Consider the following 57,671-nt stretch of genomic DNA (forward strand, 5'->3'; position numbering starts at 1 on the left):
TGATCTGTACCCGTGTTGTTGGTCCACGGTCATGCGAGTAGAGGGCAGAGTGATCATCGGGAGGTCACATGCCCCGTCAGTATTCGTCGTCGGTCCGTCGGCAAATCGTTGCGCGGCTGCGATCGGGTGAACCGGTGGCTGCCGTTGCGGTCGAGACCGGGATCTGTGAAGCAACTCTGTTCCGTTGGAAACGTCAGGCACTGATCGACGCCGGGGTCATCGAGGGCATTCCCAGTGTGGAGGCTGACGAACTCGCCGCGGCTCGCAAGCGGATCGCGGCGCTCGAGGCCGAGCTGGCCCTGACCCGCGACGCGTGCGAGCTGTTCGACGAGCAGGCGGTGGTGCCCCCAAAACGCCGACGCGCGATCACTGAGGGGCTGATCGCGCGAGGATACTCAGGCCGATCTGCCTGCCGGATAACAGGATTGACGCGTTCTCTATTGCAGTATCACCGGCACCGCCCTGTCCCGGACCGCGAGGTGCGTCGCCTCATTGTGGCCGACACGATCACCGAGATCCACCAACGCTCCCGCGGCACCTACGGGCGCCGGCGGGTCCGCGCGGCGTTGTTGGCCGACTACGAGATGAACGTCAACCACAAGCTCGTCAACTCGATAATGGCCGAGCACGGCCTGTACGGGGTGCCGCGTCCCGGGCGGCGGAAACCCAACCTGATTGGTGTCGACACCCCCGTTGACCTGGTCAATCGGCAGTTCACTGCCACCAAGCCGAACGAACTGTGGTGTACGGATATCACCGAACATCCCGCGCGTGACGGCAAGGTGTATTGCTGCGCGATCCTGGACTGCTTCTCGCGGATGATCGTCGCCCGCACCTTTTCCACCACCCCCGACACCGCCCTGGTCAACAATGCGGTCAACATGGCCGCCGATAGCAGAAACCGCAGTGGCCCAACGATTCTGCATGCCGACCATGGTAGTCAGTTCACGTCCTGGAGCTTTGGTGAGAACATGCGGCGGTGGGGCCTGCTCGGCTCGTTCGGTACCGTGGGCGACTGCTTCGATAACGCCGCCATGGAGTCCTTCTGGGCACGGATGCAAGTCGAACTACTCAACACCCGCCGTTGGGCCACCACCATCGAATTAGCTGCCGCCATGGCCGATTACATCGACAACTTCTACAACATCGAACGCCGGCACAGCTACCTCGGTAACATCAGCCCCACAGAGTACGAAACGCTCTGGACATCCACCTATTCGATCCCTCAACTCGCATGATCATGGCTCGAAACGGCGGGGACAGATCAGCTGGACTCGTTCACCGGGAACACGCCAACATCACTGCGAATGAATTTTCGGCGTTGACAATAGCGGGCTGTCAAGAATCTGGCCTGCAAATCTCCGATAGCAAGTCATTCTTGCTACCCATGGCATACCTATTGGCAAATGCCACGATGCCGGTAACCAAGCGCACTTCGTGCGTGTGAATCCGGGTGAGCACTCCGTCGAATGTTCATGCCGGGCAGGGGACCCGGCTCGGACATCGTTGTGAGCAACACTCAGTCCAGCCGACCGACGTCCACGACGCGCAGCACGGCGGTGCCCGCCTCGTCGGAGTCCTCGAGATCGACCTCCACCTCGAAACCCCAATCGTGATCGCCGGCGGGGTCGTCGAGGATTTGGCGCAGCCGCCACACGCCGGGCTGGCGGTCCACGATCAACAGTGCCGGGCCACGGGCGTCGGCGCCGGTGCCCACGTCGTCGTGTTCGTCGAAGTAGTCCAGTCCGACCTCGCGCCAGCGCTGTGCGGTCCATCCCGAGCCGGCATCGAGCTCGCCCAGCTCATCCCAGCGGCGGCGCGCGAACAGCTCGACGCGCCGGAACAACGCGTTGCGGACCATCGCGGTGAAGGCGCGCTCGTTTCCGGTCAGCGGGCGGGGCCGGGCGGGCACGGCCACTGGCATGTCATGCGGCTGGTCCGGGCTGGTGAGTTGCTCCCATTCGTCGAGAAGACTCGAATCCACCTGTCGGACAAGCTCGCCGAGCCACTCGACGATATCGGTGAACTCCTCTGTGCGGGCGGCGGCCGGCACCGAGGAGCGCAACGCCTTGAACGCGTCGGACAGATAGCGCAGCACCGCGCCCTCCGAGCGGGAGAGGCCGTAGACGCTGACGAATTCGCGGAAGGTGAACGCGCGCTCCCACATTTCCCGAACGACCGACTTCGGTGACAGCCGGGCGTCGGCGGCCCACGGGTTGGTGTGCAGGTAGACCTCGAAGGTATGGCCGAGCAGCTCCTCGAGCGGCTTGGGGTAGGTGACGTCGTCGAGCAGTTCGATCCGCTCGTCGTACTCGATGCCGTCGGCTTTCATCGCCGCCACGGCTTCGCCCCTGGCCTTGTTCAACTGCGCCGCCAGGATCTGGCGGGGATCCTCCAGCGTTGCTTCGATCACCGAAACCACGTCCAGCGCATAGGTTTCCGACGAAGGGTCGAGCACGTCGACGGCGGCCAGCGCGAAAGTCGACAGCGGTTGGTTGAGCGCGAAATCGGCCGGCAGGTCCACCGTCAGCCGGTACCGGCCGCCGCCGGGCTCGGGTTCGCCGAGTCGCTCGAGGACCCCGGCCTGCAACAACGACCGGGCGATGCCGACTGCCTCCCGGATGTGGGCCAGCTGCCGTTTGCGTGGCTCGTGGTTGTCGGTGAGCAGCCGGTGCATCGCGACGCACGGATCGCCGGGGCGGTCGACGACGTCGAGAATCATCGCCGTCGACACCCGCATGTTGCTGGTCAGCGGCTCGGGCACGGCGTCGATCAGTCGCGTCATGGTGGCTTCGCTCCACGGCACCATGCCCTCGGGCACCTTGCGGCGCACCAGTTTTCGGCGCTTCTTCGGGTCGTCGGCGACCTTGGCGAACTGCTTGAGGTTCTCCACCTCGTGGTCGGGTGCCTGGACCACCACGGTGCCTGCGGTGTCGTAGCCGGCCCGGCCCGCCCGCCCGGCGATCTGGTGGAACTCACGAGCGTTGAGCAGTCTGGTGCGGATGCCGTCGTACTTCGACAACGCCGAGAAGACCACCGTGCGGATCGGCACGTTGATACCGACCCCGAGAGTGTCGGTGCCGCAGATCACCTTCAGCAGACCGGCCTGGGCGAGTTGTTCGACCAGCCGCCGATACTTGGGCAGCATCCCGGCGTGATGCACGCCGATGCCGTGCCGGACCAGACGCGACAACGTCGATCCGAACGTGGTGGAGAAGCGGAAGGCGCCGATCGCGTCGGCGATCGCTGCCTTCTCGTCCTTGGTGCTGACGTTCACGCTCATCAGCGCCTGAGCCCGTTCCAAAGCGGACGCCTGGGTGAAATGCACGACGTAGACGGGAGCCTGCCCGGTCTGCAGCAGGTCGCCGATCGTCTCGTGCATCGGCGTGGTGGCATAGGAGTAGAACAGCGGAACAGGACGCTCGGCGCCGGCCACCAGCGCAGTCGGCCTGCCCGTGCGCCGGGTGAGGTCCTCGCGCAGGAAGCTCACGTCGCCGAGGGTGGCCGACATCAGCAGGAACTGCGCATTGGGCAGTTCCAGCAGCGGTACCTGCCAAGCCCATCCGCGGTCGGGGTCGCCGTAGAAGTGGAACTCGTCCATGACCACCAGGCCGATGTCGGCGGCCGGGGTGTCCGGGCCTTCGCGCAGCGCGATGTTGGCCAGCACCTCCGCGGTGCACGCGATGATCGGCGCACCGGCATTGACGGCGGCGTCGCCGGTCAGCATGCCGACGTTGACCGCCCCGAACAGGTCGCACAGCGCGAAGAACTTCTCGCTGACCAGCGCCTTGATCGGTGCGGTGTAGTAGCTGCGGCGGCCGGCGGCCAGTGCGGCATACAACGCCCCCGTGGCGACCAGCGATTTTCCCGAGCCGGTGGGGGTCGCCAGGATGACGTTGGCGCCGCTGACCACCTCGATCAGCGCTTCTTCCTGCGCCGGATACAGCGGGGTGCCGCCGGCCTGCGCCCACTCGGCGAACGCGGTGAACAGTCCGTCGGGATCGGAGCCCGCCACGCGTAACGCGGACAGATCGCTCGGATCGTCGAGCAGCGCAGGAGGAGCGGTCATGGGATTCCACCAGCCTAGCGGCCGACGGTGTGCGGAACAGTGTGTGACAGCAGGCACCGCGCCTCGACAGTTTCCTCCGGGAGACGTCCAATGGAGGGGAGCGGTCAGCGGGAGAGGGCGAGCGGTGTCGGACGACGCGATATTGGTGGCGGGGCAGACCTGCTGGCGTACAGCGGTCGCAGACCGTTACGCCCCGATCGTCGATGGTGCCGAGTACCTGGCGACGGTGAAGGCCGCGATGCTGCGTGCCCACCACCGGATCATCGTCATCGGCTGGGATTTCGATTCCCGCATGACGTTCGAGGCCGGCACCCCGACGCTGCCCGGACCCAACAGCCTCGGCTTGTTCCTGCACTGGCTGCTGTGGACGCATCCCCAGCTGCGGGTGTACCTGCTGAAGTCCAACCTGCGGCTATTGCCGGCGTTCGACGGCTTCTGGTTCGGCGTCACCCCCGTCGGGCTGCTGAACCAGCTCACCTCGAAGCGATTGCACCTGGCCGTCGACGGCGCGCACCCGACCGGGGCGGTACATCACCAGAAGATCGTGGTGATCGACGACGTGGTGGCGTTCTGCGGCGGGATCGACCTGACACTGGGTCGCTGGGACACCCGGGCGCACCTGCCCGACGATCCGCGCCGACAGGCGGCGGGGCAGAGCTACGGGCCCCGCCACGAGGTGGCCGCCGCCGTCGACGGCGCCGCCGCGGGCGTCCTGGCCGACGAGGCCCGGCAGCGGTGGCAAGCCGCCACTGGTGAGATGCTGCCCGCGCTCGCCCCGGGCACACCGGCCTGGCCCCAGCGGCTGGCACCGGCGCTGACCGGTGTCGAGGTGGGCGTCGCCCGGACTCTGCCCGTTCTGCCGGCGCGCCCCGAGGTGCGTGAGGTCGAGGCGTTGAACCTGGCGGCGATCGCGGTTGCCCGCCACGTCATCTACCTGGAGAACCAGTATCTGGCCGCGCGGAGCCTGGCGGAGGCGCTGGCAGCCCGGCTGCGCGAACCCGACGGGCCTGAGGTGGTGATCGTGCTGCCACGCAGTTCCGAAAGCCGCCTCGAGCAGCAGTCGATGGACAGTGCGCGGGAACGGCTGGTGCGGCTGCTGTGGGACGCCGACGAGCACGGCAGGCTGGGCATCTTCTGGCCGGCGGTCAAGGGTGGGACGTCGGTCTATGTGCATTCCAAGGTGATGGTCGTCGACGACCGGCTGCTGCGCATCGGCTCGTCGAACCTCAACAACCGGTCGCTGGGCTTCGACAGTGAATGCGATGTCGCCATCGAGGCGCCGGCGCGCGGCGGTCGCGCGGTGCGCAGCCATATCGTCGACATTCGCGATGGGCTGGTGGCCGAACATCTCGGAGTGTCGGTCGAGACGTTCCGGAGGGAAGTCGCGCGGCGCAAGTCGGTCCTGGCCGCCACGAACGCGCTGCGGGGAACCGGTCGCTCCCTGCGCAAACTCACCGAGTTCATGGTGTCGGCCGACGCCAGTCCACTGGCGGAGAACGACCTGATGGACCCCGACGAGGTGCCGGCATCGATCGGACAGAGCGTGTGGAGCCTGGTCAGCGGAGTGGCCTCCTGGCCGTTGACCCGGGCCTCGCCGTTGTGGGGGTTCCTCCGGCCAGGACAACCTGAGTCCGTCACAGCGCCCGAGCTGGGCACGCATGACTCCGGCGGGAACCCGCCCAGCTGAGTCGTCTGCCGGGTAACGCCGGAACTGGCAGTTCTTCGGCGCCCCGGTGGCGGGCGTGGTGTGCATTCCGCGCGCCTGCGGGGCGGTGGATGCCCTCGGTGCCGGAATGTTCCTGCAGACCCTGCTGCTGGCGCTGACCGAGCGGGTCGTCGCCAGCTGCGCGCAGGTCTCGATCGCGCTGTACGACGTGGTACGACACGAACTGGGCGTCTCCGAGGAGTTCACCGTGCTGTTCGTGATGTAGATCTGATAGAAGGACTCGACCTTCGAGGCCAATCATGTTCGAACGCCGCAAGATTCGGTGGCCGAACATGTGATCTGGGTGGGCGGAGACGTGCCGCCGACCACTGCGGGCTAGCGCCGTGCGGCGCACGTCAGATCGGCAACGCCGTCGGCGGAGTCCACGATCCGCTCGGGAACGATCAGCACGGCAGTGTCGGCATGCGTGACGACAGCGGCCGCGACACTGCCGAACGAATGCCCGAGCAGGCCGGTGCGCCGGTGCGGTCCCAGCACGATCACACTTGCATTGCGGTCCGCGGCGGCGGCCACGATCCCCTTCCAGGTGGGTGCCGCCTCCACCGCGATGCCGGTGGCGGCGAACCCGGCCCGGGTCGCGAGGGCGGCGCCGTGCGCGGCGGTCCGCTCGGCGGCACGGCGGACCTCGGTCGCCGAATCGGGATCGAAGTGCTCGGCGTCGGTCGGAGTGAACCCCACGTCGACGGGTCGCCACACGCAGACCACCACCGCGTCTTTGGCCGTGCCGAGCTGATCGGCTGCCTGCCGGATCGCGCGGGCCGCCAGCGGAGAGCCGTCGTAGGCGAACAGCACTGGCCCGGTGACGTCGGACAGGGGACGCGCCGGCGGGGCGGGCACCGGTGCGGCGTCGGAGAATTCGTTCGGCGGTTCTGAGAAACCGTGGCGCATCCTGGCCAACAGGGGCGGTGAGTGCCAGGCCGGGAACTCCCCGTCGAGGAACCGGTCCAGGTTCGGCTTCTGCGGTCGGGCGCCACTGAGCAGGTACACGACCACCCCGAACACCGCGCCGCCGATCGCGAGCCCGAAGCCCACCCACAGTGCGATGCCGGTACCGGCGACGAGGTCACCGCCGGCTGCGGTCGCGGCCAACCGGGCCAGGATGGGCGCGACCATGAATGCGGCGACGGCGCGCAGCAATTCGATGATGGCGAACACCCGTTGCAGACTGTTCGACTGAAGCGAGAAGCCGGCCACGAACAGCGCCGGCGCCACGGTGGCGCCGAGCGCCAGGCCCGTCAGCGCGGCACCGAGCATCGCCAGCGGCTGGCTGGCGGGTAGGCCGATACGGAAGACCAGGATGCCTGCCGCCAGTAGCGCCATCCCGATCAGCGGCAGGAAGTGCATCGAGCGGCGGCTGATCACGGCGCCGAAGACGAACGCCATGATGATGGCCCCGCCCAGCTCCGGCAGGTACAGCAGCCCGACCCGAACCGGATCGTAGGTCTGCAGCAGCACGTTGGCGGTCAGCACGGTGGCTGCTACGGACGCGGCCGCGGCGAACAGCGCGACACCCACACCGGCGACCGGGATGGCGCTGGTGAGCATCGTCCGGACGGTCAGCAGGGGCCGGCGGGCCCGGAACTGGTAGACGACGAGCACCACGATCAACGCCAGGCCGCCGAGCATCGGCACGGCGACGGCGCGGTCGCCGAAGCCGTGGGTGGTCAGCTGTGCCGCACCGACGAACGCCGCGGTGCAGCCGACGGCCGCGAGCGCGATGGCGGGCAGATCACGCGGCGCGTCACGGTCGGCGGGCGGCGCGTCCTCGAACGTCAAGGTCGCCATCACCAGGGCTAGCAGCGCGATGACGGCGATGATCCAAAACAACGGCCGCCAGGCGTGCGCCGCCGCCTGGACACCGCCGATAAACGGTCCCAACGCGACCGCGCCGAACACGCACATGTTCATGATCACAGCGGTGTGCCGGAGCTTGTCGCGGGGAAAGCCGATGGTCAGTGGCGGCGCGGCCGCGATCAACAGCATGCTGGTGGCCAGCCCCTGCAGGATGTGTCCGCCGATGTACATCCCGGCGTTCTGGGCGGCGGCGGCGAGCACCGATCCGGCGACCAGCACCACCGCATAGATCAGCAGCATCCTGCGCTGCGGCAGGTGCTGGGCGAACTGGACCGCCAAGACGGTTCCGACGGCGTAGGCCGCGTTTCCCAGGCCGGAGGCCAGCGTCATCGTCTGGGTGGTCATGTGCAGCTGTTCGGCGATGATCGGGACCAACGGGTCTATCGCCGCCGACAGCGCCAGATACGGGATCAACGCGAGGGTGACCATCGCGGCGACGGCGGGATAGCGTCCGGCGAGCGGGCCCTGGCGCATCACCGGGTCAACACATTCGGGCCGGACACGGATGCCTCCAAAGGGGTGGGTCGTTAGTGTTGGCGTCGCGGTTCCGGTGGCGCGGGTACTCGCCGCGGCGTCGGCGATCCGGACGACCGCGACTAACCTTAGTTTCTCTATGCAACTTGTGTCGCATGAGAGCCCCGAGGTGTAGCCATCGCCACAGTCCGGAGCCGACGTGTCCGAAGTCCCTGCGCCGGACGAGATGTCGCAGGGACTTCGTCGAGGAGAGATCCGCTCAGGCGGTGGCCCTCTCGTAAGCTCCGACCACGCACGCGGCCATCATGTAGAAGGCCTGGACCAAGGCATTCCCGGTGCTGGTGGTCAGCCAGTACACCCTTGCGACCCAAGCGGTCGCCGAACGGACCCCAGACGAAGCGACCCAGCTGTCGCACCAGGAACGAGACCGCGAAGGTCATCAGGGCCAGCAACGTGGACTGCTCGGCGTCTGCGGGGAAGATCGCTGCCGAGATGTAGGTGACCCCCGTAGACGTAGACGTCGGACCATTCCGTCGCGTTACCGATGGCCGAGGCGGCGACGGCTTTTCGTAGGACCGTGGGAGAAGGCGTCTGGTCGACGTCCCGGTTGTCCGGCTCCTGGGGGACCCTCGCACGCTGTCCTGCGCCCGGCGCGGGATCACGGCGTCCCCGCGGCGTGAAGCTCACTCCACGCCGCCGCGTCATCGCGGCCGACTCATCAGATCCCATTGCCCCGGCGATACCGAGATCTGGCCGCTCGCCATCGTGACCGTCACTTCTGATGACGAAAAGTTCAGCACATCAAATCATTTGGCTGCATATGCCTTCCGGGCTGCGTCGATCAGCTGCAGGAAGAAGCCGCTCGCGATGTGCCGTTGGCGACATTCGGTCGCGCACTCCCGGGGATAACCCGTCGGGTCAGTGTGCGGCCGGGGTGCGCGGCAGCGCGGGGCGTGCCGGTGCGATCGGCGCGGTGTCGGCGTGACGGATCCGGCGGCGATCATCGCGGACCAGGCGACGTTCGAGCGCTCGCCGGTCGCGGTTGGTCAGCGAGCGGCTGCGGCGAACCAGCAGTTCGAGTTGCTGCCAACTGAGCCCGTCGAGGTCACCGTCTTCGTCATGAGTGGCGACGACCACGCTGCCGTGCAGCAGCGGAACGTTCTTGGCGCTGAATTGTGTTGTCGCGAGCAGAACTTCGGTGGCGCGCCGGTTCGCGCGGGTCTGGCAGGCCCGGGTGGACGGACTGAACCAGAAGTCGAACTGACGATCGGCGCTGGTCAGGCAGTGCAGCTGGTGGTCTTGGACGAGGCGATCGATATCGGCCTTGGTGTAGGCCCGAGTCTCATATACGACGCCGCGGGTGCTGAAGTAGAGAACGGTGTTCATCTCGTTGTTCCATTCGGCTCTCTCATCGCTGGATAGGACAGCGCCGACGCGTCAGCGCTGTTACTAGAGTTACCCATGTTGCAAGCGGGACAAACCTGTGCATCGGAATGAAAACGGTTGCGAAACGGCTGTACCGGGCGGTTGAAGTCGCCGGATAGTGCACGCGCGCAAGGACTGTCGACTAGCCAGCCGGGAACACGGCGACCTCCGGGGGCGGCCTGGGCGGCGGTTTGGTCAGTGCGGCGTCGGAGTCGCCGCGTGGCGGGCGAACGCGGCTTGCAGTTCGCGGGCCCGCTGTGCCTCGTGGCGTTTGTCCTGCGCAATGCGACGAGCCAAGGTCCGCTCGTCGCGAGCGGTCAACGCGCGGTTGTGCTCGGCGAGCTGGTCGAGTTGTTGCCAGCTCAGGCCGTCGATCGCGCCCTGGGCGTCGTGGGTGGCGACGACGATGCAGCCGTGCAGCAGCGGTACGTTCTTGGCGGTGAACGACGTGGTGGCCAGCAGGAGTTCGGTGGCGATCGCATTGACCCGGCGCTGGCATCCGCTGGCCGACGGACTGAACCAGAAATCGAACTGCCGATCGGTACTCGTCAGGCATTGCAGCTCGTGACCCTCGACCAGTTCCGCCAAGTCGGCTTTGCTGTAAGCGTGGGTTTCGTACACGATGCCGCTGACGCTGAAGTACAAGACGGTGTTCATCCAACTGGTCCGATCAGCTCGTTCATCCCTTGTCGGCGGCGCTTGCGACCGTCGGCCCTGTAAAACCAGTTATCCATGTGACGCTTAGGGCAACCCTAGATAACGATGTGAATAAGGTGTGTTTATTAGCTGTGAGGCGCCTGTCGGTCGCCGGGAGAATTCGACCTCGGCTGATAGTCGACGACGACTTGTCGTCGACACCGGCCAATCCGCTTTCCAGGGACTACATGCAAAACCGTTCGGAGAACCGTGAGATCTCGCAAGGCACTGGTCGCCGCCGTGGCGCGGATCGGTGCGGTGCTACCGGCCAGCGCCGTCCTCGCCGTCCTCGCCGTCCTCGCCGTCCTCGCCGTCCTCGCCGTCGGCCCGGCTGAACCGGCTGGCGCGCAGCCCGGCGCCGCCGGCTCCGCCCAGTGGATCGTCGTCGGCGTACCCACCGCCAGCTCCACGACCGGCAGTCTCACCGCGTTCCAGCGCGTCGGGCAGGACTGGAAGGTGGTGTTGGGTCCCACCACGGCCAAGGTGGGTGAACTCGGGGTAGGAGCGCCCGCGGACGGGGTCTACCGCACGCCGCAGGGCACCTTCGGACTTGACCAAGCCTTCGGCCGTCAGCCCGATCCGGGTACCAAGATGCCGTATTTCCGCGCCACTCAACAGGACTGGTGGGACGAGGACGCCAAGTCGCCGACCTACAACACCCATGTGCGTAGCGCGGGCAAGCCGTCTGGCATCGCCGAGAACCTCTACGACTCCGGACCGGTGTACGACTACGCGGTCAACATCACGTCCAACCCGCAGCGCATCCCCGGCAAGGTGGCGGGGATCTTCCTGCACGTGACCGACGGCAACCCGACCTGGGGGTGCGTGGCCATCGGCCGCGAGGAGATGCGGTCGATCCTCGCTTGGCTCGATCCGGCGGCCAACCCGCAGATCACCATCGGAGTCGGCGATCCCTCACTGATCCCGGCCGGCAGCTGATCGCCTCGGCTCCGGTCGGCGGGGCCACGGTGTCAGCCGGCCGGGGTCACCTCGACCGGCAGCGCGCTGAGCACTGCGGTACCAGACAGCGGATCCAGCAGGGTGCCGTCGTTGAGCTCGTTGACGTTGGCCCCCGGTACACGCGCCGCCACCTGCATACGGGTTCCTGGCTGGCCGTGCCCCCAGCCGTGCGGCAGTGAGACCACACCGGGCCGGATCGCGTCGGTGACTTCGACCGGAACCTCGAGCTTGCCGCCACTACCGGTGACCACGGCCAGCTCTTCGAGACCCAACCGCGCGGCGTCGGAGGGGTGGATCTGCAGGGTGCAGCGATTGGTCCCGCCCGACAGTGCCGTCAGGTTGTGCATCCAGCTGTTGTTGGAGCGCAGATGTCGACGACCGATCAGAAGGAAACCGGACTCGGAGCCCAGCGACGCGTGCAGCCGGGGCACCTCAGCGAGGATCGATGTGTGCGCCAATTCGATTGTCCCCGTGGGGGTTCGAAGTACCTCAGGGATTCTGGGCGTGAGGGCGCCGAGGTCGACGCCGTGCGGGGTGTCCTTGAGCAGCTGCAGGGTCAGGCCCCCGGGGTTGGCGCCGAACGCGTCCCCGAACGGGCCTAGCCGCAACATCATGTCCAGCCGGCGCTCATATCCCGGGCCGTCGATGAGCATCGCGGCGAGTTCTTCGGCCGAGCGCCCCGCTACCGGGGAGTACGCATCGGCGACTTCCTTGTCCAGCGTCGCGGTGATGACCTGGTCGTCGACCAGCCGAGGGTCGGCGTCGGGACCCATACCGAGCACGATCAACGCCAGTCGCGACAGGATCTCGCACTCGTCGGGCCGCCCGTGGGGCAACGGCCGAACAGGCGGGGAGTAGCGCGCGTTGTTGCGTACTACCGCGGCGCTGAGCGCGACGTCGAAGTGCGCGGCAAACGACGGCGGGGGCGGCGGCAGGACGACGTCGGCGTGCCGCGTGGTCTCGTTGAGGTAGGGGTCCACCGAGACCATGAAGTCGACGCCGGCCAGGGCATCGCTCAACCGGGCACCGTCCGGCGCCGACAACACCGGGTTGCCCGCGATGGTGATCACGGCCTTGACCTGGCCATCGCCGGGGGTCTCGAGTTCCTCGGCCAGCGCGACGGTGGGTAACTCCGAGAGCACCTCGGGGTGCCCGGAGACGCGGCTGCGCCACCGGCCGGTCGCGAAGCCGCGGCCGGCGCGGGCCGGGCGCGGGGCCGAGCCGATGGGTGGACTGGGGAACATGACCCCGCCGGCGCGATCCAGGTTGCCGGTCAGGATGTTGACGACGTCCACGAGCCAGCTGGTCAGGGTGCCGAACTCGACGGTCGAGGTGCCGATGCGTCCGTAGACGGCGGCGCTGGGCGCGGCGGCGATTTCGCGTGCCAGGGTGCGGATGTCCTCGGCGTCGACGCCGCAGTGCTCGGCCACCGCCACTGGCGGGAACTCCGCGGCTGCCGCGCGCACCTCGTCGAGCCCGGTCACATGGTCGGCCAGACGCCCGAGGTCCACCAGGTTTTCGTCGAAGAGCACGTTGACGACGGCGAACAGCAGCGCGGCGTCGGTACCGGGGCGGGGCGCGAGGTGGCGGTCGGCCAGCTCGGCGGTGCGGGTTCGGCTGGGGTCTATCACCACCAGCCGCCCGCCGCGGCGGCGCAGTGCCTTGAGCTTGCCGCCGAAGTCCGCGGCGGTGGCCAGACTGCCGTTGGACACCAACGGGTTTGCGCCGATGATCACCAGATAGTCGGTGCGGTCCAGGTCGGGGATGGTGAACGCCACCGGGTTGCCGTAGAGCAGCCCGCAGGCCACGTGCTTGGGCATCTGGTCCAGCGTGCTGGCCGAGTACAGCTGGCGGGTGCCCAACGACTTGACGACGGCCGGGGCGTAGAGCGATCCGGCGATAGTGTGCGCGTTGGGGTTGCCGAGGTACACCGCCACCGCCGGGCCACCGGACGCGGCGATCACCCGCTGTAGACCCTCGGCGGCGGCGGCGAACGCCTCCGGCCAGGAGACCTCGACCAGTTCACCGTCGCGGCGCACCAGCGGGTTCTGCAGCCGGTCGGGATCGTTGTCCAACGCCGGGAAGCTGGCCCCCTTTGGGCAGATGAAGCCGTGACTGAAGACATCGTCACGGTCGCCGCGGGCTGAATCGACCCGCCCGGCGTCGTCGAGGGTCAGGACCAGCCCGCAGGTGGCCTCACAGATCGGGCAGATACGCAACGCGGTGCGGCTCACCCTTGACACTGTGCGCTGCGGGCCGACCCGCTGGCAAGCCCGACCAACCGGATGGTGAGATTTCCTCACCCCTGCCAGACCGACGACTTCAGCGCCCGCCGCAGGGCGTGCACGATGCGCTCGCGGTGGGCGGTGAACCGCTCGGTGGGCGCCGGCACCGAGATCGCCACGATCTTGCCCCCGCCCACGCGCCCGCGATCCCGGCCGCGGAGATTCCCTCGGTGTGTTCGTCGCGGTCGAAGGCCACCCCATCGGTACGGATCTGGCGAAGCTCGGCGCGCAGCCGCGCGGCGTAGACACGGTCGAGGGCCGCCAGGCCGATCAGACACTGCTCGGACTCGACTCGGCCGCAAGCCTTCTCGACGAGGGGTATCAGCAGACCGAGAACGGATACGGTGCCCTTCGGGGCGGCGGATTCCACGTCGCGGTGCGCACCGGCATGCCCGGTGTGACCCCGGCGATGTGGGACTGGTGGTTCGGCTGGCACGGCAGCGATTCGCGACGCTACAGCGAGGCGGACGGCCGATGGGTGGGCCGGACGTCGATCATCGAGGAGTACCTGGGCTCGGCGTATGCCAAGGCGGCCATCCAGTTCCTCGAACCCGCGGCCCTGGGCCTGGACACCGCGCGCCTGGGCACCGACATCGCGGTATGCGCCCGGCTCGGGTCCAGCGAACTGCCGGTCGACATCGGCTTGTTCATCCACCACATCCGCGCGACGCCGGCCGGCGCCGAGATGCGCTCACGATTCTGGATGGGCGGCCCCTACACCGGTGTCCGCCGGGGTAATCGGTTGGCCGATTCGGTGATCCGGCCGATTGCCGCGCACCAGTGGCCCGATCCCCGCGACCTGCTCGTGCACTGCGCGCAGGAGATGAATCACCTGGCCGGGTTCCTGCCGGCGCTCTTCGGCCAGCTGGGTGCAGCGGGCCGGTAGGGCGATTGCCAAAATGCCGCCGCTGTCAACCGAACGGACTATCTTCCCGAGCACAGGCTGACAAGCCGATGCTTGGGGGGGTTGGGACCATGACGACGACAACGGTTTCGCGTGCAGGGCGCTTTCGCGGACGTCGCGCCGGTTTCGCGCGGCTCGCCGCCGTGACCGCGACCGCGGCGGCCATGACGCTGGGTATGACCGCACCGGCCATGGTGCCCACCGCGAGCGCGGCAGACGTGACGCTCAACGGGGTGACCACCGGCCCGCTGTTCCGGCTGTTGCAGATCGCCGGGGTGGACTCTGTGGTGATCCCCAACGTGGCGCCGCCCCTGATCGACACTCTGACAATCAACTTCGCCTACACCGGCGCCGATCCGGTGAACCTGGCCGATCAGATCAACGCCTTCCCCTTCGGTGGGTGGAACATCCTGGGCAACACGTTCCGGCGTCAACCGGGCGGGCTCGTCGGGTCGGCGCTGCTGGCCGGTTCCGGGTTCGCCGCCTTGGCGACCAACGACGCCTACCAGGCGCTACTGTCCAGCGCCGGTGGTAACACGCTGCCGGGTTACACCCCGCTCGTCGGTCCCGGCCTGACCAGCACGCTCACCGGGGCGCAGTGCGCCACCCAAGGCACCTTCTGCAAGCCGGGCACCAACGTGACCAACCTGGCCCTGCTCCTGGTGAACAGCCCACTGACGCCCAACGGCGGCCTCTACTCGCGCTTTGCGCCGATTGCGAACCTCTTCGGCATCAACCCCGTGACGCCGGTCGGCACCAGCGCGACCAGTTCGACGCCGGCCACCAAGGGCAGCGGCGGCATCGTCACGCTGAACTCCGCGGTGGTGAACGTCGCCCTGGAGTACAACGCGGTGTCCGACCTGCCGGCGACCTTGAACCCGTTCTCGCTGGCCAACACGCTGCTGGCGAGCGTCCTGCCGACCCACCTTCTCGGCGGTGTGAACCTCGGCGGCGCGTCGTTGGTCGACATCGAGACCGCTCTCGGCCTGCTCGCGACGTTGGGTTCGACGAGCACCACGTACAGCACATTGGCGCCCAACGACCTGCCGCTGCTGGAGCCCCTGCGGCTTCCCGCGCGACTGATCAACGCCGTCTCGAGTGCGCTCGGTCATCCGCTGAATCTGGGCACCCCGCTGGCCGACGCGCTGCAGCCGGCGTTGACGATCCTGGTCAACACCGGCTACACCGACGTCGCGACGCCCACCGAAGGTGGCACCTACAACCGGACGTTCGACCAGGCCGGTATCCCCACGCCGTTCCTGTCCAAACAACCGCTCACGGCCGCGGAGTGGGCGCAGGTACCCGGCGACGTCATCCGGGCCCTCGTCGTGGGCTTCCAGGATTCGTTCCCGGTGCTGCGGTTCGGTAAAACGGCTCCGGTGCTCACGGTCGACGGCAACCATTTGGCCATCACCTATCCCACGCAGAGTCAATCCTCGGCGGTCGTGGACCAGCCGCGGCCGACCGCCGAGCCGGTTTCGGCGCCGAGCGCCGAGTCGGTCACGGCCGAGCCGTCGCCCACCCGATCAGCACGGGTGAAAAGCTCGGCCACGGCGGCCACGGCGGCCACGGCGGCCACGGTGTCCAAGACGGCCGCGGTGTCCAAGGCGGGGTCCAAGACGGCCAAGGCGCCCAACAGCGCACCCGCCTCGGCGGGCAAGCGCGCCGCGCACCAGGGCGTCGGCGGATCGAAGCGGGCGGCCGGCTAGCCGCAGACCGCGCCACCCGCGGCCGAGCCGACCAGCTTGCGGTACTTGGCCAACACACCGGTCGCGTAGCGCGGTGCCGGTGGAGCGAAACCGGCACGGCGCGAATCGAATTCGCTCTCGTCGACCAGCACGTCCAGAGTGGAATTGGCCACGTCGAGGCGGATCCGGTCGCCGTCCTTGACGAAGGCGATCGGGCCGGCGTCGACGGCTTCCGGCGCCACGTGGCCCACGCACAGCCCGGTGGTGCCGCCCGAGAACCGCCCGTCGGTCAGCAGCAGCACGTCCTTGCCCAGCCCGGCACCCTTGATCGCACCTGTGATGGCCAGCATCTCGCGCATACCCGGGCCGCCCTTGGGGCCCTCGTAGCGGATCACCACGACATCACCGGCGGTGATGGTGCCGTCCTCCAACGCGTCCATCGCGGCGCGTTCCCCGTCGAAAACCCGTGCGGTGCCTTCGAACACGCTGGAATCGAAACCGGCGGACTTCACCACTGCACCCTCGGGGGCCAGCGAGCCGTGCAGGATCGTGATGCCGCCGGTCGGGTGGATCGGCTTGTCCAGCGCGCGCAGCACCTTGCCGTCGGGATCCGGGGGAGCGATATGGGCGAGGTTCTCCGCCATGGTCTGTCCGGTCACGGTCAGCACGTCGCCGTGCATCAGCCCGGCATCCAGCAGCGCCTTCATGATCACCGGCACGCCCCCGATGCGGTCGACATCGAACATGACGTGCTTGCCGAACGGTTTGACATCGGCCAGGTGCGGCACCTTGGCACCCACGCGGGTGAAGTCCTCGAGCGTCAGCTTGACGTCCGCCTCGTGGGCGATGGCCAGCAGGTGCAGAACCGCGTTGGTGGACCCGCCGAAGGCCATCACCACCGCGATCGCGTTCTCGAAGGCTTCCTTGGTCAGGATGTCGCGAGCGGTGATGCCCCGGCGGAGCAGCTCGACGACGGCGCGGCCGCTGGCGCGGGCGTATCCGTCGCGGCGGCGGTCGGTGGCCGGGGGAGCCGCGCTACCCGGCAATGACATGCCGAGCGCCTCGGCGGCGCTGGCCATCGTGTTCGCGGTGTACATGCCGCCGCAGGCACCTTCGCCCGGGCAGATGGCGCGCTCGATGGCGTCGACGTCCGCACGCGACATCAGGCCGCGGGCGCACGCGCCCACCGCCTCGAACGCGTCGATGATCGTCACGTCCATCTCGCTGCCGTCGGACAGCTTCGCCCGCCCCGGCAGGATCGAACCCGCGTAGAGGAAGACCGCGGCCAGGTCGAGGCGCGCGGCCGCCATCAGCATGCCCGGCAGCGACTTGTCGCAGCCGGCCAACAGCACCGAGCCGTCGAGCCGCTCGGCCATCACGACGGTCTCGACGCTGTCGGCGATGATTTCGCGCGACACCAGCGAGAAGTGCATGCCCTCATGGCCCATCGAGATGCCGTCGGACACCGAGATGGTGCCGAACTCCAGCGGGTAGCCGCCGGCCTCGAACACGCCCTCCTTGACGGCCTGAGCCAGCCGTTGCAGCGAAAGGTTGCAGGGGGTGATCTCGTTCCACGACGACGCCACACCGATCTGCGGCTTGGCGAAGTCGTCGTCACCCATGCCTACCGCGCGGAGCATCCCGCGGGCGGCGGCCTTCTCCAGACCGTCGGTGACGTCGCGACTGCGGGGCTTCAGATCGGGCGTTTGGCTCACCGGTCAAGTATGCCGTCGTCGGAGGTGGCGGCCAAATTCTTTGAATACCCCTCGGGGGTATTCCGGTACGGTGGGGCCATGTCATCTCTTCGCCACCGCACCGTCGCGGTCGTCGCAGCCCTCGCCACCGTCGGCGCGTTGTCCGCCTGCAGCACGCCGCAGGAGACCGCCACGAAGTCCTCGCCCGCCACGACGAGCGAGGCGGTCGCCGCCCACAACGCCGACGACGTGATGTTCGCCCAGATGATGATTCCCCACCACCAGCAGGCTGTCGAGCTCTCGGCGATGGTTCCGGACCGCTCCGCCGACCAAGCCCTCACCGCACTGGCGGCCAAGATCTCCGCCGAGCAGCAACCCGAGATCAACACCATGAAGGCGCTGCTGCTGCAGTGGGACGTCGACCCCAACGCGATGTCCGACCACGGCGGACACGGCATGCCGATGCAGGGCATGGTCGACGACGCGACGATGGCCAAGCTCGCCTCGCTCAAGGGTCCCGAGTTCGACACCCTGTGGCTGCAATCGATGATCAGCCACCACCAGGGCGCCATCGAGATGGCCAAGTCCGAGGTGGCCAACGGTCAGAGCGTCGATATGGCCGCGCTGGCCAAGAGCATCATCACCGCGCAGCAGGCCGAGATCGACCAGATGAAACAGATGCTCGGAGGGTAAATGACTGGCGCACATGGATATTCGTCGCACAAGGACAATTACGCCAAGCGGCTGCGCCGGATCGAGGGCCAGGTCCGCGGCATCGCCAAGATGATCGACGAGGACAAGTACTGCATCGACGTCCTCACCCAGATCAGCGCGGTCAACAGCGCGTTGCAGTCGGTGGCGCTCGGTCTGCTCGAAGAACACCTCAACCACTGCGTCAGCCATGCGGTGGCCGAAGGTGGGGAAGAGGGCGAGAAGAAGCTGGCCGAGGCGACGGCGGCGATCGCCAGGCTGGTTCGCTCCTGAGTGCTTGAGACCGCGCCTGTCCCAGATCGGGCTGTGCAGCCGATACCGTGAGGGCGTGCCCACTGCGCCGACTCGCACCGGCCCGTGGTCGCCCCGAGTCGCCGTGGCGCTGGCCGTGCTGGCCGCCGCGGCCTTCATCTATGTGACCGCCGAGATCATGCCGGTCGGGGCCCTGCCCGCTATCGCGCGGGATCTGGACGTCAGCGAGGCCCTGGTCGGCACCCTGCTGGCCAGCTATGCCCTGGTGGCCGCGGTGTCGACGATGCCACTGGTGCGCTGGACGGCCGACTGGCCGCGGCGGCGCACCCTGTTGTGCACGCTGGTGTGCCTGTCGGTGTCCCAGTTGATCTCGGCGCTGGCGCCCAGCTTCGCGGTGCTGGCCGTCGGGCGCGTGCTGTGCGCTCTCACGCACGGGCTGATGTGGTCGGTGATCGCCCCGATCGGGGTGCGTCTGGTTCCGCCGAGCCACGCCGGCCGCGCCACCATGGCCGTCTACGTCGGCACCGGGCTGGCACTCGTCGTCGGCAGCCCGCTCACTGCGGCGATGAGCGAAGTGTGGGGGTGGCGTCAGGCGGTCGGGGTGATCGCCGCCGTCTCGGTGGCAGTGCTGGTGGCCGCCCGGTTCGCCCTGCCGGCGATGCCGATGGCCGGCCCGGCACGTGCGCGGGCCGGACGAGTAGGTCACCACCGCAACCGGCCGCTGGTCGTCCTGAGCGGGCTGACGCTGGTGGGCGTCACCGGACACTTCATCTCCTACACGTTCATCGTGGTGATCATCCGGGACGTCGTCGGCGTGCACGGACCGCACCTGGCGTGGCTGCTGGCCGCCTACGGGGTGGCCGGGTTGACCGCGATGGCACTGCTGGCCGGACCGGGGGACCGGCGGCCCAAAGGCGTGGTCGTGGGCTGCCTGGGGGGAGGCTGCCTGGCCTTCGCCGTGCTGGCGGTGCTGGGCATCGACGGTCGGCACACCGTCGCCGCCTTGTTGGCCGGGGTCGGGGCGGTGGTGCTGTGGGGTGCCACGGTCACCGCGATGCCCCCGCTGCTGCAGGCGGCCGCCATGCGCCACGCACCGCAGGACCCCGACGGTGCATCCGGGCTGTACGTAGCGGCGTTCCAAGTGGGCATCATGGCCGGATCGCTGGGCGGCGGGCTGCTTTACCAGCGGGCCGGCCTGCCGACGATGATCGCCACGTCGGCGGCGCTGATGGCGGCCGCGCTGGTGTGCGTGGTGGTAAGCCGTGGGCTGTTCGCGCTTGCGCCGGCTACCAGCGACAAGTAACGCCTGTCACGCTCGCGACGACAATAAGCACAGTTCAGGGCCTTTGTGCTGCTGTCGGCCGTGGTCGCCGGCGAACTGCGCCCCGGTTTCCGCCCGGGTTGCTGTGCCACACTGGGTCGGAGTAGGTATCGAGGGAGTTTGTTATGACGCTGCGGGTGAAGGGGGCTGTGGCGGCCGCGCTGTGCGTCGCCGGATTAGCCGCCGGAATCAGTCTGGGCAGCGGCTCGGCGTGGGCCGATCCCGACCAGGCGCCGGTGGACCCGGCGGTCGTCGACGCACCACCGGTCGAAGTCCTCCCCGCCCCCGATCAGCCGCTTCCCCCGCCGGACTCGGCGGCCATGCCCGATCCCGGCATCCCGGCCGCCGATCCCGCCGTCTCGCCGTCGCTCGATCCGCTGGCCGCCCAGCAGGCCGCCGCGGCAGCAGGGCCGGTCAAGGGCCAGAACCCGCTGCCTTACACCGGTGACCCGGTGTTCGCCCCGCCGTCGTTCAATCCCGTCAACGGCGCGCTGGTCGGGGTGGCCAAGCCGATCATCATCAACTTCGCCCGCCCGATCGCCAACCGTCCGCTGGCCGAGTCGGCGATCCACATCTCCTCGGTCCCGCCGGTCCCCGGCGCCTTCTACTGGACCACCGACACCCAGGTGCGGTGGCGGCCCTACAGCTTCTGGCCGGCGAACACCGTCGTCAACATCGACGCGAGCGGCGCCAAGTCCAGCTTCCGGGTCGGCGACGCCCTGGTGGCCACCGTCGACGACAAGACCCACCAGATGACCGTGACGAAGAACGGCACGGTGCTGAAGACCTTCCCGGTCTCGATGGGCAAGCCTGACGGCAAGCACGAGACCAAGAACGGCACCTACTACGTGCTGGAGAAGTTCCCCGACATCATCATGGATTCGTCGACCTATGGTGTGCCCAACACCTCGCCGGAGGGCTACAAGCTCAAGGTGCAGTGGGCGGTGCGCATCGACAACAGCGGCGCCTTCGTCCATAGTGCCCCGTGGTCGGTGGCCGATCAGGGCAAGCGCAACGTCAGCCACGGCTGCATCAACCTGAGCCCCGACAACGCCAAGTGGTTCTACGACAACTTCGGCAGCGGAGACCCGATCGTGGTGAAGAACTCCGTCGGCACCTACAACAACCCCGACGGCGCCGACGACTGGCAGTGGCAGCTGGCCTAGCCGAAAGATTCGGTCTGGGCGGTCTGTTACTCAAAGGTTAAGCACAGCAACAGTGCCCACAATGGATTGGTGCCGCCAACCCCGTCGCCGCCGGTCGAGCCCACCCCCCTTCCGCAACTACCCGCGCCGGACTTGCACGAGTACGAGCACGGTGTCTCGTTGCTCGGCGGCTGGTTACCGCTGACGGTCGAGGTGGTGGTCGTACTCGCGCTCCTTGCGGTCATCGGCTGGCGCACCAGGCGCTGGCGGCTGCTGTGGCTGCCGGTATGTGTGGTGCTCGGCGCGCTCGGCGCGCTCGCCGCCCACGTCTTCGTCGACTCCGAAGGCCTGGCGTCTGATCCGGCGCCGTTCCGATTGTGGATCTGGACAGCCGTTTTCGTGGCCGCCGTGGCGGTGGCGGTGGTCGGTTGGCGGGGCAGTGCGTGGTGGCGCCGCGCCCTGTCCGTGGCGGTGATCCCGCTGACGGCGCTGTCGGCGCTGATGGCACTCAATCAGTGGGTGGGCTACTACCCGAGCGTGCAGACCGCGTGGGGCGCGCTGACGGCCGGTCCGCTACCCGACCAGGTCGACGCCGCCGACCTGCCCGGCCTGCGCAACACCGAGCAATCCACCGGCAAGCTGGTGGAAGTCGAAATACCTTCGGATGCAAGCGGTTTCAAGCACCGCAGCGAGTACGTGTACCTGCCGCCAGCGTGGTTCGCCGGGCCCACCCCGCCGCGGCTGCCGGTTGTCATGATGGTCGCCGGCGAGTTCAACACCCCGGCCGACTGGATCCGCACCGGCAACGCCAAGCCCATGGTCGACAGCTACGCGAAAAGCCATGGGGGACAGGCGCCGATCTTCGTGTTCGTCGATTCCGGCGGGAGTTTCAACAACGACACCGAATGCGTCAACGGTCCGCGGGGCAACGCTGCCGACCATCTGACCAAGGATGTCCGGCCTTACGTCGTAAAGAATTTCGGTGCCGCCGACCAGGCGGCGAACTGGGCGGTGGTCGGCTGGTCGATGGGCGGGACCTGCGCCGTCGACCTGACCGTCATGCATCCCGATCTGTTCAGCACCTTCGAGGACATCGCCGGCGACCACGGGCCGACGGCGGGCACCAAGGACCAGACCATCAGCCGGCTCTACGGCGGCGACGCCGCGGCCTGGGCCGCGTTCGACCCGCGCACGGTGATGATGCGGCATGGGCCCTATGTCGGTGTCGCGGGATGGTTCGAAGACACCGTGACACCCACCAACGGCGCCTCGCCCTACGGTGGCGGGCACCGGCCGCAGTCCGACGCACCGCTCGGATTCGGCGGGCACGACGAGTTCCGTGACTCCGACGAGGCCGGTGCGGCCGACGACCTGTGCTCCGTTGCCCACACCGTGAAGATCGACTGCTCGGTGCACCGCATCATCAGCTATCACACCTGGCAGTTCGCCGAGCGGGCGTTCTCCGACGCCCTGCCCTGGCTGGCCACCCGGATCAAGACGCCCGGCGCCACCGACAGCTAGGCCCGACGCAGGTCGGCCCCACCCACCGCGGCGGCGACCAGGCAGGCCAGCACGACCAGCCCGGCGAACCACGGGAACACCTCGGCCAGTGCCCATCGGATGGCCGCCGAAGCCGAGGCCGAACGTCGCGCCGAGCAGCGCCGCTGCGGCGGGTCTGCTGGGCTGCCAGCGACGGGACAGACTCAGCAGCACGCCCAGGACTGACCACGACGCCATTGCGCCGAGGGCGGCGAACCAGAAGTCGTCCCGGATCTCCGCCGCGGCCGGCATGGGTCTCGCGCAACGCCAGCAGGCCTACCCCGACGACGGCGCACACCACAACGACCACGGCGTAGGGGGTGCGCAGCGGGTGCGGGAACCGTGGGGTGACCGCCGGTGTCTGGGTCACCAGGTGCCGCGGTGGACCACCTCGGTGAAGGGCCGTCGGTTCGGCGTGCGGATCGGAGCGAGTGGGCGGTCGGCGGGATAGCCCAGCCCCAGTAGGTAGGCCACCTGATGGTCGGCGGGAACGCCGAGGACAGCCCGCGCTCGGTCCTGGTCGCCGACCGCCGAGTGGCCCGTGCCGATACCCAGGTCGGTCGCTGCGATCGCCATCGCCATCGTCGCCTGGCCGAGGTCATAGGCGTCCATCAGCTTGCTTCGCTCATCGGGCGGTTCGGGCAGGACCAGGGCGATCGCGGCCGGTGCCGAAGCGATGTGGCCGGCGCCCATCCATACCGTTGAAAGATCCTGCAGCACAGCATGATCGGTGACGACGACAAAGTCCCAGTGCTGATTGTTGCGGGCCGACGGGGAGCGCCGCCCAGCCTCGAGTATCCGGTCGACGTCGGCCTCGGGAAGCGGCTCGGCGGTGTAACTGCGCACGTTGCGTCGCGCGCGGATGGCATCCCAGGCCTCCATGGTTCTCCCTCGGGCTCCGGCGTCAGTTCCAGATCCGCACGCGGCGGTCTGGTTCCAGGTAGAGGGCGTCGTCCTGACCGACCTCGAAGGCTTCGTAGAACGCGTCGATGTTGCGGATCACCCCGTTGCAGCGGAACTCCGGCGGCGAGTGCGGATCGGTGGCAAGCCGCCGAAGGGCCTCGGCCGAACGGGATTTGGTGCGCCACACCTGAGCCCAGCCGATCAGCACGCGCTGCACACCGGTGAGGCCGTCGATCACCGGTGCCTGCTTGCCGCCCAGCGACAGTCGGTAGGCCAGCAGCGCGATGGACAGCCCGCCCAGGTCGCCGATGTTCTCACCGACGGTGAACGCGCCGTTCACATGGGCGTCACCGTCCAGCTCGCGCGGCACATAGGCGTCGTATTGCTCGATGAGTTGCTTTGTCCGAGCGCCGAACTCGGCGCGGTCTGCATCGGTCCACCAGTCGACCAGGTTGCCGTCGCCGTCGTACTTGGCGCCCTGGTCGTCGAAGCCGTGGCCGATCTCGTGGCCGATCACCGCGCCGATGCCGCCGTAGTTGGCCGCGTCGTCGGCGTCGGCGTCGAAGAACGGCGGCTGCAGGATGGCAGCCGGGAAGACGATCTCGTTCATCCCGGGGTTGTAGTAGGCGTTGACCGTCTGCGGCGTCATGAACCACTCGTCGCGGTCCACGGGGCCGCCGAGCTTGGCGATCTCCCGCTTGAACTCGGCTTGCGCACCGCGGATGACGTTGCCGTACAGGTCGTCCCGGTCGATCACCAGCTCCGAGTAGTCCCGCCACTTGGCCGGATAGCCGATCTTGGCGGTGAACTTGTCGAGCTTGGCCAACGCGCGCTGGCGGGTGGCCGGGGTCATCCACTCCAGGTCGTTGATGCTGACCCGGTAGGCCTCGCGCAGGTTGCCGACGAGCACGTCCATCCGGGCCTTGGCATCCGGTGGGAAGTGCCGCTCGACGTAGAGCCGCCCGACCGCGTCGCCCATCAGCCCTTCCACCAGCGATACCGCGCGCTTCCAGCGCTCCCGGATCTGCTCGGTGCCAGACAGGGTGCGGCCGTAGAAGTCGAAGTTCGCCTCGACCACCGCGTCGGTCAGGTAAGCGGCGCGGGCGTTGATCAGCCGCCAGCGGGCCCAGTCCTGCCAGTCGGCGAAGTCGGCGCCGGACCACAACTCGGCGAATGCCGTCAGGTAATCCGGCTGGCGCACAACCAGTTCCGACACCGTCTGAGGGGTGCTGCCCAGCGCGCCGATCCAGCCGGCCCAGTCGAAACCGGGTGCCTCGGCAGGCAGCTCGGCGAAGGCGCGCAGGTTATAGCTCAGGTCGGCGTCGCGGCGCTTGACGACATCCCAGTGCGCCGCGGCCATCCGGGCCTCCAGGGCCACGATCCGCCCGGCTCGCTCGGCGTGCTCGTCGGGTGTGCCCCCCAGCACCAGGGCGAACATCGCGGCGATGTGGCCCGGATAGGCCCCCAAGATGGCCGCGTGCTGCTCGTCGCGATAGTAGGACTCGTCGGGCAGGCCCAGGCCCGACTGGGTCAGATGCACGAGGTAGCGCGTGGAGTTCTTCGAGTCGGTGTCGATGTAGAGCCCGACACCGCCGCCCACCCCGGTGCTCTGCAGCGCGCCCAGCACCACGGCCAGGGCTGCCGGGTCCGCCGCGGCGTCGATGCGGGCCAGCTCGTCGACCAGCGGTTGCACACCGCGGCGCTCGACGGCGGCCTGATCCATGAAACTGGCGTAGAGATCGCCGATGCGCCGTTCGTCGCCGGAGTCGATCCCCGCGTCGCCGGACTGCGCCGCCCCGGTGATCAGCTCGCGCACCTGCTCTTCGGCCCGGTCGTAGAGCGTGCGGAACGCACCGTCGGTGGCCCGGTCGGCCGGGATCGCGTACTCGCGCAGCCAGCGGCCGTTGACGTAGCCGAACAGGTCGTCTTGCGGGCGAATATCGACCTCGACGTGGGAGAGGTCGAGGCCCGAACGCAGAGTTTCTACCGTCACCCAACCATCCTTACCAGAGCCGCGCGGCCCTCGTCGGCGACGGTGAGCGGCCATCGGTACCCGGCGGGTGGGCGGGCCCCAGTGGGCCGCCCGGTAACCTCGCTGCATGCCACAGACGGACGCCGACCGGGGCGAGAAGCCGGGGGCCGTGTTCTCCGGATACGGCGTCGGCTCGGCGGTCCTCGGTGTCGTCGCGGTGATCGCAGTGGTGCTGGGGTGGCTGATCTGGTCGTCGCACCGCTCGGCCACCGACGAGCGGGCCTACCAGACTCGCGCCATGTCCGCGGCTGCCGACTGGACCGGCGTGCTGATCAACATGAACGTCGACAACGTCGACACCAGCCTTGCCAAGCTGCACGACGGCACCGTCGGCGAGCTCAACTCCGATTTCGAGGCCGCCATCAAGCCCTACCGCGAGGTGGTCAGGACACTGCAGTCGCGGACCACCGGCCGCATCGAGGCGGTGGCCTTCGAGGCTGCTCACCACGATCTGGACCCGCCGTCCGGGCAACGGCCCCCCACTCCGCCGACGCTGGCCCCGGAGCTGGCCCGCCGCACCGACACGGTCCTGGTCATCGCCACCTCGGTCAGCGACAACTCCGGCGGCAAGCCGACGACGGTGCGCTGGAACCTGCGCCTGGGCGTCTCCGATGTGGACGGCAAGCTGCTGATCTCGCGGCTGGAGTCGTTGCGATGAGGAATCTGGCCCGGGTGCTGGCCTTCGACATCGCCGCGCCGCTGGCGGCCATCGCGGCGTTGCTGGCCATCGGCGTGGTGCTGGACTGGCCGCTGTGGTGGGTCTCGGTCGCCTCCATGCTGGGCCTGCTCATCGTGCAGGGCGTGATCGTCAACTTCGTTCTCTACCGCCGCGATTCGGTGACCGTGGGCACCGACGACGACGGACCCGGCCTGCGGCTGGCGGTGGCCGCGCTGGCCAGCGCGGCGCTAGCCGCCGCGGTCATCGTCGGTTACACCCGGTGGACCCAACCCGACCGCGACTTCACCCGCGACTCGGCCGAGGTGGTCGCCGTCGCCGCCGAGGTGGCGGAGGCCACCGCGACGTTCACCCCCGCCGCCCCGACCTCGTCGATCGACCGGGCGGCGTCCTTCATGGCACCCGACCGCGCCGACGCATTCAAGAACGAATTCGGCCGAGCCACTTCGGATTTGGCGAAGAAGAACATCACGGCGCAGGCGCAGACCATATCGGCCGGGCTGGAGGCGCTCGGCCCGTCGGCCGCCAGCGTCGCGGTGGTGATGCGCGGCACGCAGGCCCAGCCCGGTCAACAGCCCAGCGTCGCGGTGCTGGCACTGCGGGTCGGCCTGGCCAAGCAGGACGGCCGGTGGATGGTGCTCGAGATCGCGCCGATCAACGCCCGATGAGCCGGGCGTAGTCCACCTTCAGGCAGCGGTCCATCACGACCCGCACACCGGCTGCGCCGGCTTGCTCGGCGACCGCGGCGTGCCACAGCCCCTGTTGTAGCCACAAGCATCCCGGGTGGGGTGTCAGGGCGAGGGTGTCGGTCAGCACGGCGGGGAGATCGTCGCGGCGGCGAAAGACGTCCACCATGTCGGGCACTACCGGAAGCGCGGCCAGGCTGGGATAGACCGGTGCGCCGTCGATATCGTCGATGTTCGGGTTGACCGGGAACAGTTCGTAATGGCTGAACCGCGCGAGGTAGCGATACACGTCATAGCTGGGCCGGGCCGGATTGTTCGAAACACCTACCACCGCCACCGTGCGGGTCTCACGCAGAATCCGTTGCAGCTCAGCCGAATCCGGCGAACCCACGGCTCAGCTTCCGTTCCCACCGGCGGTGCGCTGGGCTCGCATCTTGGCGAACCGGTCGGAAAGCCGCCGCATCCGGATCATCAGCGAGGCCGGCGGGCTGACCGATCCGTCCAGGTAGCTGTCCAGATCGGCAGGGGCAACACCGATGCGGGAGGCGAACTCCTGCTCGCCGAGCCCGGAACGGTCCAGCAGCAGCCGTACGTGCCGGGCGGCCTCGGCGCGCTCGTTGGCCTCGAGGTGGTTGCGGGCCCGGATCAGGACTTCCGAGAGCGCCTTGGAGATGCCGTAGGGCTGTGAGTGTTCGAGCACCTCTTCGACCTGCCGAGCGGTGCGGCCGAAGGGGTCACGTTTGATGGCGACGACGATGCGCTGCCAAATGGTGATGTCTCCGGTTTCCAGCGCCGCGCGGATCGAGGCGGTCGGCCAGAACTCGACAGGACGCGTGTCACTGAATGTCTGGTCGCCCGATCCGGGTACGACGTCGCGACGTGGGTCCGCTGCCAACGTCACCTCGCCTCCTCCAGAATCGCCACCGCCACCGAAAGGCAACGCTGCCTGACCCTCTCCCAATCGGCCGATCCCTGCGTTCCAGCCCATCGGTCGTCATCGTCGTCGACCTCGGACGGATTGGGATCGGCGAGCCGGCGCACCAGCTGGGTCGCCACCCATTGTCGCCTAGGTTGTCCAGAACTGTAATACCGGTCTATCCCGGCGAGTACCAACGCAGCGGCCTCGATATCCATCGCATCCACCAGGTCGGCGAACTCGGCGTAGTCCGACCTGGTGTTGCGGCACATGATCAGGTAGGCCTGCATCCGCAGCGTCTCGGCGCAGGTCGGAATCTGCAGACGGTCACCGGTCGGCAGCTGCACGTTGGTGGTCTCCACCGGGCTGAGCCGTTCGACGCCTGCGTGAACGTCGTCGTCTCGGGTGGCCAGCGCGTCCAGTGCGATCGTCAGCCGACCGCGCCACATCGTCACGGGGTGGATCGGCCGCGGCGTCGTCCTGGCGCTGCGGTAGGCCCGCAACCGCCGGCGTTCGACGGTCTGGGTGCCGCCGGCCGAGATCCGCTGCGGTCCCTGGGTGGTGGCGTCGTCGCTGCCCTTGACGTTGCCGGCAAGTTCGCCGCAGCCGGTGAAAGCCAGCGGGTCGGCCACGCTGACCGCGTCGGGGGCCAGATCCTTCAGCCGTGCCGCGCCCTTGACGACCATCCGCAGATCCGCGGTCGGTGGCACTAGCGCCGAGATGTCGTCGGGGATCACCACCAGGTCGCCCAGGTCCACCTTGGGCAGCGGCTTCTCGAAGTCGACCGACGGCAGGACACGCGCCAGCCAGGCCGGCAGCCACCAGTTCCACTGGTCGAACATCGCCATCAGGGCCGGCACCAACACCAGCCGGACGACCGTCGCGTCGACAGCGATCGCCACCGCGCAGGCCACCCCGAGCTCGGCGACCAGCGGCATACCGGCGAAGGCAAAGCCGGTGAACACCGCGATCATGATCAGCGCGGCGCTGGTGATGGTGCGGGCGCTGGTCGCCACCCCGTAGGCGACCGCGTCGCGGGTGTCACCGGCCTGTAGGTAGCGCTCCCGGATCCGGGTGAGCAGAAAGATTTCGTAGTCCATCGACAGGCCGAAGGTCATCGCCAGCACCAGCGGCGGGATGGTGCTGTCGATCGACGTGATGGGCGCGATCCCGAGCCCCTCCAGCCAGCCCCACTGGAAGACCATCACCAGACTGCCGTAGGCGGCAGCGACGGACAGCACTGTCATCAGCACGCCCTTGAACGCCAGGAACACCGAACGCACCGAGATCAGCAGCATGACGAAGGCGATCAGCGCGACGAAGACGAACACCAGCGGCTGGGTCTGTCCGACGCGGTCGTCGAAATCCTTGATCAGCGCGGTCGGGCCGCCGACATCGACCTGCGCGCCGGCGGCCGCCGGCAGCTTGGACAGGTTCGCGCGCATCCAGTCGATGGTGTTGCGCGCCCCGATGTCCTCGGGATCCACCGAGAGCACTGCCGAGATCAGCGCGGTGTTGTTGTCGTTGCCGAACGCCGGCTTGGACACCGTGACGATGTTGGGCGCCTTCGACATCTCGGCGCTGATCGCGTCCAGGGCGGGTGCGTTCTTCGGCTCCGACGCACCACCGCCGGGGAACGTCACCAACACGCGGACCGGTCCCAGCGCCCCGGGGCCCAGCGCCTCGGCGGCCGCGGCGACACCACCACGGATTTCGTGGGAGGACGGGAACTGTCGTTGCATGCTGTTGCCGAGGACCATCGAGAATGCGGGCGCGGCCATCAACAGCAGCACCGTCGTCGCGCCCAGCGCCGACAGCCAGGGCCGGCGCATGACCTCACCGACCCAACGCGTCCAGAACCTGGACTGGGTGGCCTCGCCGCGCCGCGACCACTGCAGCAGCGGCGAGCGCTTAGCCACCGGCCGGCCGAACCTGGCCAGCACTGCCGGCGTCAACGTCGTCGACGTCAGGACGGCGATGGCCACCGCGAGGATCGCGCCGGTGGCCATCGACCGCAGCACCGGGGTGTTGATCAGGTAGATGCCGGTCAGCGACGCGATCACCGTCAGGCCGGACAGCAACACCGCCAGACCCGAGGTGGCCATCGCGGCGTCGACCGCCTGCTGGGGGTCGCGCCCGGCGCGCAACTCCTCACGGAACCGCATGAGGATGAACAACGAATAATCCACCGCGAGCGCGATGCCGAACATCGACACCGTCGACGTCACGAACACCGACATCGCGGTGACCGTCGACAACAGATAGACCACGCCCATGGTGACCACGACCGTGCACAGCCCCAGCACGAGCGGCACGGTGGCAGCGGCCAGCGAGCCGAACACCGCGAGCAGCACGATCAGGACGATCGGAAGGTTCCAGCGCTCGGCCTCGGCGATGTCGTGTTTGGTGCTCGTCTGGGCCGCCGCGCCGAGCGCACCCTGGCCGATCACGTAGAGCCGCACCCGGCCGTTCTCGATCTGGCCGGGCTGGTCGCCCTGCACACCGATCTTCTGCCGCAGCTGACGGGCCACGTCCACCGCGCCGCTGTTGTTGAAGTCCAGTCGCAGCGACACCACATAAGGTCGGTCAGGAGCCGGCGCGGGCTGCGCGTCGTTGGGTACCACCACCACACTCGGGACCTGCTTGGCCGCCTGCTCCAGCTGAGCGACAGCGGTGTTCATGTCCTGATAGCTGGCGTCCGCGCGCGGAGCCGCGACCAGCGCCAGCGGTGAGGCGCCCTGTTCGGGAAAATGATCTTCGAGCTGGTACTGCACGTGCAGCGACTGGGAGCCGGCCACGTCGAAGCCGCCACCGGTGAGGTGGTCGGACTGGGTGAGGGCCAAATAGACGGCCGGCACGAGGGCCAGCAGCCAGACCAGGAAGACCAGCCAGCGGAATCTGCGCAGGTTGCTGCTCAGACGCATCATGAACTGCTGGATGGCGATCTCCCCGCATTCTCCCCGGATTGCGTGGCTGCGAGCGTACCGCAGAAGCCTAAGCGGCGACCTGTCGCGACCGGCGTCTTAGCGCGATCGAGACCATCGCAACTGGCGCGATTCACCCGTCGGCGCCACCGGGTGCGGGCCGCCGGCCGGAGGTCGCACAAGTGGCAGCGGCACCGTCGTCGATGGCAGGATGTGCAGCGGCTATCTACCGGGTCGGGGACCGAAGCCGTGCCGCAGCGACGCTGTCGCGCAGCGCTGTGAGCGAACCTGGAGGAAACCCCATGTCCTGGCCCACGTTGTCGACCGCAGCCGGTGTGCGCCGCGCGCTGTGCGGTGTGCTCGCCGTCACCGCCGCCGGAGGTGCCGCGGCGCTCGCCCCGACGCCGTCGACGGCCGTCGCCGCTCCCGATCCATGCGCGGCGAGCCAGATCGCCAAGACCATCGGCACCGTCGCCACCAACACCGGCACCTATCTGGACGCGCATCCGCAGACCAACCAGGCGTTGACGACGATCTCCCAGCAGCAGGCCGGCCCGCAGTCGGTGGCCGCGCTCAAAACCTATTTCGACGCCAACCCCCAGGCGGGCAAGGATCTGCAGGCGATACAACTGCCGCTGGCCGGCCTGTCCACCCAGTGCAAGCTTCCGGTGAGCCTGCCGCAGCTGTTGGGTCTGCTGCAGTCCGCGCAATCCGGCGGGTTGCCCACGACCGCGGGCGCGGCACCGGGCGTCGCCGCCGCGCAGCAGGTTGCCGGCAGCCAGGTGCCCGTCGGTAGCGGTCCGTTGCCTGGGCCGGGCACCTACAGCACCCGTTGATCCCGGCCGCCAGGGATGGCCGTGCTGGGGCCTGACCAGCTGCTTCGGAACATTCTTACGATTGGTTAAGCTCAAGGCGCGAAAGTCCGCGGCAATTCTGCTTAGCTTTCCCCTGTCAGTAATGGTTATTGACCTGGCTTCTCCCTACGCTTAAGGAGTCCGAGCATGTTGCTTAATGCCCGTCAGGCCCGTCGCGCGGTCGTCGGAGCGATCGGCACGGGCGCTGTCGCCGGCGCGATCCTGGTTGGTGCGGCCCCTGTCGCTCTGGCCGATCCGCCGCCGAACTGCACCGCCGCCGACCTCGCCGGGGTGGCCGCAGGTGTGTCCGCCGCGACATCGGCGTATCTGTTCACGCACCCGGACGTCAACGCATTCTTCACCGGTCTGGAAGGTGCGCCCCGTGACACCATCCGCACCGAGGTGAAGCAGTACCTGGACTACAACCCGTCGGTGAAGGCGGATCTGCAGGGCATCCGGCAGCCGCTGGTCGACCTGAAGAACCGCTGCGGCGGTAGCCCCGATCTGCCGCCGTCCTAAGCCCCGGTGCGGGTAGGACAGCAGCCCGCGCAGGAAGGCGCTGGCCGCACCGTCCTGATGGTCGACGACGACCCGGACGTCCGGACATCTGTCGCACGCGGTTTGCGGCATTCCGGGTTCGACGTCCGGGTGGCGGCGACCGGTAAGGAAGCGCTGCGGCTGTTGGCGACGGAGAACCACGACGCTCTCGTTCTCGACGTCCAGATGCCCGAGCTCGACGGTGTGGCGGTGGTGACCGCCCTGCGCGCGCTGGGCAACGACATTCCGATCTGCGTGCTCTCGGCCCGCGATACGGTCAACGACCGTATCGCCGGGCTGGAAGCCGGGGCCGATGATTATCTGACCAAGCCGTTCGACTTGGGTGAACTGGTGGCGCGTTTGCACGCCCTGCTGCGCCGGGCGGTGCACTCGCACGAGGGTTCCGACGCGGTCAGCATCGGACCGCTCACCATCGACACCGCGCGCCGGCTGGTCTTTGTCAATGGCGACCGGGTGGAGCTGACCAAGCGGGAGTTCGACCTGCTGGCGGTGCTGGCCGAGAACTCCGGTGTGGTGCTGTCCCGGCAGCGCCTCCTGGAGTTGGTGTGGGGCTACGACTTCGACGTGGACACCAACGTCGCCGATGTGTTCATCAGCTATCTGCGGCGCAAACTGGAGCGCGAAGGTGTGCCGCGGGTCATCCACACCGTGCGCGGGATCGGCTACGTGTTGCGGGCGGAGCCGTGAGCCGGTCGTGAGCTGGCCCGGCCGGAGCCTGTCGCTACGCGTGCGCGTCGCGGTGGCCGCCGCACTGGCGGCCGCCATCGTCGTGGCCCTGCTGGCGGGTCTGACCTCGATCGTGCTGGCGAATAACGACGACGCGCAACTGGATCGGCGGCTCGACTCGATCGTCGACGCCAGCATGTATCCCGAGCAGCTGCAGGATCCCGGCCGCGGAGTGCTGACCACCGGGCGGTCGCGTTCCACCGGCCAGGTCGTCTTCCAGCGCGGCTTCCAGCTGCCACCGCTGCCTCCCGGCACCGCCACCGTCACCGTCAACGGCCGTGACTACCGGGTGCGCACGGTGCCCGTCGACCAGTCCGGTGGGATTCTCATGTCCATCGGCATCCGCGCCGACAGCATCCTGCTCAGCCGCGCCCGCATCCCGCTGTACGTATTGATCGTCTGCCTCGCTGTTCTGGTGGCGGCCGGGTTGGGCTGGATATTGGCCGGACCGGCCATCCGGCCGCTGCTGCGGCTCACTGAGCAGACCCGGAGCCTGGGCACCGGAACCAACCGGATGGAACCGGTGCACGGAGCCAGGGAAGCCGAGGACCTGTCCGAGGCGATGGCCGAAATGCTGCGCCGGCTGGCCGACGCGCAGGCCGCGACCACCAATTCCCTTCAGACAGCACAGGATTTCGCGGCCAACGCCGCCCACGAACTGCGCACCCCGCTGACCGCGATGCGCGCCGACCTCGACACCCTGCGCATCCACGACCTGCCGGCCGACGAACGCGCCGAAGTGGTCGCCGACCTGTCGCGGGCGCAGCGCAGGGTGGAAGCCATCATCACCGCGCTCGGCCAGTTAGCCTCCGGGCAGCTGGCCCGCAGCGAGGACCGGGAGCCGATCGACGTCGCCGAGATGCTCGACCGGGTGGCACGGGAGAACATGCGCTCGGGGACGGTGGAGATCATCGTGGAGTCCGACGAGGCCGGCACGGTGTGGGGATGGCCCGCCGGTCTACGGCTGGCGGTCGACAACCTGGTCCGCAACGCGATCACCCACGGAGCCGCGACCCGCATCATGCTGACCGCTCGGCGCAGCGAGCCCGTGCTGAGCATCACCGTCGACGACAACGGCCGCGGGTTACCTGCCGACGAGCACCGAAAGGTGTTGGGCCGCTTCTCGCGTGGCAGTACGGCAACGCCCGGCGGTTCGGGTCTGGGGCTCGCGCTGGTGGCGCAGCAGGCGGCGCTGCACGGCGGTGAGATCGAACTGTGCGACGGGCCGTTGGGCGGATTGCGGGCCGTGCTCACAGTGTCGACGACGTTCGATACTGTCGCCAATGGTGTTGGTGCGCAACCCTAACCGCGCTTGCGGACCGCCGCCGCGATGCCGCGCCAGCCGAGCAGCAATGCGGCGGTGACCAACGAGGCGACGACGATGAAGCTGACCGCCACTCCTTGGGAGCTGACCTTGCGCAACACCATTCCGGCCACGACGGTCGCCACCCACACGGTGACGCCGGTCGGGACCAAGGCGCTCGGTGCGCGCCAGCCGCGGGAGATCAGCCACCCGAGCAGCGCGCCGGACAGGAACGGCCAGGCAGTCTCGGCGACGCCGGCCAGCGTGACTCCCTCGGCGTGACTGCGACGACCGATCGCGCAGAACACCAGGACGCAAGCGATGTCACCGGCCAGTGCCAGCAACGCGGACCGGGTCTCGGTACGAACAGCCATGCTGGGATCCAATCACAGCGGGCTCAGGTCCGGCCGTCGTCCTCCGGTGCTGGGCATGGCGGTGGCACCGGTCCCTGCAGCGCCGTGTCGACGGGGTCTATCGTGCCGGCGCCGGAGCCGGTCAGCTCTTCGACGACAGCGTCTGGGTCGAGGGCGCCCTCGGTGCGGAACATGAAGAAGAACACCACCCAGCCGATCGCGGAGATGAAGATCCAGCTGACCAGGCGGTAGATCAACATCGCCGAGATCGCGTCGGGTAGCGACATGCCGCTGGAGACCAGGCCGGGCACCAGCACCGCCTCCACCACCAGCAGCCCACCGGGCATCAGCGGGATCGAGCCGACCGCGCGGGCGGCGGCGTAGGCGACGGTCAGCCCGGCCAGGGACGGCTTGCCGCCCGCGGCGTAGGCGGCGAACGCCAGACAGGCCACGTCGGTCACCCAGTTGAAGAACGACCAGCTGAACGCCACACCGAGTTCGCGCCGGTTGAGGCTGACCGACTCCAGCTGACGCAGCGTCTCACGCCACCGCTGCAGGCCCATCTCCGGCGGCTTGCCCCGGGTCGAGTTGACCCAGCCCAACACCTTGACACCGATACCGTCGATCAGTTCGGGACGGGTGGCCACCGCCTGGGCGAGTAGCAGCAGAGCGACGAAGCCGCCGAGGGTGAACAGCAGTGAGAACGGATTGTTCTTGGCGCCCAACAGAAATGCGCCACCGAGGCCGAGCAGCGCCAGACCCACCACCTGCAGCGCGCCCGACATGACCAACTGCCAGGACGCGACAACCGGCGAGGCGCCCCAGCTGCGCTGCTGGCGGTAGACGAAGGTGGCCGAGAGCACCGGGCCGCCGGGCATCGTGGTACTCAGGGCGTTGCCGGCGTAGAACGCGGCCTCCGAGCGCCACTGGTGGACGACCACGCCCGCCGAACGAAGCAGGGTGCGCTGGATTTGGGCGAAGCTGTGCATGGACAGCATGGCGGCAGCGACAGCGGCCAGCACCCACCACACGTTGGCCGTCACCAGACTCAGCCAGGCTTTGGCCAGCTGATCCCAGACCAGGGTGGCCTCGATGGCGAGCACCGCGAACGCGACGGAGAGCAGAGCCCAGCGGACCCACCAGTACTTCCCGCGTGACGGGGGTCCGTGTTCCTCGCGGGCGGCGTCGACCGGCGCGTCGTGGGACACGCCGTTCAGGGTAACGGTGCACGACATCCCGCGACGGCGTCCGTCGCGGGATGTCGGGCGTGCGTTTGGGTCGACTAGGACTAGGTGGTCGTCGTCGGGGTCTTCGCCCACACTGTGGTCAGGTCGTACCCCGAGGCCTGCCAACCGGACAGGAAGGCTCCGATCGGGATGGCCTTGGCCTTGCCGACAGACACGCCGTGGTCGGTCATGGAGCTGTCGTTGACGTAGACCACGCTGTGCACCATGTCGACCTCGGTGACGGTTACGGCGTGGTCGGACTTGTAGATGGTGTCTTTGCCCGGCGTGGGCGTGAAATCGGTCACCGCGGTCCATACGGTGGCGACGGGGTAGGACACCATGACTGATTTGCCCTCGGCCAGCGCGAACTGCAAGGCGGCGAGCGCGTCTTCGCCTCCCTGCTGGGTTTGGTCGAAGTTGGTCGTCGCCACGTTCACGTTGAACTTGTCCTTCATCAGCGCGATCGCGTCTTCGAGCCCGATGGCTTCCTCGGTGTTCTCGTTGAGGTACATCTTGTCGCCGGGGCGTTCCACGCTGTCGGTCGCTTTGGCCAAGTCGACCCAGATCTGTTCGGCATTCGCCGGTGGCTCCTCACCGAGCGCCTGGTATGTCGCCGAGGCGGCCGCCTGCAGTTGGCAGTTGGAGTAGCTCTGACTCACCCAATACGCGCTGGCCGTTTGGGCGTCGCCGTAGATTCCGGTGCCCGACACGATCACGTCGACCGGTTCCGCGTAGGTGTCCGGTTTGGCCGAGCCGATCATGATGGCCAGCGTGTGCAGCACGTGCTGCACGACGCCCGCGATTCCGGGCAGCTTAGCCTGGGTTCCGTTGTTGACGGCGACAGTGAACGAGTCCTTGACACCGGGTTCGATCAACACGTCCTTCGGCGTGTAAATAAACGTGCCGGGTTCATCCCCTGCGACGACGGTGCCGTACTCCGGCTGCTTCGTGATGGTGTAGGTCACGTCGTAGCCGTTGTTGCTGTAACCGTTTGCGACGACCGTGATCTGTTTCGACGGTCCATCCTGGCCGCCGACGGCGAAGGTCAGACTCGGTTCCCGGTTGAAGAAGAGGTAGGCGATTTGGCGCCCGATCTCCTCCAGCACGGCTTGCGGAGACGTCGGCAAGGCATACGCGCGCGCGGCGGTTGCGGATGCGACGGCGTTGGTCGTGGAGCCGTTTTGGCCACGCTGGCCGTCTTCGCCGGGCTGGCCGTCTTTGGCGTCGCCCGGTCCCCCGGCGCCGCCATCGCCGAAGTCCCCGCCCAGGCCGGCGCGGGCGCCGTTGCTGCCGTTGCCGCCGTTGCCACCGTTGCCGCCGTCGCCGCCGTTGCCGGGATTGGTAAGACTGCCGCCGCCCGCTCCTCCGGCGCTGCCTGAGCCGCCGGTGCCGCCAGCACCGCCGACGCCGCCGTTGCCGCCGAGCCCGCCGTTGCCGCCGTCGCCGCCGGCTCCGCCCCGGTTCGTGCCGGCGGAAGCGTCGCCGCCGTAGCCGCCGGCTCCGCCGGCTCCGCCGCTGGCCCCGAGTCCGCCGACTGCGCCGGAGCCACCGTTGCCGCCCCTGCCGCCGTTGCCACCCGCGGTCAGGTCAAGCGAGCTGAGTCCGTTGCCGCCGTCGCCGCCCTTGCCGCCGTTTCCACCCCGCCCGCTTACGCCGTCCTTGCCGTTGGCGGAGAACAAGAACAGGACTCGGCCGGTGCCACCGGCGCCGCCAACTGCCCCACCGGCGCCGCCGCTGCCGCCATTGCCGCCATTGCCGCCGTTGAGGGCCTCTCCCACGTCACTGGGCCCGTATGAATAGCCGGTACCTCCTTGCCCGCCGTTTCCGCCCGGCCCGCCGGCGCCGCCGCTGCCGCCGGCACCGATGATCACACTGCCGTTGCCGCCCCGGCCGCCCTTGCCGCCGATCCCACCGGACGAGCCGTCGGTGCCGTCGACGCTGTAGTTCGGGTTCTTGCTCGGGTCCGCACCGTTGATGCCTTCATAGCCCTCCTGGCCGATCCCGCCGTCGCCGCCGTCCCCGCCTGCGCCGAAGATCGACAAGATGCCGACATTGCCGCCATTGCCGCCGGTGCCGCCGCCTGCGCCACCGTCACCACCGTGGCCGCCGCTGCCGGCCCACAGCCCACCTCGGCCGCCGTTGCCACCGTCACCGCCCACATCGATGGTGTTTTGGGTCTTCTGGGGGCTATCGCCGCCGGCACCGCCATCACCACCGAGGGCGAACGGCGAGAACAGGCCGCCGTTGCCGCCATCGCCACCGCGGCCACCAAAGCTGGCCGCCCCGCCGGCCCCGCCGGCCCCGCCGCCGGCACCATTGCCGACGGTGCTCCAGATCGCGAAGATCCCGGTGTCACCGCCGGCGCCGCCCGCGCCGCCGGTCAGTCCGTGCTCGATCGCCGATCCGCCATTGCCGCCGTCGCCGCCGTCACCGAGGAACAGACCTCCGGTGCCGCCACGGCCGCCGTTGCCACCGTTGTACTCACCGGTCGAGGTGCCGCCATCGCCACCGCCGCCACCATTACCGGCCAGGCCGGCCGAGCCGCCCCTGCCACCGGCCGAGCCGGCCACCACCGTCGCGCCCGCACCGCCGTTACCACCGTTGCCGGCGATCAGGCCACCCCGTCCGCCGTTGCCGCCGGCACCGTTGTTGACCGCCGCCACACCGGATCCACCGGCTCCGCCGTCACCGAACCAGCCCGCATAGCCGCCGTTGCCGCCGTTGAATCCGCTTCCGCCGTTGCCGAAGACGCCGGCATTGCCGCCATTGCACGCCTTGCCCGCCGCGCAGGTGTCCTCAGTCCAGGAGTAGCCGTTGCCGACGAGCAACCCGGCATTGGGGTGAGCGGCCGTGCCGTCGCCGACGAAAATGCGAAGGATGCTCTCGGGCGTCGGGGGAGCGAACGACGTGAGCTTCGCAGTGGTGGTGACCGCTGCTGCCACCGGGGTGGGCGTCGTGATCGTCGTATCGGTAGCGGCGGCCAGGGTTACGGTTGAGGACTTCTTTTTGGAAGTAGCTGCTGTCGTCGTGGCCGTTGTACCTACGGTGGTCGCAGCACTGGCCGAAGCGGAGCTGGGGGTCGACGATGGCGTCCGCTTACCCTTCTTCGTCGACGTCGAATGCCCGGTGGCCCGCGACGGCCCACTGGCCGAGGAACTGCTCGACGCCGACGGGCCCTTGGCTGTGCCGGTACCGGTGGTGTCGGCGGACGCGGCAGGCATCGAAGCGAGTGCAGCGCCGATGCCCAACGCAACCGCTGATGCGCCCAGCCAGGTCAATGCATGCGAATTATGAAGGGCACCAATGCCATACTCGACGCGGCTCAACCTCATACCGGTTCGGTCGGTGTCGCCGGGACTGGCGGTTTCGCCATACTGGGCGCGTCGACGGACGGTTTTTGACACAGCAGTAGCCATGAACCCACTCCCCCCGCTAGGGATCGAAATTGAATCAGATGCGAGCGATCAGGGACCCGTCTCCAACCGCCAAAACGGACTATAAGTCGAGTTATCGGCGTCGTCTATGGGAGTCGTTGTTTCGGCTCGGCAAATTCAAATTTTCTTGTCCGACTCTTTGCCGACAGTGCACTCCGACAGGGGAATGGCAACGACCGGCAGGCGGTCGTCGCGGCAGTTCAGACCCGTCGCGGCCCCGGCAACCGGGTTTGCCGGGGCGTATCGAGGAACTGCCACTACGCTGGGCCGCATGCCGGCGACCCGAGTTTCGGACGACGATGCGGTAGTTCCCTTGGTGCGCAAGAGCGCGGCGTGGTCGTGGCGTCTGTTGGTGATCGCCGCGGCCATCGCGGTGCTGTTGTGGATCGTGCGACTGCTGGAGTTGATCGTGGTGCCGGTGGCGCTGGCCACCATGCTTGCCGCGCTGCTGCTGCCTGCCGTCGACTGGCTCGACCGCCGTGGCGCGCCGCGCGGCGGTGCGGTGGCCCTGGTACTGCTCGGCGGCTTCGGGATCTTCGGTGGGATTCTGACTTTCGTTGTGAGCCAATTTGTTTCGGGGCTTCCAGGTCTGGTCGAACAGGTCACCCACAGCATCGACTCGATGCGCCGGTGGCTCATCGAAGGGCCCGCGCACCTGAGCCGCGAGCAGATCGACAACGCCGGCAACACCGCCATCAAAGCGCTGCGCGACAACCAGGAGAAGCTGACCACCGGTGCGTTGTCCACCGCGGCGACGCTCACCGAGATCATCACCGGCGCCCTGCTGGTGTTGTTCACGCTGATCTTCCTGCTGCACGGTGGCCGCAACATCTACGCCTTCGTCACCAAGCTCATCCCGTCGAGCACCCGCGACCGAGTACGCGACGCCGGGCGCGCCGGATTCGGTTCGCTGATCGGCTACGTTCGGGCCACCTTCCTGGTGGCTCTGGTCGACGCCGTGGGCATCGGCACTGGCCTGGCGATCATGAGTATCCCGCTGGCGTTGCCGCTGGCGTCGCTGGTCTTCCTCGGCGCCTTCGTGCCGCTGGTCGGTGCCGTGCTGAGTGGATTCGTCGCCGTGGTGGTGGCGCTGCTGGCCAAGGGCTTCGTCTACGCGCTGATCACACTGGGCCTGATCATCGCCGTCCAGCAGCTGGAGGCCCATATCCTGCAGCCGCTGGTGATGGGCCGAGCGGTCTCGATCCACCCGCTTGCGATCGTGCTGGCGATCTCGACGGGCGGCGTGCTGGCCGGCATCGTCGGGGCCCTGCTGGCGGTGCCGCTGGTCGCCTTCCTCAACAGCGCGATCCGCGTGCTGGCGGCCGACAACCCCGCCGCGGAAGCCGCCGAGCTCGAGTCACGCGACGACGCCGTCGTCATCGCCGCCGAGCCCGATGTCGTCCCACCCAAGCGGGACGACGGCGGGCCGTAGCCCGCGCACGGTCTCAGCGACGCTAGAGCCGCCCCTCCCGGCGCAGCAGATCCTGGGCGCTTACCCCGCCGCCGCGGCGAGGGCGATCTTCGCCATCCTTGCCGCCGGCGTCCTTCTTGCCACGGGAATTGAGCTTCTCGGTGGCCACCTCGGAGTCACCCTGCTCCGGGCGGCTGACCGGGATGGCCCTGGTCTCCTCGGCGGACAGCGCCGGCGGAATGTCGTCGGCGCCGTTCTGTTCGTGAGCGGCAGGTTTGATGGCCGGCATCGCTGTGGTGGCGTCATCCGGGGCCGCCATCGCGCGGGTGGGCTCGGCCGACGGCGGCGGGGGAGTGCCGGTGCCGATTCCCCGGTCGCTACGCTCCGGCCCGCCGGGCTTGCCGCGCAGCTCACCGAGCCACGACTCGATCTCGCGGTCCGCAGCCGGCGGTTCGGCGGGCCTGCTGGACCGGGCCGCGGCGGACGCGCTGCTCACGGCGTTCTTGACGACGTTTTTGGCCACCGAGAACCGGGTGGTGGGGGCGTCGACGTTCGGCTCGGCAGCAGCGTCCGGCATCCGGGTGGTGCCGGACGCTGACGGCGGCTCCTGCACAGGCGGCGGATTCCGGTAGTCGCCGCGGCCGACGGCACGGGGCCGGGCGCGGCCCTCGGAGCCGGGGTGGGTGGGGTCGTGGACGGGCCGGCGGACATCGGCGGCCGGGACCGGCGCACCCGCACCCACCAGGGCATCGTCGCGCACGATCGGGCGTTTGCGCTCGTCGGGCAGGTGGGTCTCGCCAAGCCCGATCCTGACCTGCAGCCGTTTCATCCACCGCGGCGCCCACCAGCAGTCGTCGCCGAGCATCTTCATGATGGCGGGAACCAGGAACATCCGGATGACGGTGGCGTCCAGCAACAGGGCGATGAGCAGGCCGAACGCCAGATACTTCATCATCACCAGGTCGGAGAACACGAACGCGCCGGCGACCACCGCCAACACCAGGGCAGCCGCGGTGATCAGCCGGCCGGTGGTGGCCGTGCCGATCCGGATGGCCTCGGTGGTGGACATACCGCGCTCGCGGGCCTCCACCATGCGAGAAACCAGGAACACCTCGTAGTCGGTGGACAGTCCGTAGATCACCGCGATGATCAGACCGATCATCGGCGCCATCAACGGCTGCGGCGTGTAGTTCATCAGCCCGGAGCCGTGGCCGTCGACGAACATCCAGGTGAGCACACCCATCGTCGAGCCGAGAGTCAGCGCGCTCATCAACGCGGCCTTGATGGGCAGCACCAGCGATCCGAACGCCAGGAACATCAGGATCGTCGTCGTGGTGATCAGCAGCACCGCCATCAGCGGGAGTTTGTCGAACAGACTGTGGATGCTGTCCTGCTCCAGCGCGGGAGTGCCGCCCACGTAGAGCGTGACCCCGCGAGGCGGAGTGATGGATCTCAGCTCGGCGATCTTCTTGCTCGCGTCATTGCGGACAACCAGGCCGTTCTGGATGACGCGCACCGACGGATCCTTGGAGGCGCCGTCCAGGTATGGACGTTCCTTCCACATCGCGTCGGGATTGTTGTCGGGATCGGTGAACCCGCTGACCGACATCGCCTTGTTGCGAACCTCCGCGACCTGCTGGTCGGTGACCGGCTGGCCGTCGGTGTTCTTCATGACCAGCGTGATCGGCTCGGTGCGGAAGCCGGGGAAGATCTTGTCGAACTCTTCCTGGGCCGTGCGCACCGAATTGTCCGGCGGGAGGTATTTCTCGCTGATGCCGCCCAGGGCCAGCTTTCCGAGCGGGACGATCAGCAGGACCATGAAGATGACGATCGGCGCGGCGAACAGGATCGGCCGCTTCATCACCCGGTTGACCAGCTTGCCCCAGAACCCGTGCTCGACCTCTTCGCGGGTCTTGGTCTTCTGGGTCTTCTCGGCGAACCAGTCGATGATGGCCCGCGAGAAACCCCAGTTCCGCAGGAAGGGCACCCGCAGCAGTGTCCGCACACCGAGGGCGTCGACGTTGGGGCCGAGGATTCCCAGGATTGCCGCCAGCACGGTGATCGACAGGATCGCTGCCAGCATCACCGAGGCGATGATCGCGTAGGTGATCGACTTCAAGAAGCCCTGCGGGAACAGCAGCAGCGGCAACGACGACGCGACGATGATCACCGCCGAGAACACCACCGTGCGCCCCGACGTCATCATCGTGCGGCGGACCGCCGCTTCGGTGTCGTACCCCTCGGCGATCTCCTCCCGGAATCGGCTGACGATGAACAAGCCGTAGTCGATGGCGATACCGAGGCCGATCAGCGTCACGACCGGCTGGGCGAAGAAGTGAACCGGGGTGACCAAAGCGGTGAGCCGCATGATGCCCAGCGCCCCGAGGATGGACAGGCCGCCGATGATGGCCGGCAGGCTGGCGGCGACCACGCCGCCGAAGACGAAGAACAGCAGCACCGCGACCAGCGGGATGGCTGCCACCTCAGCGCGCTGCTGGTCCTTGCCGATGGTTCCGGTCAGCTCCGCGGCCAGGGGCTGCAACCCCGCGAGTTTGACGTTGACCCCGGGGATGAAGAAGTCGTTCTCGACCTTCTTGTAGTTGTTCAGGATCGTGTCGTCGTCGTTGCCCTTGAGCTGGATCGACATGAAGGCGTGCTTCTTGTCCGCATCGGCCATGTTCGACAGCAATTGCGGGCTCTTGAAGTAGCCGATCGACCGCAGGAGCTCGTCGGGATGGTCTTTCTCCACCTGGGCGAGGTTGTCCAGGATCTTCTTCTGGAACGCCGGATCGTCGACGGTCTTGCCGTCGGGCGCGGTGTAGATGGCGATGATGTGACCGGAGGTATCCCGGCCGTATGCGGCGTCGGCGATGAGCGACGCCTTCACCGATTGGCTGCCTTCGTCGTAGAAGCCACTCTGCGTGACGTGCTTACCGAGGCTGGCTCCGTAGATTCCACCGGCGACGGACAGCGCGACCATGACCGCGATCACGATGTATCGATATCGATACACAGTGCGACCCCACCAGGCGAACACGTAAGCTCCTAACTAAATCTTTGGCGACCTGCGCATCGGTTCTCCGACTCAGACACGCGATGTCAGTAGTGAGGACAGCGGCCTGAATGGTTGCAGCCAAGCGCCCTGCTCTGGTAGCGAATCTAGGCCGATTCGCGGCAGCGGCTCCCGGAAAACACCAGGAATGTCCTCCAGGTCGACGAACTCTAAGGTATCCGACGCTAACGCCCAGCTGGCATGTTCGCGAAATCCGAGCACGTAGGTGGGGGTGCCGGTGCGGGCGATGTCCTCCAGCGGGGTGCGGAACGCCTGCCCGTCGGCGGAGGCCACCAACACCGCCGCCAGCCCTTCGGAACGGCGGAGCTCGATGTGGGCCAGCATGTCGCTGTCGACATCGCTGTCCTCGTCGATCTTCGGCTTGGCGAACACCGCGAACCCGACGTTGCGCAGCGCCTCCACCCAGGGTCGGACGACGTCGGCGCTGCCGGGAGCGATGTTGGTGAACACCGTCGCCTCCGGTTCGACGGCCACCTGCGGGTGCCCGGCCGACAACTCGGCGGTCCGGGTCAACAGCCAGCGACCCAGGGCGTCGAAACGCGGCCGGTGAGCGGCCGTCGGGCGGCCACCCAGGATCGAACCCAGCCCCATATCCAGGTTGGGCGCGTCCCAGACCAGCAGCACCCGCTGAACCGCGGGGCTCACCGCCTCATCGGGTTCGGGCAGCAGCGGCTCGGCCGCGGCGTCGTCCACCACGCTCATGGCCGGCGCACCCAGAGCAGTTCGGCCACCGCGCTGCCCGCGTGCCGGGCTTTGGTCTCGTATTTGGTCGGTGGGCGCTGCACCGAGATCGGCAGATCCTCGCCCGGCTCGACCCGGCGCAGCAGCGGTTCGGCGTCACCGGCCTCCGCGATCTGGGCGGCGTAGCCGGCGTGGTCGGTCGCTGCGTGCAGGACGCCGCCGGGCCGCAGCCGGTCGGCGATCAACGCGATGTTGGTCGGCTTGAGCAGGCGGCGCTTGTGATGGCGGGACTTGGGCCACGGATCGGGGAAGAATACCCGGACCCCGGTCAGCGAGCTCGTGGGGAACATGCGCTCGAGTACGTCGACACCGTCGCCGCGGACCAGCCGGATGTTCGTCACGCCGGTCCGGTCGACGGCACCGAGCAGCTGGGCCAGGCCCCGGCGGTAGACCTCGGCGGCGACCACGTCGATGTCGGGTTCATCTTGCGCCATGGCCACGGTCGAGGTGCCGGTTCCGCAGCCGATCTCCAGCACCACCGGAGCCTGCCGGCCGAACCACGCGACGGTGTCCAGCAGCTCGGGTTGCCCCTGCTCCTCCCCGACGGAAGGACGAGCTTGGGTGCCCAGCTGCGGCCACAGCCGGTCCCAGATCTCCTGCTGCGCCTCGGTCAGCGACGACCGGCGGGAACGGAAGCTGGTCACCCGCGGATACAGGTGATGCGCCGACCCGGCATCGGGCGTGGCTGAGCCACCGTGGCGCTGCACATGCATCCGTCCATCGTCGCTCATACAAGAGGGTGTACCCGCACCGTGGTGCAGATTGATACCCAACAGTTGCCTTTGCCTGGTAGTGGCTCGCGCCACAGGTCCCCGGATGTCAGCATGTGCGGTGTGGTGGGGCAGTTGGTGGACCGGCTCGTCGCTATCGCTGCCCAGCTGGCCGACCCCGCGACGCTGTGCGTGGTCGATGAGCTTTGCGCTCCGGTTCGGGTGGCGGTGGTCGGCCGGGTCGGTTGCGGCCGGCGCACCGTGGCGCGTGCGTTGCGCGGGGCGGGTGTGCCGATCGTCGAGCCGTCGGACGGCGCCGTAGCCGACGTCGACGTCTATGTGGTGGCCGAGACCCTCAAACCGGAGGACCGGCGCGCGCTGAGCGCCGTTGATCGCCCGACCGTCGTCGTCCTCAACAAAGCCGACCTGGCCGGCTTCGGCGGCGACGGCCCGCTGGCCACCGCGGCAAGGCGCTGTCATCTGCTGCGGGAGATGACGGGTACGCCGGTGTATCCGCTGGCTGCGCTGGCGGCCGCCGCCGCGCTGGACGACACGGTCTTGGACGAGACCTTGCTCGACGCGCTGCGGATTCTGACCGCCGATCCGGCCGACCTGGGTTCCACCGGCCGCTTCGTGGCCGGCGAGCACCCGATCCCGGCCGCCACCCGCCAGCGGCTGCTGGCCGCGCTCGACCTGTTCGGCATCGCCCACGCGGTGCGAGCGTTGCGCGGCGGCGCCGACCGGGATCGGGTGATCGCCGCCTTGCGCGATGCCAGCGCGGTCGACGCCGCGCTGGACGGGATCGCCGCGGCCGCTGCCCCGGTGCGCTACCAGCGCCTGACCCGCGCCCTGTCGGCGGTGGCGGCCGCCGGTGCCGATGACGACCAGGTCGCCGACTTCCTCGCCGGGGACGACGTGGTGGCTGCCCGGATGGCGGCCGCCGGCGCCGTCGTGGCGGCCGCCGGGATGACATTCGATCGCGGCGACAGCACCGCGGCGCACCTGCGTCGCGCCGTCGTGTGGCAGCGCTACTCCCGCGGACCCGTGTCGATGGTGCATGCCCGCTGTGGTGCCGATATCGCACGCGGGTCGCTGCGGATGTGGGAACGCACCGAGGCAATGGAGCTGCGACCGTGATTGAGGCCCGTAGCGACGAGCTCGTCGACGCCGCGGTCGCGGAGATCGGTCCCGGCCTGCCGCCGCCCGCGATCACCCGCATCGACGCGGTGCTCGTCGTCGGGCCCTGGCTCGCCGGCACCAGCAGTGTCGTCGCGGCCCTGCGGCAACGTCGGCCTGCGCACCGCTTCGTCGAAGCCACCGACCTCGCTGCCGGGGAGGCGCCCGTCGCCGTCGTGTTCGTGGTCTCGGCGGCCGCACCGCTGACCGAATCGGACTGTGCGCTGCTCGACGCCGCGGCCGCCGATACCGACGTGGTGGTCGGGGTGGTCACCAAGATCGACGTGCACCGCAGCTGGCCGGAGGTGCTCGACGCCAACCGGACCCTGCTGGCCGACCACGATCGCCGGTATGCCGGCGTGCCGTGGACGGGCGCGGCGGCCGCCCCTGACCTGGGCTCGCCACAGTGCGACGAGCTGGTCGAGGTGCTTGACGCCGCGCTCGCCGACGACGCGCTGGACCGTCGAAATCGATTGCGGGCGTGGGTATATCGCTTGGAGGGCATGCTTGCTCGGCTGGACCGTGACGTCGAGGGCGCGGGCCGCCAGGCGCGGATCGCGGTGCTGCGAGACCAGCGTGCGGACGCGCTGGCCGCATACCGGCTCGCCAAGTCCGAGCGGAGCATCGCGGTGCGCAGCCGCCTGCAGCAGGCCCGCGTTCAGCTGTCGTATTTCGCACGCAATCGCGCCACCTCGGTGCGGGCCGAACTGCAGGAGGACGCGGCGGGCATGACCCGCCGCCGAGTCGGTGCCTTCACCGCTTACGTCGAGCGCCGCGTCGAGGAGGTCATCGACGACGTCGGCAGCGGCATCGCCAGCGACCTCGCCGACGTCGCGCGCGAGCTCGACCTGCCGGTCGGCCTGCCGGCGAACCCGGCGCCGCCGGTCATCGTCAGCGCCGCGCCCCTGCACTCGCGGCGGTTGGAGATCCGGCTGATGACGCTGCTCGGCGCGGGCTTCGGGCTGGGCGCCGCGCTGACCCTGAGCCGGCTGTTCGCCGACCTCGCTCCGCAGTGGGCGGTGGCGGGTGCGGTCGGCTGCGCGGTCGTCGGGGTGGCACTGACCCTGTGGGTGATCACCGTGCGTGGCGTCCTGCACGACCGCGCCGTGCTCGACCGATGGGTGGCCGAAGTGACCACTGCTTTGCGCACCGCGATGGAGGAGTGGGTGGCCACCCGCGTGCTGGCCGCGGAGTCGGCGTTGAGCACCGCCGCGGCCGAGCGGGACGTGCGGGAGCGGGCCCGCACCGACGATCTGCTGGCCCGCATCGATCGCGAGATGCGCGAGCATGCGGTGGCACACACCCGCGCGGTCGCGGTCCGCGACGAGCGGGCGCCGGCCGTTATCCGGGCACTGACAATGGTGCGAGCCGAACTCGGCGACGATTAATCAGATTAATGGCCCGCAATTGAGGCTTTCTGAATCGTTCCTGTGAGTCATCGGACATAATCCCAATTAACCGCGGGTATCTCACCCGCGTTAACCTACTTTCCAGGGAGGACCGTGTTGCCGGCGCGGAATCCGGCCTGCGTCCTGGCAATAGACAAAAGCAGGAGATAGCGATGACTTCAGCGACCATTCCAGGTCTGGATACCGCCCCCACGAAGCATCAGGGCCTGCTGGCCTGGGTCCAGGAGGTCGCCGAACTCACGCAGCCCGACCGCGTCGTGTTCGCCGACGGGTCCGAAGAGGAATACCAGCGGCTCTGCGAGCAGCTCGTGGCCGCCGGAACTTTCATCCCGCTCAGCGATTCCGAGGAGCCCAGTTCCTACCTCGCCCGCTCGGCCCCGTCCGACGTGGCCCGCGTCGAGTCGCGGACGTTCATCTGCTCCGAGCGTGAGATCGACGCCGGCCCTACCAACAATTGGATGGCGCCGACCGAGATGCGCGCCCTCATGACCGAGCTGTACCGCGGCTGCATGCGCGGCCGGACCATGTATGTGGTGCCGTTCTGCATGGGCCCGCTCGGTGCCGACGACCCCAAGCTCGGCGTGGAGATCACCGACTCCGAATACGTCGTGGTGTCGATGCGCACGATGACCCGGATGGGTGCGGCCGCGCTGGAGAAAATGGGCGACGACGGCTTCTTCGTCAAGGCGCTGCACTCCCTGGGCGCCCCGCTGGAGGACGGCCAGCAAGACGTCCCGTGGCCGTGCAACGACACTAAATACATCACCCATTTCCCCGAGACCCGGGAGATCTGGAGCTACGGCTCCGGCTACGGCGGCAACGCCCTGCTCGGCAAGAAGTGCTACTCGCTGCGCATCGCCTCGGCCATGGCGCACGACGAGGGCTGGCTCGCCGAGCACATGCTGATTCTCAAGCTCATCTCCCCGGAGAACAAGGCCTACTACGTCGCTGCGGCGTTCCCGTCCGCCTGCGGCAAGACCAACCTGGCGATGCTGCAGCCGACGATCCCCGGCTGGCGTGCCGAGACCCTCGGTGACGACATCGCGTGGATGCGCTTCGGCAAGGACGGCCGGCTGTACGCGGTCAACCCGGAGTTCGGCTTCTTCGGCGTGGCGCCGGGCACCAACTGGAGCTCCAACCCGAACGCGATGCGCACCATCGCCGCGGGCAACACGGTGTTCACCAACGTCGCGCTGACCGACGAGGGCGGCGTGTGGTGGGAGGGCCTGGAAGGCGACCCGCAGCACCTGATCGACTGGTTGGGCGAGGATTGGGAGCCTGGACTCGATAAAAAGGCGGCCCATCCGAACTCGCGCTACTGCACCCCGATGGCGCAGTGCCCCACGCTGGCGCCGGAGTGGGACGACCCGCAGGGCGTGCCGATCTCGGCGATCCTCTTCGGCGGCCGTCGCAAGACGACGGTTCCGCTGGTGACTCAGGCCCGCGACTGGCACCACGGCGTGTTCATCGGCGCCACGCTCGGCAGCGAGCAGACCGCCGCGGCCGAGGGCAAGGTCGGCACGGTGCGCCGCGACCCGATGGCGATGCTGCCGTTCCTGGGCTACAACGTCGGCGACTACATGCAGCACTGGATCGATATCGGCAAGAACTCCGACGAGTCGCAGCTGCCCAAGATCTTCTTCGTCAATTGGTTCCGCCGCGGCGACGACGGTCGGTTCCTGTGGCCCGGATTCGGCGAGAACAGCCGTGTCCTGAAGTGGATCATCGAGCGGGTCGAGGGCAAGGCCAACGGCGCCTCGACGCCGATCGGCACCGTGCCGGGCGTCGGCGACCTGGACCTGGCGGGCCTGGACGTCGACGAGGCGGATGTCGCCGAGGCGATCAAGGTCAATCCCGAGGAGTGGCGCGAGGAATTGCCGCTCATCGAGGAGTGGTTCTCCTTCATCGGCGAGAAGCTGCCCACCGGGGTCAAAGACGAGTTCGAAGCGCTCAAGCAGCGTCTCGGCGAGTCCTGAGTACCGCACACCGATAACGCTCTGACCGACTCGGCCGCTAGCATTCCGCGCGTCGGAGCCGGGGAGCCTGGATGCGACCGCGGATACGGTTGTCCTGGTGGACGTCACCGCAACCCGCCCGACCGGCAACCAGGTCGACGTCGACGTGCATTGATCTTCGGGCTCTGCCTGGGCTCGCCGCAGCGACTGGTATCGACCTAGTTGACGGCTGTCAACTCGGTCTGTCGTACAGTGCATCCCATGCAGATCCGTGAGCATGCTGAGGCCACCCCGGACAAACCCGCCGTCATTCTTTACCCGTCCGGAACGATCGTCACTTTCGGTGAGATGGAAGCGCGGGCGAACCAGCTGGCGCACCTGTTCCGCCAGGCCGGTCTGCGCGAGGGTGACGCCGTCGCCATCCTCATGGAGAACAACGAACATATGCACACGGTGATGTGGGCAGCCCGCCGCAGTGGGCTGTACTACGTGCCGATCAACACCCACCTCACCGCGGCCGAGGCGGCCTACATCATCGACAACTCGGCGGCCAAGGCGATTGTCGGGTCCGCCGCGCTGCGGCCCGTACTCGAGCACCTCGGCGAGCACCTGCCCAACGGTCTGCCGGGGCTGCTGTTGATCGCCGGCGGTGGGCTGGACGGCTGGCAGAGTTACCCCGAATGCGTTGCCCATCAACCGGACACCCCAATCGACGACGAGATCGAGGGCGACCTGCTGCAGTACTCGTCGGGGACCACCGGCCGGCCCAAGGGCATCAAGCGCGAGCTTCCGCACCTGCCGCCCTCGGAGGCGCCTGGCCTGATGACCATGCTGGTCTCGTTCTGGATGAACCCCGACGGGGTCTACCTCAGCCCCGCGCCGCTGTACCACACCGCCCCGTCGGTATGGTCGATGACGATGCAGGCCGCGGGCATCACGGTGGTCGTGATGGAGAAGTTCGACGCGGAGGGCACCCTGGACGCCATCCAGCGATACCAGATCACGCACGGCCAGTTCGTGCCGGTGATGTTCACCCGCATGCTGAAACTGTCCGAGACAGTGCGCAACTCGTACGACGTGTCCAGCCTGCAGCGCGTGATGCACGCGGCTGCCCCCTGTCCGGTCGAGGTCAAGAAGCAGATGATCGACTGGTGGGGCCCGATCGTCGACGAGTACTACGCCTCCTCCGAGGCCATCGGCTCCACGCTGATCAGTGCCGAGGAGTGGCTGGCGCACCCAGGCTCGGTGGGCAAGCCGATGGTGGGCAACCTACACATCCTCGACGAGGAGGGCAACGAGGTACCGCCCGGCGAGCCCGGCGAGATCTACTTCGAGAGCGAGAACACGTTCGAGTACCTCAACGACGCCGAGAAGACCGCCTCCTCGCGGCACCCGAAGGGCTGGATGACCGTCGGTGACATCGGCTACCTCGACGAGGAGGGCTACCTGTATCTCACCGACCGCCGCCACCACATGATCATCTCCGGCGGGGTGAACATCTACCCGCAGGAAGCCGAGAACATACTCGTCACCCATCCCAAAGTGATGGACGCCGCCGTCTTCGGTGTTCCCGACGACGAGATGGGCCAGCGCGTCAAGGGCGTCGTGCAGCTCGTCGATCACGCCGAAGCCTCCGAGGAACTGGCCGAAGAGCTGTCGGCGTGGTTGCGGGATCGGTTGGCGCACTACAAGTGTCCCCGGTCGATCTCGTTCGAGCCGCAGCTGCCCCGGACCGACACCGGCAAGCTCTACAAGCAGGAACTCATCGTGAAGTATTCGACTCCGGCGGTGGCCGGCTAATTCGCACACCCGCGGTCATGTTGGTCGTCGACCTGGCCGATCCACCACCGATCGGCGTGCCCGGGCCGCCAGGCGTGGTGGTCGCGATCGGTGAATCCTCCAGTCCCGAGGCCGAATTCTGGCTCGACACAGCCACATTCGCGCTCACCGAAGCTCAACACGAGGATCGCCGGTTCGTCGTGGTCGATTCGGTGAGTGACACGGTCGCCGAGCTGGCCGAACGATGCTCGCAGTGGCCACACGCCAGCGCCGTGTGCGACGACGTACTGCGCACCGTCGACATCACGGGTCCGGCACTGCCCGCCATCGTCACCGAATCGCTGGCCTACTCGACCCTGCAGTCCGGCCCCGAGTTCGCCCGCTGGCTCGCCGAGCGTGGACCGGCGACGGTGCCCGACATCGCCGACCCCGTGGTGGCCGAACGAGACGGCGGCACGCTGGCGATCCGGTTCAATCGGCCGGCCCGCCACAACGCCTTCAGCACCGACGCGCGGGCGGCGTTGCTCGAGGCGCTCACGGTGGCGCTGCTCGACGACACGGTGACCGAGGTGGTGCTGGGTGGCAACGGCCCGTCGTTCTGCAGCGGGGGAGACCTGGGTGAGTTCGGGACCTTCGCCGATCCTGCCGCGGCGCATCTGGCGCGGACCCGACACAGTCCCGCACTCGCCCTCGACGAGCTGACGCGACGGCTCGGCCGAACCTGCCGTGCGGAGATCCACGGCCGGACCCTCGGCAGCGGGCTGGAGATGGCGGCCTTCTGCGGGTGGGTGAGCTGTCACCCACAGACCGTGATCGGCCTGCCCGAGCTGGCGCTGGGTCTGATCCCAGGCGCCGGGGGAACCCTGAGCGTGACCCGGCGCATCGGGCGTTGGCGCACCGCATATCTGGTGCTGTCCGGTTGCGCCATCGACGCGCCCACGGCGCTCGCCTGGGGACTGGTCGACGAGGTTACCTAGCTGCGGCCTCAGCCGGAGCGGCGCAGCGTGACGCGATACGTGTACTGCTCGGGCAGGAAATAGCTGACGGCGAGTTCGACCGGCGCACCTGCGGTATCGGAGTACAGTCGGTCCACGCGCAGCATCGGATGGCCCCGGTCGCACCCGACTGCCGCGGCCACCATATCGTCGGCCGGGGCGACCGTGATCGACTGCGCCGCTTCGGCGATCGGACGGTCCAGGTGCGGTTCCAGCAGGCCGATGGCGGTGTCGGTGCCGACTGCGCCGGTCGCTAAGCCGACAGAGTCGAGCACCCGCGCTGCCACCGGCTCGGGCAGGTGCACGGTGGTGACGACGAACGGGACACTGTCGTGTAGGCGGCGGAACACCACGGTGTAGACCACATCGAGGTCAAGTCGCAGCCGGCTCGCGGCCGTGACGTCGACGCGACGCGAAAGGCCTTGCAGCACTTCCATCGTCGTGTCCTCGGACAGGCTCATCAGATCCTCGATCGAGCCCAGTTGACGCAGGTAGAGTTGCCGACGGGCGTAGGTGCCGCGTCCCGGCACCCGGTAGACGACGCCCTGGGCCACCAGGTCCTGGAAGGCCCGTCGTACCGTCTGGCGTGACAACCCGTATTCGGCGACCAGCTCGGATTCGGTCGGCAACCGGACACCGTCCGGGTAGGCGCCCGCCGCGATCTGATCGCGAAGCCGTTGCTGCAGAACGTGATACGCGGGTTCGGGTTTCATCGGCATCAAATGCCTCCGCGGGACACCAGCTGCCCGGCGATGACATTGCGCTGGATCTCGTTGGTACCCTCACCGACGATCATCAGCGGTGCATCACGGAAGTAGCGCTCGACGTCGTATTCGGTGGAGTAGCCGTAGCCGCCGTGGATGCGCACGGCGTTGAGGGCGATCTCCATCGCGGTCTCCGAGGCGAACAGTTTGGCCATGCCGGCCTCCATGTCACAGCGCTCGCCGCTGTCATACCGCTCGGCGGCATAGCGGGTGAGCTGACGGGCCGCGGTCAACTTGGTGGCCATGTCGGCCAGGTAGTTTCCGATCGACTGGTGCTTCCAGATCGGCTGGCCGAAGCTCTCCCGCTCCTGGGCGTAGGCCAGCGCGTCCTCCAGCGCCGCGCTCGCCACCCCGAGGGCACGCGAGGCCACCTGGATGCGTCCGGTCTCGAGGCCCTTCATCATCTGCGCGAACCCGCGACCGGGCTCCCCGCCGAGGATCGCCGACGCCGGCACCCGGCAGTTCTCGAAGGACAGCTCGCAGGATTCGACGCCCTTGTAACCGAGCTTGGGCAGGTCCCGCGAGATCGCCAGGCCGGGCAGTGGCGATTCGACGAGCACCACCGAGATGCCCTTGTGCCGCGGCGTCGCGTGCGGATCGGTTTTGCACAGCAGGGCGATCAGCCCGGAGCGGCGGGCGTTGGTGATCCACGTCTTCGCCCCGTTGAGCACCAGGTGGCCGTCGTCGGCCCGGGCGACGGTGGTCATGCTCTGCAGATCCGAGCCGCCGCCGGGCTCGGTCAGCGCCATCGTCGCGCGCAGCTGTCCGGTGGCCATTGCCGGCAGATAGGCACCCTTCTGCTCCTCGGTGCCGAACGTCTCGATGAGCTTGGCCACCACCGTGTGCCCGCCCATCGCACCGGCCAGACTCATCCAGCCGCGGGCCAATTCCTGGGTGACCTCCACGTAGCACGGCATCGACACCGGTGTCCCGCCGTGCTGCTCGCTGATCGCCAACCCGAAGATGCCGATCCGCTTCATCTGCTCGATCCACTCTTCGGGATAGGTGTTCGCGTGCTCGACATCGCGCACCGCCGGCTTGACGTCGCGATCGACGAACGCCCGGACCGTCGCCACGAGCATCGTCTCTTCGTCGTTTAGCTCGGTGATCACGGTCGCGCTCCCATCGTCGAAATGTACGGCCATTCTGGCGCTGTTGACATGACGTTACGCGAACGGCCAGGATATCCGCCGTGACTTTGTACGGCCATATTGGTGGAGGCGAATCGGGCGGCCCCTACTTCGACGATTTGGTCGTCGGCCAGGTCTTCGACTGGGCGCCGTCGATGACCCTGACTTCCGGCGCCGCGGCGACCCACCAGGCGATCCTCGGGGACCGCATGCGACTCGCGCTGGACGCCGAGCTGGCCCATGCCGTGCTCGGCAGCACCGCGCCGCTGGTCAACCCGGGCCTGGTGTGCGATGTCGCGATCGGCCAGAGCACCCTGGCCACCCAGCGGGTCAAGGCCAACCTGTTCTATCGGGGGCTCACCTTCCACCGGTATCCCGTCGTGGGTGACACGTTGTTCACCCGAACCGAGGTGGTGGGTCTTCGCCAGAACAGCGCCAAACCCGGCCGCGCGCCGACAGGTATGGCCGCGTTGCGGATGACCACCATCGACCAGGTGGGCCGGCTCGTCCTTGACTTCTACCGCTGCGCGATGGTGCCGCTGAGCCCCGGTGCCGGCGACACCGGCCATGCCGACGACCTGTCCGCGATCGGTGTCGATCTCGCCGCGGCGCCGGACCCGACCTCGGACTGGGACGCCGCCGCCTTCCGGGAGCGGGTACCGGGACCGCACTTCTATCCCGATATCGCCGGGTCGGTATTGCGCAGTACAGGCGATGTGGTCAGCTCCGCCCCGGAACTGGCCCGGCTCACGCTGAACATTGCTGCCACCCATCATGATTCGCGTGTCGGAGGACGCCGTCTGGTCTACGGCGGGCACACTATCGGGCTGGCACTGGCCCAGGCCTGCCAGCTGCTGCCCAATCTGGTGACCGTGCTGGGCTGGCAGTCCTGCGATCACACCGGTCCGGTACAGGAAGGCGACACCCTCTACAGCGAGTTGCACGTGGAGGCGGCCGACCCGCTTACCGGCGAGCGAGGCGGGGTGCTGAGGTTGCGGTCCCTGGTCTACGCCGTCGCCGACGAGGGCGAGGATCGCCAGGTGCTGGACTGGCGGTTCACCGCCCTGCATTTCTAGTGCCGCCGGCGCCGCCGCGCCCGCACAGTGACGCCGGCGCGGTGCGGGCGACAATGGTCCAATGAGCGACTCCGGCGAGCGGTGGGCGGCCAGCGGCCTGGCCTGGCTGACCGGGTTGCCCGAAGCGCCCGATTACTCCCGCGCGGCGGTACTGAGCCGGGTTGATGCCGTCGCCGCCGACCTCACCGTAGGCCTTGGGCGGCCCGTCGACGCCGGAACCCTCCTGACCGGCCGGGCCGCGCTGCTCGGCCTGCGCCGGCGGGGGCGTATCTCGGCCGGCCGCGCCACCCGGTTGATGCCGACCCGGGACGGCTGGTGGGCGCTGACCCTGTCCCGCGCCGACGACCTCGACGCCGTGCCCGCCCTTGTCGAAGACGCCGTGCCCGACGACCCGTGGCCCACGATCGAACACTGGTCCGCTCAGCTACCGGGTGACGAGGTGCTCCACCGCGCGGTACTGCTGGACCTGCCTGCCGCCCTTCTTGGTGAGGCCCGGCCCGCGCCGCCACAGGTGCGCGCCTGCGGCCGCCCGACCTCACCCCGCACCCCGAAGGGACTGCTGGTGGTCGATCTGTCGTCGATGTGGGCGGGTCCGCTGTGTGGCCGGCTGCTCGCGGATGCCGGTGCCATCGTCGTCAAAGTGGAAAGCCCGTCCCGCCCGGACGGCACGCGAGCAGGTGACGCCGCCTTCTTCGACTGGATCAATCACGACAAGCTCTCCTATGCCGTGGATTTCGACCGGGATCGCGAGCGCCTACGGGCGCTGCTGGCCGTCGCCGACGTCGTGATCGAAGGCTCCCGGCCCGGCGTGCTGGGCCGTCGCGGCCTGAGCTCGGATGCGCTATCCGGCCGCGACGGGCGGGTGTGGTTACGGGTGACCGGCCACGGTTCTAGCTCAGCGCGTGTCGCGTTCGGCGATGACGCAGCGGTGGCGGGTGGATTGGTCGGTTTCAGTTGCACCGGACCGGTGTTCTGCGCCGACGCGATCGCCGATCCGCTCACCGGCATGGAATCGGCTCTTGCCGTGACGAATTCACTGCGGTGCGGCGGTGGGGAGACCATCGACGTGGTGATGGCCGATGTCGCCGCGACCTATGCGGCGTTGCCGACGGAGGCGTCGCCGTCGCTGACACCGCCGGCGCTGCCGAAACCGCCGCCGCCCACCCCGGCCGCCGCGGCCCTGGGAGCCGACAATGCTGCTGTGGAAGCCCTTGTTGCTCAACGCTGCTCGGTGCCATGCTGATTCAGCGGGCCCGGCTCCTGGACGGTCGCCTCGTCGACATCAGGGTGGGTGAGACGATCGAGGAGATCGCCGGTGAACTGAGCCCGCGTACCGCCGAGACGATATTCGACGCCGCCGGTGGCGCGGTCATACCTGGACTGCACGATCACCATGTTCATCTGCGCGCAGCGGCGGCGGCGTTGGATTCCGTTCATGTCGGGCCCGCCGTGGTCCACGGTCGCGATCAGCTCGCCCAGGTGCTCGGTCAGGCCCAGATTGGCGACGACGGATGGGTCCGCGCGGTCGGTTACCACGAATCCGGAGCCGGACCGTTAGACCGGCAGCTGCTCGACACCCTCAGTCCCGCTGTGCCGGTACGGATTCAGCATCGCAGTGGCGTGCTGTGGTACCTCAACTCGGCGGGCCTGGCCGCCGTGGGTCTGCCTGACCATCCCGACGGCAGACTGCGCAGCTACGACAACTGGTCGGACGCGGTCGCCCGCCGCGATACGTCCCTGGCCGAGGTGAGCCGCCGGCTCCTCCAATGCGGCGTCACCGGTGTCACCGACGCCACGCCGGATCTGGGCGCCGATGACATCGTCACCCTCACCGAGGAACACCGGCACGGGGGCCTGCACCAACGGGTGCACTGGCTGGCGCCGGGAAAGCGCATTCTGCACGATGATGCGCTCGACCTCGACGAGCTCATCGCGTGGATCGCGGCTACACACGCCGAGCGCCGTCCTGTCGCCGTGCATTGCGTGACCGCCCCGCAGCTGGTCGTCACCCTCGCAGCGTTGCGCGCCGCCGGCACTCACCCGGGCGACCGCATCGAGCATGCCGCGGTGGTACCCGAAGACGGCATCGCCCAGCTCGCCGAACTCGGCGTCTTGGTA

General features: G+C 68.5%; 47 protein-coding genes and 2 pseudogenes (1 of these 49 running past the window's edge). 27 read left to right on the forward strand and 22 right to left on the reverse strand.

From position 1 onward, the window contains the following. The first annotated feature begins 134 nt into the window (after window positions 1–134). Window positions 135–1,238 carry an IS3 family transposase gene (locus ACXDF8_RS13755; RefSeq protein ID WP_457223823.1) on the forward strand — a complete coding sequence of 368 codons (1,104 nt, stop codon included), beginning with the start codon at window positions 135–137 and terminating at the stop codon, window positions 1,236–1,238. 281 nt (window positions 1,239–1,519) lie between these two features. Here the strand turns inward: ACXDF8_RS13755 and ACXDF8_RS13760 are convergent, their stop codons facing one another. Beyond that, window positions 1,520–4,069 carry a DEAD/DEAH box helicase gene (locus tag ACXDF8_RS13760; protein ID WP_457223824.1) on the reverse strand — a complete coding sequence of 850 codons (2,550 nt, stop codon included), beginning with the start codon at window positions 4,067–4,069 and terminating at the stop codon, window positions 1,520–1,522. A gap of 124 nt (window positions 4,070–4,193) precedes the next feature. Between ACXDF8_RS13760 and ACXDF8_RS13765 the strand changes: the two genes are divergently transcribed. Together ACXDF8_RS13765 and ACXDF8_RS13770 are read left to right on the forward strand one after the other, a co-directional pair. Continuing rightward, window positions 4,194–5,756, forward strand: a complete 1,563-nt coding sequence (locus ACXDF8_RS13765; protein ID WP_457223825.1) for a phospholipase D-like domain-containing protein — start codon at window positions 4,194–4,196, stop codon at window positions 5,754–5,756. 46 nt (window positions 5,757–5,802) lie between these two features. After that, window positions 5,803–6,000, forward strand: a complete 198-nt coding sequence (locus ACXDF8_RS13770; protein WP_457223826.1) for a nitroreductase family protein — start codon at window positions 5,803–5,805, stop codon at window positions 5,998–6,000. 110 nt (window positions 6,001–6,110) lie between these two features. On the opposite strand, the gene ACXDF8_RS13775 is transcribed toward ACXDF8_RS13770, so the two are convergent. The 4 genes and pseudogenes from ACXDF8_RS13775 to ACXDF8_RS13790 form a co-directional block, all read right to left on the reverse strand. Further along, a complete protein-coding gene (locus ACXDF8_RS13775) occupies window positions 6,111–8,123 on the reverse strand; it encodes an MFS transporter (RefSeq protein WP_457223827.1) in 2,013 nt (670 codons plus the stop codon). A 347-nt stretch (window positions 8,124–8,470) separates the two neighbouring features. Next, window positions 8,471–8,669, reverse strand: a pseudogene (locus ACXDF8_RS13780) (MFS transporter); the annotation flags it as partial. A 372-nt stretch (window positions 8,670–9,041) separates the two neighbouring features. After that, window positions 9,042–9,509 carry a hypothetical protein gene (locus ACXDF8_RS13785; RefSeq protein WP_457223828.1) on the reverse strand — a complete coding sequence of 156 codons (468 nt, stop codon included), beginning with the start codon at window positions 9,507–9,509 and terminating at the stop codon, window positions 9,042–9,044. Window positions 9,510–9,743: 234 nt separating this feature from the next. Beyond that, window positions 9,744–10,205, reverse strand: a complete 462-nt coding sequence (locus ACXDF8_RS13790) for a hypothetical protein (protein WP_457223829.1) — start codon at window positions 10,203–10,205, stop codon at window positions 9,744–9,746. Window positions 10,206–10,454: 249 nt separating this feature from the next. On the opposite strand from ACXDF8_RS13790, the gene ACXDF8_RS13795 reads away from it, so the two are divergent. Then, window positions 10,455–11,183 (forward strand): L,D-transpeptidase family protein, encoded by a 729-nt coding sequence (locus ACXDF8_RS13795; RefSeq protein WP_457223830.1) that lies wholly within the window; start codon window positions 10,455–10,457, stop codon window positions 11,181–11,183. 32 nt (window positions 11,184–11,215) lie between these two features. Here the strand turns inward: ACXDF8_RS13795 and ACXDF8_RS13800 are convergent, their stop codons facing one another. Further along, a complete protein-coding gene (locus ACXDF8_RS13800; protein WP_457223831.1) occupies window positions 11,216–13,438 on the reverse strand; it encodes a molybdopterin-dependent oxidoreductase in 2,223 nt (740 codons plus the stop codon). A 65-nt stretch (window positions 13,439–13,503) separates the two neighbouring features. Continuing rightward, the gene (locus tag ACXDF8_RS13805; protein ID WP_457223832.1) at window positions 13,504–13,626 is read right to left on the reverse strand and encodes a hypothetical protein; all 123 of its coding nucleotides are present in this window, start codon (window positions 13,624–13,626) and stop codon (window positions 13,504–13,506) included. Window positions 13,627–13,688: 62 nt separating this feature from the next. Between ACXDF8_RS13805 and ACXDF8_RS13810 the strand changes: the two genes are divergently transcribed. Beyond that, window positions 13,689–14,375 carry a DAPG hydrolase family protein gene (locus tag ACXDF8_RS13810; RefSeq protein WP_457223962.1) on the forward strand — a complete coding sequence of 229 codons (687 nt, stop codon included), beginning with the start codon at window positions 13,689–13,691 and terminating at the stop codon, window positions 14,373–14,375. Window positions 14,376–14,464: 89 nt separating this feature from the next. Beyond that, window positions 14,465–16,102 (forward strand): PE-PPE domain-containing protein, encoded by a 1,638-nt coding sequence (locus tag ACXDF8_RS13815; RefSeq protein WP_457223833.1) that lies wholly within the window; start codon window positions 14,465–14,467, stop codon window positions 16,100–16,102. Here the strand turns inward: ACXDF8_RS13815 and ilvD are convergent. Next, a complete protein-coding gene (gene ilvD, locus ACXDF8_RS13820) occupies window positions 16,099–17,796 on the reverse strand; it encodes a dihydroxy-acid dehydratase (protein WP_457223834.1) in 1,698 nt (565 codons plus the stop codon). The two genes, ACXDF8_RS13815 and ilvD, sit on opposite strands and share 4 nt — an antisense overlap. Before the next feature lie 78 nt (window positions 17,797–17,874). On the opposite strand from ilvD, the gene ACXDF8_RS13825 reads away from it, so the two are divergent. The 5 genes from ACXDF8_RS13825 to ACXDF8_RS13845 all read left to right on the forward strand — a co-directional run bounded on the left by ACXDF8_RS13825 (window position 17,875) and on the right by ACXDF8_RS13845 (window position 22,725). Next, window positions 17,875–18,468 (forward strand): DUF305 domain-containing protein, encoded by a 594-nt coding sequence (locus ACXDF8_RS13825; RefSeq protein ID WP_457223835.1) that lies wholly within the window; start codon window positions 17,875–17,877, stop codon window positions 18,466–18,468. Next, the gene (gene ricR, locus ACXDF8_RS13830) at window positions 18,469–18,759 is read left to right on the forward strand and encodes a copper-sensing transcriptional repressor RicR (RefSeq protein ID WP_457223836.1); all 291 of its coding nucleotides are present in this window, start codon (window positions 18,469–18,471) and stop codon (window positions 18,757–18,759) included. A 55-nt stretch (window positions 18,760–18,814) separates the two neighbouring features. After that, window positions 18,815–20,041 carry an MFS transporter gene (locus ACXDF8_RS13835; RefSeq protein WP_457223837.1) on the forward strand — a complete coding sequence of 409 codons (1,227 nt, stop codon included), beginning with the start codon at window positions 18,815–18,817 and terminating at the stop codon, window positions 20,039–20,041. A 143-nt stretch (window positions 20,042–20,184) separates the two neighbouring features. After that, entirely contained in the window at window positions 20,185–21,225 is a 1,041-nt protein-coding gene (locus tag ACXDF8_RS13840) for a L,D-transpeptidase (protein ID WP_457223838.1), read from the forward strand. Window positions 21,226–21,291: 66 nt separating this feature from the next. Beyond that, window positions 21,292–22,725: an alpha/beta hydrolase gene (locus ACXDF8_RS13845; protein ID WP_457223839.1), complete on the forward strand. Its 1,434-nt coding sequence runs from the start codon at window positions 21,292–21,294 to the stop codon at window positions 22,723–22,725. Here ACXDF8_RS13845 and ACXDF8_RS13850 read toward each other — a convergent pair. From ACXDF8_RS13850 to ACXDF8_RS13860, 3 genes and pseudogenes are all read right to left on the reverse strand, one after another. Further along, a pseudogene (locus tag ACXDF8_RS13850) lies at window positions 22,722–23,080 on the reverse strand (MFS transporter); the annotation flags it as partial. The gene ACXDF8_RS13845 and the pseudogene ACXDF8_RS13850 overlap by 4 nt on opposite strands. Before the next feature lie 29 nt (window positions 23,081–23,109). Then, window positions 23,110–23,625, reverse strand: coding sequence for a nitroreductase family protein (locus ACXDF8_RS13855; protein ID WP_457223840.1), 516 nt, complete (start codon window positions 23,623–23,625; stop codon window positions 23,110–23,112). Window positions 23,626–23,647: 22 nt separating this feature from the next. Beyond that, window positions 23,648–25,639, reverse strand: a complete 1,992-nt coding sequence (locus tag ACXDF8_RS13860) for a M13 family metallopeptidase (RefSeq protein ID WP_457223841.1) — start codon at window positions 25,637–25,639, stop codon at window positions 23,648–23,650. Between the two features lie 106 nt (window positions 25,640–25,745). Here ACXDF8_RS13860 and ACXDF8_RS13865 point away from each other — a divergent pair, with 106 nt between their 5' ends. After that, window positions 25,746–26,336: a YfgM family protein gene (locus ACXDF8_RS13865; RefSeq protein ID WP_457223842.1), complete on the forward strand. Its 591-nt coding sequence runs from the start codon at window positions 25,746–25,748 to the stop codon at window positions 26,334–26,336. After that, window positions 26,333–27,022, forward strand: a complete 690-nt coding sequence (locus ACXDF8_RS13870; RefSeq protein ID WP_457223843.1) for a hypothetical protein — start codon at window positions 26,333–26,335, stop codon at window positions 27,020–27,022. The genes ACXDF8_RS13865 and ACXDF8_RS13870 overlap by 4 nt, the downstream gene beginning before the upstream one ends. Here ACXDF8_RS13870 and ACXDF8_RS13875 read toward each other — a convergent pair. Genes ACXDF8_RS13875 through ACXDF8_RS13885 form a run of 3 tightly spaced genes read right to left on the reverse strand, consistent with a single transcriptional unit; the run spans window position 27,009 to window position 30,883 of the window. Next, a complete protein-coding gene (locus tag ACXDF8_RS13875) occupies window positions 27,009–27,431 on the reverse strand; it encodes a CoA-binding protein (protein WP_457223844.1) in 423 nt (140 codons plus the stop codon). The genes ACXDF8_RS13870 and ACXDF8_RS13875 overlap by 14 nt on opposite strands. 3 nt (window positions 27,432–27,434) lie before the next feature. Next, window positions 27,435–27,941: an XRE family transcriptional regulator gene (locus tag ACXDF8_RS13880; RefSeq protein ID WP_457223845.1), complete on the reverse strand. Its 507-nt coding sequence runs from the start codon at window positions 27,939–27,941 to the stop codon at window positions 27,435–27,437. After that, window positions 27,938–30,883 carry an MMPL family transporter gene (locus ACXDF8_RS13885; RefSeq protein WP_457223846.1) on the reverse strand — a complete coding sequence of 982 codons (2,946 nt, stop codon included), beginning with the start codon at window positions 30,881–30,883 and terminating at the stop codon, window positions 27,938–27,940. Before ACXDF8_RS13885 ends, ACXDF8_RS13880 begins: the two co-directional genes overlap by 4 nt. Window positions 30,884–31,182: 299 nt before the next feature. On the opposite strand from ACXDF8_RS13885, the gene ACXDF8_RS13890 reads away from it, so the two are divergent. From ACXDF8_RS13890 to ACXDF8_RS13905, 4 genes are all read left to right on the forward strand, one after another. Next, a complete protein-coding gene (locus ACXDF8_RS13890) occupies window positions 31,183–31,716 on the forward strand; it encodes a hemophore (protein ID WP_457223847.1) in 534 nt (177 codons plus the stop codon). A 165-nt stretch (window positions 31,717–31,881) separates the two neighbouring features. Continuing rightward, window positions 31,882–32,253 carry a heme-binding protein gene (locus tag ACXDF8_RS13895; RefSeq protein ID WP_457223848.1) on the forward strand — a complete coding sequence of 124 codons (372 nt, stop codon included), beginning with the start codon at window positions 31,882–31,884 and terminating at the stop codon, window positions 32,251–32,253. A gap of 57 nt (window positions 32,254–32,310) precedes the next feature. After that, window positions 32,311–32,979, forward strand: a complete 669-nt coding sequence (locus ACXDF8_RS13900) for a response regulator transcription factor (RefSeq protein WP_457223963.1) — start codon at window positions 32,311–32,313, stop codon at window positions 32,977–32,979. Window positions 32,980–32,986: 7 nt separating this feature from the next. After that, window positions 32,987–34,324 (forward strand): sensor histidine kinase, encoded by a 1,338-nt coding sequence (locus tag ACXDF8_RS13905; RefSeq protein WP_457223849.1) that lies wholly within the window; start codon window positions 32,987–32,989, stop codon window positions 34,322–34,324. Here the strand turns inward: ACXDF8_RS13905 and ACXDF8_RS13910 are convergent. The 3 genes from ACXDF8_RS13910 to ACXDF8_RS13920 form a co-directional block, all read right to left on the reverse strand. Next, window positions 34,321–34,695, reverse strand: coding sequence for a DUF3054 domain-containing protein (locus tag ACXDF8_RS13910; protein WP_457223850.1), 375 nt, complete (start codon window positions 34,693–34,695; stop codon window positions 34,321–34,323). The genes ACXDF8_RS13905 and ACXDF8_RS13910 overlap by 4 nt on opposite strands. A 23-nt stretch (window positions 34,696–34,718) precedes the next feature. Beyond that, window positions 34,719–35,882 carry a lysylphosphatidylglycerol synthase transmembrane domain-containing protein gene (locus ACXDF8_RS13915; RefSeq protein WP_457223851.1) on the reverse strand — a complete coding sequence of 388 codons (1,164 nt, stop codon included), beginning with the start codon at window positions 35,880–35,882 and terminating at the stop codon, window positions 34,719–34,721. Window positions 35,883–35,962: 80 nt separating this feature from the next. Then, window positions 35,963–38,842: a hypothetical protein gene (locus tag ACXDF8_RS13920; protein WP_457223852.1), complete on the reverse strand. Its 2,880-nt coding sequence runs from the start codon at window positions 38,840–38,842 to the stop codon at window positions 35,963–35,965. On the opposite strand from ACXDF8_RS13920, the gene ACXDF8_RS13925 reads away from it, so the two are divergent. Beyond that, window positions 38,808–39,194, forward strand: coding sequence for a hypothetical protein (locus ACXDF8_RS13925; protein ID WP_457223853.1), 387 nt, complete (start codon window positions 38,808–38,810; stop codon window positions 39,192–39,194). The two genes, ACXDF8_RS13920 and ACXDF8_RS13925, sit on opposite strands and share 35 nt — an antisense overlap. Before the next feature lie 411 nt (window positions 39,195–39,605). Continuing rightward, window positions 39,606–40,766, forward strand: coding sequence for an AI-2E family transporter (locus tag ACXDF8_RS13930; protein WP_457223854.1), 1,161 nt, complete (start codon window positions 39,606–39,608; stop codon window positions 40,764–40,766). Window positions 40,767–40,788: 22 nt separating this feature from the next. Here ACXDF8_RS13930 and ACXDF8_RS13935 read toward each other — a convergent pair whose 3' ends face one another. From ACXDF8_RS13935 to trmB, 3 genes are read right to left on the reverse strand one after another with little or no spacing between them, the layout of a single operon-like run. Continuing rightward, on the reverse strand, window positions 40,789–43,782 hold the full coding sequence (locus tag ACXDF8_RS13935; protein ID WP_457223855.1) for a trehalose monomycolate exporter MmpL3: 2,994 nt from the start codon (window positions 43,780–43,782) through the stop codon (window positions 40,789–40,791). A gap of 48 nt (window positions 43,783–43,830) precedes the next feature. Next, the gene (locus ACXDF8_RS13940; protein WP_457223856.1) at window positions 43,831–44,520 is read right to left on the reverse strand and encodes an NYN domain-containing protein; all 690 of its coding nucleotides are present in this window, start codon (window positions 44,518–44,520) and stop codon (window positions 43,831–43,833) included. Then, the gene (trmB, locus tag ACXDF8_RS13945; RefSeq protein ID WP_457223857.1) at window positions 44,517–45,290 is read right to left on the reverse strand and encodes a tRNA (guanosine(46)-N7)-methyltransferase TrmB; all 774 of its coding nucleotides are present in this window, start codon (window positions 45,288–45,290) and stop codon (window positions 44,517–44,519) included. Before trmB ends, ACXDF8_RS13940 begins: the two co-directional genes overlap by 4 nt. A gap of 93 nt (window positions 45,291–45,383) precedes the next feature. On the opposite strand from trmB, the gene ACXDF8_RS13950 reads away from it, so the two are divergent. The 5 genes from ACXDF8_RS13950 to ACXDF8_RS13970 all read left to right on the forward strand — a co-directional run bounded on the left by ACXDF8_RS13950 (window position 45,384) and on the right by ACXDF8_RS13970 (window position 52,565). After that, on the forward strand, window positions 45,384–46,406 hold the full coding sequence (locus tag ACXDF8_RS13950; RefSeq protein WP_457223858.1) for a hypothetical protein: 1,023 nt from the start codon (window positions 45,384–45,386) through the stop codon (window positions 46,404–46,406). Further along, the gene (locus ACXDF8_RS13955; RefSeq protein WP_457223859.1) at window positions 46,403–47,833 is read left to right on the forward strand and encodes a hypothetical protein; all 1,431 of its coding nucleotides are present in this window, start codon (window positions 46,403–46,405) and stop codon (window positions 47,831–47,833) included. The genes ACXDF8_RS13950 and ACXDF8_RS13955 overlap by 4 nt, the downstream gene beginning before the upstream one ends. Window positions 47,834–48,006: 173 nt before the next feature. After that, the gene (locus ACXDF8_RS13960; RefSeq protein WP_457223860.1) at window positions 48,007–49,830 is read left to right on the forward strand and encodes a phosphoenolpyruvate carboxykinase (GTP); all 1,824 of its coding nucleotides are present in this window, start codon (window positions 48,007–48,009) and stop codon (window positions 49,828–49,830) included. Window positions 49,831–50,070: 240 nt separating this feature from the next. Beyond that, window positions 50,071–51,609 (forward strand): fatty-acid--CoA ligase FadD4, encoded by a 1,539-nt coding sequence (gene fadD4 / locus ACXDF8_RS13965; RefSeq protein ID WP_457223861.1) that lies wholly within the window; start codon window positions 50,071–50,073, stop codon window positions 51,607–51,609. A 17-nt stretch (window positions 51,610–51,626) separates the two neighbouring features. Continuing rightward, the gene (locus tag ACXDF8_RS13970) at window positions 51,627–52,565 is read left to right on the forward strand and encodes an enoyl-CoA hydratase/isomerase family protein (protein WP_457223862.1); all 939 of its coding nucleotides are present in this window, start codon (window positions 51,627–51,629) and stop codon (window positions 52,563–52,565) included. Between the two features lie 8 nt (window positions 52,566–52,573). Here ACXDF8_RS13970 and ACXDF8_RS13975 read toward each other — a convergent pair whose 3' ends face one another. Continuing rightward, on the reverse strand, window positions 52,574–53,296 hold the full coding sequence (locus tag ACXDF8_RS13975) for a GntR family transcriptional regulator (protein ID WP_457223964.1): 723 nt from the start codon (window positions 53,294–53,296) through the stop codon (window positions 52,574–52,576). A 5-nt stretch (window positions 53,297–53,301) separates the two neighbouring features. Next, window positions 53,302–54,459, reverse strand: a complete 1,158-nt coding sequence (locus ACXDF8_RS13980; protein ID WP_457223863.1) for an acyl-CoA dehydrogenase family protein — start codon at window positions 54,457–54,459, stop codon at window positions 53,302–53,304. 80 nt (window positions 54,460–54,539) lie between these two features. On the opposite strand from ACXDF8_RS13980, the gene ACXDF8_RS13985 reads away from it, so the two are divergent. The 3 genes from ACXDF8_RS13985 to ACXDF8_RS13995 all read left to right on the forward strand — a co-directional run. Then, the gene (locus ACXDF8_RS13985; RefSeq protein ID WP_457223864.1) at window positions 54,540–55,553 is read left to right on the forward strand and encodes a MaoC family dehydratase; all 1,014 of its coding nucleotides are present in this window, start codon (window positions 54,540–54,542) and stop codon (window positions 55,551–55,553) included. A 61-nt stretch (window positions 55,554–55,614) separates the two neighbouring features. Then, window positions 55,615–56,796 carry a CoA transferase gene (locus tag ACXDF8_RS13990; protein WP_457223865.1) on the forward strand — a complete coding sequence of 394 codons (1,182 nt, stop codon included), beginning with the start codon at window positions 55,615–55,617 and terminating at the stop codon, window positions 56,794–56,796. Further along, window positions 56,790–57,671 carry the 5' portion of an amidohydrolase family protein gene (locus ACXDF8_RS13995; protein ID WP_457223866.1) on the forward strand. Its footprint extends 417 nt past the window's final position, so 882 of the gene's 1,299 nt are visible here — the first part of the coding sequence; it begins with the start codon at window positions 56,790–56,792; its stop codon lies off the right edge, out of view. Before ACXDF8_RS13990 ends, ACXDF8_RS13995 begins: the two co-directional genes overlap by 7 nt.

The organism is Mycolicibacterium sp. CBM1 (assembly GCF_054073305.1).

Coding starts and splice junctions, on each gene's coding strand:
- ACXDF8_RS13885 (WP_457223846.1), bottom strand. CDS start 30,883: ATGATGCGTCTGAGCAGCAACCTGCGCAGATTCCGCTGGCTGGTCTTC.
- ACXDF8_RS13790 (WP_457223829.1), bottom strand. CDS start 10,205: ATGAACACCGTCTTGTACTTCAGCGTCAGCGGCATCGTGTACGAAACC.
- ACXDF8_RS13815 (WP_457223833.1), top strand. CDS start 14,465: ATGACGACGACAACGGTTTCGCGTGCAGGGCGCTTTCGCGGACGTCGC.
- trmB (WP_457223857.1), bottom strand. CDS start 45,290: ATGAGCGACGATGGACGGATGCATGTGCAGCGCCACGGTGGCTCAGCC.
- ACXDF8_RS13895 (WP_457223848.1), top strand. CDS start 31,882: ATGTTGCTTAATGCCCGTCAGGCCCGTCGCGCGGTCGTCGGAGCGATC.
- ACXDF8_RS13855 (WP_457223840.1), bottom strand. CDS start 23,625: ATGGAGGCCTGGGATGCCATCCGCGCGCGACGCAACGTGCGCAGTTAC.
- ACXDF8_RS13840 (WP_457223838.1), top strand. CDS start 20,185: ATGACGCTGCGGGTGAAGGGGGCTGTGGCGGCCGCGCTGTGCGTCGCC.
- ACXDF8_RS13865 (WP_457223842.1), top strand. CDS start 25,746: ATGCCACAGACGGACGCCGACCGGGGCGAGAAGCCGGGGGCCGTGTTC.
- fadD4 (WP_457223861.1), top strand. CDS start 50,071: ATGCAGATCCGTGAGCATGCTGAGGCCACCCCGGACAAACCCGCCGTC.
- ACXDF8_RS13785 (WP_457223828.1), bottom strand. CDS start 9,509: ATGAACACCGTTCTCTACTTCAGCACCCGCGGCGTCGTATATGAGACT.
- ACXDF8_RS13900 (WP_457223963.1), top strand. CDS start 32,311: ATGGTCGACGACGACCCGGACGTCCGGACATCTGTCGCACGCGGTTTG.
- ACXDF8_RS13760 (WP_457223824.1), bottom strand. CDS start 4,069: ATGACCGCTCCTCCTGCGCTGCTCGACGATCCGAGCGATCTGTCCGCG.
- ACXDF8_RS13890 (WP_457223847.1), top strand. CDS start 31,183: ATGTCCTGGCCCACGTTGTCGACCGCAGCCGGTGTGCGCCGCGCGCTG.
- ACXDF8_RS13960 (WP_457223860.1), top strand. CDS start 48,007: ATGACTTCAGCGACCATTCCAGGTCTGGATACCGCCCCCACGAAGCAT.
- ACXDF8_RS13775 (WP_457223827.1), bottom strand. CDS start 8,123: ATGCGCCAGGGCCCGCTCGCCGGACGCTATCCCGCCGTCGCCGCGATG.
- ACXDF8_RS13950 (WP_457223858.1), top strand. CDS start 45,384: ATGTGCGGTGTGGTGGGGCAGTTGGTGGACCGGCTCGTCGCTATCGCT.
- ACXDF8_RS13940 (WP_457223856.1), bottom strand. CDS start 44,520: ATGAGCGTGGTGGACGACGCCGCGGCCGAGCCGCTGCTGCCCGAACCC.
- ricR (WP_457223836.1), top strand. CDS start 18,469: ATGACTGGCGCACATGGATATTCGTCGCACAAGGACAATTACGCCAAG.
- ACXDF8_RS13825 (WP_457223835.1), top strand. CDS start 17,875: ATGTCATCTCTTCGCCACCGCACCGTCGCGGTCGTCGCAGCCCTCGCC.
- ACXDF8_RS13970 (WP_457223862.1), top strand. CDS start 51,627: ATGTTGGTCGTCGACCTGGCCGATCCACCACCGATCGGCGTGCCCGGG.
- ACXDF8_RS13930 (WP_457223854.1), top strand. CDS start 39,606: ATGCCGGCGACCCGAGTTTCGGACGACGATGCGGTAGTTCCCTTGGTG.
- ACXDF8_RS13975 (WP_457223964.1), bottom strand. CDS start 53,296: ATGAAACCCGAACCCGCGTATCACGTTCTGCAGCAACGGCTTCGCGAT.
- ACXDF8_RS13990 (WP_457223865.1), top strand. CDS start 55,615: ATGAGCGACTCCGGCGAGCGGTGGGCGGCCAGCGGCCTGGCCTGGCTG.
- ACXDF8_RS13870 (WP_457223843.1), top strand. CDS start 26,333: ATGAGGAATCTGGCCCGGGTGCTGGCCTTCGACATCGCCGCGCCGCTG.
- ACXDF8_RS13910 (WP_457223850.1), bottom strand. CDS start 34,695: ATGGCTGTTCGTACCGAGACCCGGTCCGCGTTGCTGGCACTGGCCGGT.